This window comes from Brevibacterium sp. VCM10 (assembly GCF_000583215.1).
In the GTDB taxonomy this organism is placed as follows: domain Bacteria; phylum Actinomycetota; class Actinomycetes; order Actinomycetales; family Brevibacteriaceae; genus Brevibacterium; species Brevibacterium linens.
The window spans coordinates 1-57671 of record NZ_JAJB01000010.1 but is presented as its reverse complement, the minus strand read 5'-3'; the positions used below and the strand labels follow the sequence as shown (position 1 = coordinate 57671).

The window sequence follows — 57671 nt, the reverse complement described above, 5'->3', positions numbered from 1 at the left end:
GTCGACGTCGAGGTCGATCGTGACGTTGAGGCCGGCGGCGCGGGCCGCCTCGATGACGGAAGAAATCGAAGCCAACCCCAGCGCCGAGGCGGGACCCGGGTCGGTCTCGCCCGCGGACTCCTCGCGGAGGACTCTGACCGTGCGACGCAGTTGCCGCAGGGCCTCCGAGGTGGCACCGCGCACCCGTTCGAGTGCGGCCGCACGGTCGTCCGAGTCCACGGCCTCAGCCGCCACGGAGGTGTGCAGCGAAGCCACGGACAGGGTGTGGCCGATCGTGTCGTGGAGGTCGCGGGCGATGCGCACCCGTTCGGCGTGCATCCGCGCCTCGGCGGCCCGGGACTCCTCGGCCGAGGTGAGGGCAGCGATGCGCGCCGACTGCGCACGGGTCTCCCGGGCCAAACGGACCACGGAGCCGAGCGCGATTGCGGCGGCCGCCAGGGCGAGTTCGGTGACGAAGCCGAACCCTGTCAGGTGGGCACGCGGGTCGAGGTCATTGAACCGGTAGAACGTCGACACCGCGATAAGGACCGCGGCGCCGAGCACGGCCCACGAGGTGCGCCGCACCTCGGCAGTCGAGTAGAGAGCGCCGACAGCGGGGAGGACCATGCCGATCGGCGGCAAGTCCAGAGCGTAGTAGGCGAAGATCCCGAACACGGTTACAGCCAGCACGGCCAGCGGCAGACGGCGACGCAGGAGCAGCAGAGCTCCGAAGCCGATGGCCCAGGCGACGCCGGGCAGCGGGGAAGACTCGGAATCGGCGGCGATGACCAGCGAGATCACCAGGGTCACCGCAACCGCCAGAGAAGCATCGGTCAGCCACGGCTCGAGGCGCTCGCGCTCCTCGCCCGTCTCACCAGCATCTGCCGAACCCATGGTCCAAGACTACGGAGCAAACGCGTTCGCCGCAGTCGTTCGGCGTCGATCCGGCGATCGCCTGCAGGCGACTCGAACCTCGCCTCGGGGCAGGAGGAACTGACGCCTCAGTGTCGATGTGGCAGATCCGGCCGGCCGGAAGAGTTGAGGGTATGACAACACATTCGAAACGCCCCCTGTCCTGGCCGCTAATCGTCGGTCTGTCCTCTCTGGCACTCCTGTGGCCGCTGACCGGACTGTGGCCCATCCTCGGTGACGGTGCCGTCCGCGCGCTCATCCTGCTCGGCCTCACCGGAGCGGTGTGGATCGGGACAGTCGGCTTCGCCCGCGTTGCCCGGCCCGTGCTCACTCTGACGATCTGCGGTGCCGCATACGGGTTCCTCAACCTCGCCCTCGGAGGCCTGCTCGCCAGTACCGGAATGACCGGCGCAGGCCCCTCCATGCTCATGGCCTTCATCCCCAGCGTGGCGATGGGCGCCGGCGTCGGCGCGCTTGCCGGGCTGGCTGCGGCCGGCATCCAGGCGATGCTTGGGAAGCGGGAGCAGCGATGAGACGGCGCGGACGCGCCTCGGTCGCGGCCGGGACGGCGGTCACACTGGTCGTTGCGGTCGGGTTGGCTGGCTGCGGAGTGTCGACCACCTCGGTGACGGAGGCCGAGTTCACGAATGAACTGGCCGTCCCGCCGTTGGCGGAATCGACGGTCAAAGACGGAGTGCGCACCTTCGACCTCACCGCTCAGAAAGGGTCGACTGAGTTTCCCGGTCAGGACGGGCCGACGGAGACCTGGGGGTTCAACGGGGAGTTCCTCGGGCCCACCCTGCGGGCCGAACGCGGGGAGAAGGTCGCCGTCGACGTCGCGAACGACCTCGACGAACCGACGAGCGTGCACTGGCACGGGATGCATCTGCCGGCGGAGATGGACGGAGGTCCGCACCAGATGATCGAGCCTGGTCAGACGTGGAAACCGCACTGGACGATCGACCAGCAGGCCTCAACCCTGTGGTACCACCCGCATCCCCACGGGAAGACCGAAGACCACGTGTACAAAGGGCTGGCCGGGATGGTCATCCTCGACGACGACGCGACCCGGTCTGCCGAGCTGCCACACGAGTACGGCGTCGACGATCTCCCGCTCATCGTGCAGGACAAGTCCTTCGACGACGGCGAGCTCGAGCTCAGCGACGACGGGGCCGAACCCGGGATGCTCGGCGACACCGTCATGGTCAACGGCACGATCGGCGGGGTGCAGGAGGTGACGTCGGAGAAGGTGCGGCTGCGCCTGCTCAACGGATCGACGGCGAGGACGTACGCCTTCGAATTCCCCGATCGGTCGATGGATCTCATCGCCGGTGACGGCGGACTCCTCGACGAACCTGCAGAGATCGATCGGCTGAGGTTGGCGCCGGGGGAGCGCGCCGAGGTGGTCGTCGATTTCACCGCGGGTGAGACGGTGCGGATGCGCTCGGCCGAGGTCGATCTCGGCGGGGTGGCGGTGCCGGCGACGATGGGCGGACATGATTCCTTCGACGTTCTCGAGTTCCGTGCGGCCGAGAAGTTGAAGTCTGCTCCCGAACCAGCGTGGGAGCCGTCGTCGCATGCTGAGGAGGACGCTTTGGATGAGTCCGAGGCTGCCAAGACCCGAAAATTCGAACTCGAGGAGCGTGAGATCAACGGCAAGCGGATGGACATGAACCGCATCGACGAGGTGGCCTATGTCGGTGACACCGAGGTGTGGGAGGTGCGCAGCAAGCAGCCGATCCCTCACAGCTTCCATATCCATGACGTGCAGTTCGAGGTGCTCTCGGTCGACGGGGAGACGCCGCCGGTGGAGATGAGCGGAAGGAAGGACACGATCTACCTCGAACCGAATCGCGACTACCGACTGCTCATGCGATTCGAGGACTTCGCCGACCCGACGATGCCGTACATGTATCACTGCCACATGCTGCTGCACGAGGACGAGGGCATGATGGGCCAGTTCGTCGTCATCGAGCGAGGTCAGGAGGCAGAAGTCGGGGTGCCGGCCGGGCATGACGGGGCCGGTCACGAGCACTGAGGCGGTGACAGTGCTCGTGAGTCATCGACAGAGCGATCACACCGCGGTGTAGCCGCCGTCAATGAGGTAATAGGCGCCGGTGACGAACGAGGCATCGTCGGAGAGCAGGAACGATACGACCTTTGCAACTTCATCGGCGGTGCCCAGGCGGCCGAGAGGGTGCTTGGCCTTGAGTCCTTCAAGAGTTTCGGCGTCCAGGCTCGATTCGAGCAGGGGAGTCGTGATGTAGCCGGGGCCGACTGCGTTGATGCGCAGACCTTCAGTGCCGTATTCGGCGGCGGCATTCTTCGTGATGCCGACGACGCCGTGCTTGGCTGCGGTGTAAGCGCCGTTGTTGATCGCGGCGACGGTTCCGTGAACCGAAGCCATATTGACGATGGCGGAGTCCTTCGCACCGGACTCGCGCATGGCCGGGATCTGGAAACGCATGCCGTAGAACACGCCGTTGAGGTTGACGTCGATGACCTTGTCCCAGGAGTCGAGGTCGGTCTCGCCGACTGGCACCTGCTTGCCGCCGATGCCTGCGTTATTCACAGCGAAGTTGAGTCCACCGTAGGTGTCAACGGCGAACTTGACGACCTTCTCCGAATCCTCCTTCGAGGACGTGTCCTGCTGGATCGCCGAGGCGGTCCCTCCGGCTTCGGCGATCTCATCGGCGACGCGTTGCGCGGCGTCGACATTGATGTCGGTGATGACCACCTTCGCGCCCTTGGAAGCGAGGTCCTTGGAGATCGCCTCTCCGAGTCCGGAGCCTCCACCGGTGACGAGAGCGACCTTGTTCGTGAAATCTGCCATGATGACGACCTGCTTTCTCGAAATTCTTCAGGGCCTGGCTGATGCGGCCCTCATCAGGAACAACGTGCAGGAGTCAGAGAACATTCCGTTGTATGTCGAGCAGTTCGGCCGCATCGGATATTGATCGAACCGCGCAACAATGATTCACTGGTTGCATTCTGCAACTACAGGGGATAGGTGCCGGCTCGAGGGGGAGTAATGGGAAAAGTGGCATGGGGTTTCACGTGTTCGATCGACGGGTTCATCGCCGGGCCTGGCCATGACATGTCGTGGCTCTCGGCCTCCGAGCCGAACGCCGAAGGCACCACCGAGGACATGGCGTCGAAAGTCGCCGTCATCATCTCCGGCCGCAGCGGCTACGACGCGGCCAAGGCGCAGGCCGCCGAACGCGATGAGCTGACGTCCGAGCCATACGGAGGTGCGTGGTCGGGGACGGAGTTCATCCTCACTCATCGTCCCGAGGATTTGGCCGATGACGCCTCGGTGACCGCGATGAACTGCACCATCGCCGAGGCGGTCGAGAAAGCCCAGCAGATCGCCGGTGACCGCGACATCCAGATCATCAGCGCCGATATCGCCCGGCAGGCACTCGAGGTCGACCTCATCGACGAACTCCAGGTCTACGTCGCCCCGGTCTTCCTCGGTGACGGAACACGGATCTTCGATGCCCCCGGTGGGCGACGCCTCGATTGGGAGCTCGCCGCGATCGACGAGGCGAATCCGCGCAGCTTCGGCCGCACCTACCGGCCCAAGAGGGACTGAGAGCTCAGCCCTCCCGCCGACTGAGGTCCCAAAGGATCCGCAGGGCCTCCTCGTCGAATTCCTCCCCGGAATCGATGTCGGGAGCGCCCTCACGAACCTCGGAGTGGAGCTGCTCCATCCTCCGGTCGAGCTGATCGGAGGCGTCGGCCGCCTCGGTGAGTTCGTCGATGAGGCGATCGGGGACGTCGCCGTCGAACTTGTAGTGGATCTTGTGCTCGAGGCTGGCCCAGAAATCCATCGCGATCGTCCTGATCTGCACTTCGCAGATGACTGGAACCGGTCCGCCGCGGAGGAATACGGGCACTTCGAGGATCGCGTGCAGGCTGCGATAGCCGTTGGACTTCGGGCGGGCGATGTAGTCCTTGATCTCCGCGACCCGGATGTCGTCCTGAGCGGTGAGCAGCTCGAGCACATGATAGGTGTCGGCGATGAAGCTGCAGGTGATCCGGATGCCGGCGATGTCCGTGATCTTCTCGCGGATGACTTCCGTGTCGAGCGGCAGACCCCGACGATGCACCTTCTCCAGCAGGCTGCGCGGTGACTTCACCCGCGAAGAGATGTGCTCGATCGGGTTGTAGCTGTGGGCATAGACCGATTCCTCGCGGAGGATCGACAGCTTCGTGAGCACCTCATCGACGACGAAGCGATGGTGCATGAGCATCCTCGAGAAATCCATTCGCAGCTGACGGATGCCCTCGATCTGCTGCGGTGTCAGAGCAGTCTCTGCTGGCGTCATCTCTCTCCCGATCTCCATTGTGGCCTCAGTGTATCGGCGAAAGATCTGTTCTGCGTCAGTGCCGGGGAGTACCGTTTCAGCATGTGCAGAAACATCAGGACCCTCCATAATTTCGAGCCCGCAGCCACTTCCGACGAAGTCCACGCCGCCGCCCTGCAGTACGTGCGCAAGATCGCCGGCACGACGAAACCCTCGCAGGTCAATGCTGAGGCTTTCGCTACTGCTGTCGAGGAGATCGCGCACACCACTCAGCATCTCCTCGATGCGCTGGTGACGAACGCGCCGCCGAAGAACCGAGAGGAGGAAGCGGAGAAGCGACGAGCGAGATTCGCAGCCCGCGCATGACGATCGCCGGACTTGTGCTCGCCGGCCTAGCCGCCGCCCTGCACGTCTTCATCTTCTACCTGGAATCCATCGCCTGGACGAGTCCACGTGCCCGCGCCACCTTCGGCACCACCGAAGCCGAGGCCGAGACGACGAAGTCCCTGGCCTTCAACCAAGGCTTCTACAACCTCTTCTTGGCCCTCGCCGTAGTCATCGGACTCATCGTCTTCGGCACAGGCGCTGCCGAAGTCGGACTCACCCTCGTCTTCGTCGGGGCCGGATCGATGGTTGCCGCAGCCCTCGTGCTCGCGCTCTCGAGCCGCGAGCTGCTCGCCTCGGCGCTCAAACAGGGAACACTGCCGCTGCTGGGAATTCTCTGCCTGATCGTCGGCGTGCTGATCTGAGTCGTCGTGACCTGAGTCGTGGCGATCCTGCTCAGTCGGCGAAGCGACGATCGGCCGCAAGATCCTGCGTGATCCTCGCCGAGGCGGTCCGCAGGACCCGCATGATCGCAGGTACACCTTTCCGATGCTCCGAATCGATGACGACGCCGAGCCCGGCGATCGCGGCCCCGCCATCATCGAAGACGGGAACCGTGATGCCTGTCGTGCCCTCATCGATATGGCCGGACAGTTGGGCGAAATGGTGAGACCGGATCGAGGTGAGCATTGTGCGCAATGAGGCAGGATCCGTCGTCGTCTTCTCCGTGATCGCGGCCAGCGGTCCCCGCAGATATGCCTCCCGTTGATGCTTCGGCGCGTAGGCCAAAAGCACGAGCCCACAGGAGGACGCATGAGCGGGCAGCCGACCGGCGGTCTTCGACCGGTGGATGACCGCATTCGGCGCCGACATGCGCTCGATGATGAGCACCTCGCGTTCCCGCAGGATGCCCAACTGCGTGTTCTCACCGACGAACTCATGCACACCCATCATGTGCGGTCTGGCCACCGAAGCCAGATCGACGGCATCCGAGGCACGATTCGACAGCTCCCACATTCCGACTCCGATCCGGATGCGCCCTGTGGGGTCGCGCTGGAGCAGGTCGTGACGCATCATCTCACCGATCAGTCGGTACGCCGTCGACTTCGGCAGTTCGGCACGCTCTGCGATCTCCTCGGTGCTCAGGCTCTGATGGTCCGGGTCGAAGGATGCGAGCACACGCACGAGCCGGTCGATCATCGAATCGCCGGAAGGAGAGTTCGCCATGCCTCGGATTCTAGCGGTTCTCAATCGAAATTCTCAATGAATGGGACTATCCTCGCTTCGAGTGGTGCGCATCACTACTCTGGCGAGAGGTGCACTACAGTCCCGCCCCGACAAAGAAGTGAGGACAGACAATGACTGATTTCCTGGGAACCGACTGGCACGAGAAGATCTTCACCGGCACCTGGACCGCCGGCTCGGGAGAGACCTACGACGTCATCGAACCGGCCACCGGTGAGACTCTCGGCCGCCTCGGTGCCGCCAGCGCCGACGATGTCACCGCCGCCGCCACGCGAGCCGCCGCTGCACAGAAGGAATGGGCGAAGACCACTCCGGCCGAAAGGGCCGCAGTGCTGCGCCGCGCCGGTGCCCTGTGGGCCGAACACGCCGATGAGCTCGCCGGATGGATCATCCGTGAAGCCGGCTCCATCCCTGCGAAGGCCGCACTCGAAATCTCCTCCGCCGAAGCCATCTGCTACGAGGCATCCGCCCTGCCCAGCCACCCGAAGGGGCAGGTGCTCACCTCCAACGAACCCCGCTGGTCCTTCGCCCGCCGAGTGCCCGCCGGAGTCGTCTCCGTCATCGCCCCGTTCAACTTCCCCCTCATCCTCGCCATGCGCTCCGTCGCCCCGGCCCTGGCCCTGGGCAACGCGGTCCTGCTCAAGCCGGACCCCCGCACCGCCGTGTGCGCCGGAGTGGCGATCGCGAAGGTCTTCGCCGAGGCGGGCCTGCCCGAAGGACTGCTCCAGGTCCTGCCCGGCGGCCTCGACGCCGGTGAAGCCGTCGTCGCCGCACCCGAGGTCTCCGTCATCTCCTTCACCGGATCCACCGCGGCCGGACGCAAGGTCGGCGAAGCCGCCGGTCGCCTCCTCAAACGCTGCCACCTCGAACTCGGTGGAAACAATGCGCTCGTCGTTCTTCCCGGTGCCGAGGTCGGTCCGGCCACCTCGGCGGGGGCCTTCGGATCGTGGATGCATCAGGGCCAGATCTGCATGACCACCGGCCGCCACCTCGTCCACGACTCCATCTATGACGAGTACGTCGAACAGCTGGCCGAACGCGCTCGCAACCTGCCGGTCGGCAACCCCGCCACCGAGGAGGTCGCGATCGGACCGATCATCGACGAGAAACAGCGCACCCACGTCCGCGACATCCTCGACAAGGCCACCGCCGACGGTGCGACGCTCGTCGCCGGGGGACCGGGCGAAGGCGCCTTCGTCCCACCCACGGTGCTCACCGACCTCAGCCCCTCGAACCCGGCCTGGGCCCAGGAGATCTTCGGACCCGTCGCACCCGTCGCCCGCTTCTCCACCCTGGAGGAGGCGGCCGCAATGGTCAACGACAGTGATTACGGGCTCTCGCTCGGCATCCTCGGCGATGTGGGGATGGCCATGGACCTCGCCGACCTCGTCGACACAGGGAAGGTCCACATCAACGAACAGACCGTCTCCGACGAAGCCAACGTCCCCTTCGGCGGGACGAAGGACTCCGGCAACGGGTCCCGATTCGGAGGGGCCGAGGCGAATATCGAAGCCTTCACCGAAACCCAATGGGTGACGATGCGCTCGTCCATCGCGCCCTACCCGTTCTGACCGACACCACACCACCCCGGAGACATCGATGTCCGCAACCACCCCATCCGCATCCACGACCGGCTTCGCCTCGGCGGGTCGCTGGCCGGCAGTCCTGTGCTGGCTGGCCGTCGCCCTGGAGGGCTTCGACCTCGTCGTCCTCGGCGCGGTCATCCCCGACCTGCTGGCAACCGGGGCCCTCGGATTCACCCCCGAGGCGGCCACGATGGTGGCCACCCTCAGCCTCGTCGGCGTCGGCCTCGGCGCCGTGTCCGTCGGCCCCGTCGTCGACCGGATCGGACGCCGGTGGACGATCATCGGCTGCGTCATCGGCTTCAGCGTCTTCACCCTGCTCGTCGCATTCGCCCCGAACGTCGCACTGTTCACCACCTACCGGTTCATCGCCGGACTCTTCCTCGGAGCCGTGATGCCCAGTGCGCTCGCCTACATCAGCGAGTACAACAAGTCCGGCAAGACGGGCAAGGCCACGACCCTGACGATGACCGGCTACCACGCCGGTGCGGTGGCGATCTCCCTGCTCGCCGTCGCCTACTCCCACAACTGGCACCTGCTCTTCCTCGCCGGAGGTGTGGCGGGACTGCTTATGGTCCCGCTGTTGCTGTGGAAGCTGCCCGAATCCGAGGTGTTCCTCATCGCTCAGGAACTCAAGCGCAACCCCGCCGCTGCGCAGGCGGTGGACGCAGACGCTGCCGATCCGGCCGCCACTGTCGACGGCACTGTCGACGCACAGGCGAAGACCGGAATGGCCGGACTCTTCTCAGGCAAGCTCGCGCTGGTGACCATCGGCGTGTGGGCGGCGAGCTTCATGGGCCTGCTGCTCGTCTACGGACTCAACACCTGGCTGCCGAAGATCATGGCCGACGCCGGCTACGAGGTCTCTGATTCGCTGGTCATGCTCTTCGTCATGAACATCGGCGCCGTCGTCGGGCTCGTCCTGGCCGGCTGGTTGGCCGACAGGCACGGGACGAAGAAGATCGTGCTCATGTGGTTCGTCCTCGCCGCGATCTTCCTCGCCGCACTCTCGATCCCGATGACCAGCCAGGTCCTGCTCAATATCGCCGTGTTCATCACCGGAGTCTTCGTCTTCTCCGCCCAGGTGCTCGTCTACGCCTTCGTCTCGGCCATCTACCCGGCTCAGGCCCGCGGAACCGCGCTGGGTATGGCCTCGGGTATCGGACGGATCGGCGCCATCGTCGGCCCCTTCATCACCGGTGCCCTCGTCACCGCAGGCATTGCCTACCCGTGGGGCTTCTACCTCTTCGCCGTCGTCGCAGTCCTCGGCTTCGCGGCCATGGCGATCGTGCCGAGATCCGTACGCTGAGGCCGCCGGCTTCGGTGAAGTGGGGTCAGTGGGGTTCGCTACGCTAAGCCCATGACTCGGTGGATCGATGCCACGTTTGTTCGCGGCGGCACAAGCAAGGGACTGTTCTTCAGCGAATCCGCGCTGCCGTCGCTGAACTCGGACGGGGATACGGCGGTTTGGGACCGGCTGTTCACCTCGGCGATGGGCTCGCCCGATCCGTTCGGCCGCCAGCTCGACGGAATGGGCGGGGGAATCTCTTCTCTGTCCAAGATCGTCGTCGTGGCCGCCTCGGCGAGGGACGGGGTCGACCTCGACTACACGTTCGGTCAGGTCTCCGTCACCGAGGCGGCCGTCGACTACTCCGGCAACTGCGGGAATCTGTCGTCCGGGGTCGTGCCCTTCGCCCTGTCGGCCGGGCTGATCTCCGCAGCCGATGGATGGCATGTCTTCCGGCTGTTCAATACGAACACGCAGAAACTCGTCGACGTCGGCCTGCGCGTCGTCGACGGGCAGGCCGACGTTACCGGCGATCTGGTGCTGCCCGGAGTCAGCGGAACGGGCGGACCGGTCGAGCTCATCTACCCCGACCCGGCCGGCAGCCGCACCGCCGGACTCCTGCCGACGGGAAAGGCAGCCGAGTCCATCACTGCCGGTGGGGCGATGTTCGAGGTCAGCCTCGTCGACGCCACCCTGCCCGTCGTCATCGTTCCGGGTGCTGCGATCGGACTCAAGGGCACCGAATCGCCGGAGGAGATCGACGCGAACGAGCACGCGATGGGCATGATCGAGCAGCTGCGCCGCAACGCCGCCGTGCGGATGGGACTGTGTGAGTCACCGGAGGACGCACCGGATGTCGTGCCGAAGGTCGCCGTAGTCACCGCCCCAGAGCCCACCCGACTGCTCGACGGAACGACCCTGGCCGCCGAGGAGGCCGACCTGCCCGTGCGGATGATCTCCATAGGGCAGACGCACAAAGCCGTGCCCGGAACCGGAGCCATGTGCCTGGCCGCAGCCGCGCAGATCCCGGACACGATCATCAACCGCATCATCCGACGCTCCCGGCCCGGGGCAGTCGGGCCGGACGTGCGGCTGGCCACCCCGTCGGGCGTGGTGACCGCCGGTGCCGTGTTCGACGCGGACACAGTGACGGCCACCTCCCTCTTCCGCACGGCACGAGTGCTCATGCGAGGGCAGGTGGCCGTCACCGACTAGGTGTCACCAACCGTTGTGGCGACCGTTCTTCCCTGCGTTCTTGCCCCCGGGGTGGTCGCCGTCGCGGCTGCCCCAGTGGTTGCCGTTCTTCCCCGCGTTCTTTCCGCCGGAGTGGTCGCTCGAACCGTCGGCGTTCGCATCATCGCCTGCGCCGTCGGCGTTGTCTCCGGCATCCGCTTCATCCGATCCGTCGTCGTCCCCGCCCTCATCTGAGGAGTCGAAGAGACCGACGACAACCGGATCGTGGTCGGAGGCACGGAACTGGTCCGGCGCAAAGAGGTCGGCGATGTTGTAGTTGAAACGGCTGTACTCGAGGCCGATCGATTCGACCGAGTTGATGTTCCAGACATCGGCCTTGGTGACCGAGTCGAAGGCCGACGGGGCCGTGCCTGCCCCCTCGCCTGCGTCCGAGGCATCGAGAGCGAGGACATGGTCGAGGCTGCCGGTGCGCGAGCCATAGACATAGGTGGATTCGTCCGTCTTCTCTGCCGCGATGTCCTTGTATCCGGCCTCGTAGAAGACCTGCATCGGGTCTTCCTGAGTGTAGGAGTTGAAGTCGCCGAGGAGGTAGACGAGGTCGGTGTTCGTTGCCTCCTGCTGGTCGTCGGCGAACCCGACGAGTGCTTCGGCCTGTTTCACACGGTCGGCATTCGACGCGCCCTGACCGTCGCCGGAGTCTTCGTTGCCGGGGCCCGAGCCCGATCCCTTGGACTTGAAGTGGTTGGAGATCGTCACGAAGGTCTTGTCCTTTTCGATCTCACCGGAACCGTCCCTCGGGGCGAACGCCTGGGACAGGGGTTCGCGAGCGTTGGAGAACGCATCCTGATCGTCAAGGATCGTCGACTCGTTCTGCGGGGCCACCTCGGCGGGTTGGTAGATCAGGGCCGTGCGGATGACGTCCTCATCGGACGGGACCGCGGACGGGGATTCGACGAAGTCCCATTTCTGGGTCCCGGCCGCCTCGTTGAGGCGCTTGACCAGGGTCGCCAGCGCGTCATCGCGGTCCTTGCCGAAGGCGGCGGAATTCTCGATCTCCATGAGCGAGACGACCGAGGTGTCGAGCTTGTTGATCGCGGTGACGATCTTCGTCTCCTGCCGCTTGAGGCTCTCCGCGTTCGCGGCACCGCGGGCATCGCAGCCGCCGCGGACGGTGATGTGGTTGCCATCGCGGTCGTCGTAGTACTGGCACCCTGAGAGCTGGTCGCCGGTGGTGGTGAAGTAGTTGAGCACGTTGAAGCTGGCGAGGCTGACCTGCCCGCCGACCGCCTCGGGGGCGTCGGTGCGGGTGTCGGTGAACGTGGTCGGCTGCACCGCCTCGGCGTTGTCCCCAGTCAGGCGGGTCGACGGCTGGAACCGCCACTTCTCGTGATCGAAGCCGAGTACCACCGGTGAGGTGAAGGTTGCCTGCGCGCCGACGCGGACCGGGTCCGCCTGGCTGAGGTACGGCAGGGGGACGTCCTTGTCGGCCTTGAGGAAGTTCACGGTGGCACCGTCGTCGAGGACGACCTCACGGTCGAGGTTCTCGGCTTCCAGGGCCTTCGCCTCGGGGGTGCCGGGGCGGTGGACGTCGGTGGGCTGGGGCAGTGTGCCGTCACCGGTGGCGAGGACGACCTCACCGTACGTGTTCGTGTTGTAGTTGTCGGCGACGGTCAGCGATTCGCTCGGCTGGACGAGCATGCCTTCGAGGGACTCGCGCTTCTCGTCCCCTGCGGGGAAGGCGCCTTCGACGGGTTTGACCGCCTCGGCGGGTTCGTCGACTGTTTCGAGACCGGACGCGGATACGGAGATCTGAGTCTGCCCGTAGTGTTCGGACACGGTGCCGGTGACCTCGACGTGGTCGTCGATGCTGATATCGGTAACGGTGTCGGGGGAGTAGACGAAGATGCCGTCGGAGGCGGCCGGCGTCTCATCGTCGGCACCTGCTCCACCGGTGCCTGGGGTCTGGATGTAGTAGCCGTTCAGCCCGCCCTCGGGGTAGGCGGCGGTGACGACCCCGCGGGTGGTCACGGTCTTGCCCTGGATGGGGCTGGCGTCGCCGGTGCCCTGGATATCGGCGATCGGGGTGACGCCTTCGGGGTCCGGGTCACCGTCGTCGCCGTCGCCGCCGTCTCCGTCGGGCAGGGCGTTCGGGGTGGGAGGCGCCGATTTCCACGCATCGCCGGTGAGCTGGATCGACTGGCCGCCGGCGGCCGTCGCTCCGGTCGGTTCGGCCTCCTGGCCGATGACGGGTGCGGGGGTGAAGGTGTTCTTCGTGCCGGTGACGCCCTTGCCGTCGACGACGCCGCCGATCTGCTGGAAGTCGACCAACTCACCGTCATCGTCGATGACGAAGGCGCTCGAACCGTACTCGCCGTCGGCGGCCGAGCCGGCCTTGACGGAGTTCGTGATCGGCACGTCGATCGCGACGGCACCGGAATCGCCGACCGTCGTGTCCTCGGGCGCGGTGATCGTGTTGTCCTGCGCATAGACGCTGCCGCCGCGAGTCACCGAGCCGAAGGTCCACCCGGAGAGGTCGGTGCCGGGGTCGGCGGCGATCTCGATGAAGTCGGTCTCGAGGGTGTAGGCGATTTCGGAGATGCGGATGTCGCTGTCTGCGGCCGGGGCCGCGATGGCGGGAGCCGCCGGGAGGACGAGAGCGGCCGCGAGGCTGAGTCTCGCGGTGGAGGACGCCGTCTTCGAGATGTTCATAGGAGCCTTTCTTGATGACAAATCACAGCGCACGGATCGCGGCGCAATCTCTTGCACAGTATCCGGATGCATGTCGACATCGGTGTCGATCATGTGAATACGATGTGAACTGACTGTACTACGGCTTCCGACGACGTGGCTTCAGTGTGGGCTATCGCGGCCGAGGGCGCGACGGAGTGAAGTACCAGTGACTCGGAATGGAAGGCAGTTCCCCTCCGCAGGTGTCCTCAAGTGCAGCCGCTGCGCCGCTCCCACCGATCAGCTGCGGAAGGCGAACCTCGTCTCAACGAGCTGATGATCGGACGGGAAGCGGTTCTGCCGCTGGTTCGGGATGAGTTCACAGCGGCCGCCTACATCGACGAACCCGTCTTCGACCAGGCCTTCGGCACTGCAGCCGCGAATCACGCTGTCGACGATGTCGAGGCCACGGGAGAATATGAAATCGATGCGATCACGAGGTTCGGCGCCGTCGGTGCGGCCCGGTTCGGGCTTCTCCTCATGACCGGCACGGGTGAGCGGTTCGATCGGAGACCAGGTATCGGCCGGCGCAGCGACGGGGTCGGGGTGGATCGCGCGGAAGGTGTCGGTGAATCCGGCGGCCAGCAGCGCATCGGGAGAGCGCCAGGCGATATCGGGTCGGTCGGTGCGCGCCGCCCAATCCCCGGTGGACGGGGTGTTGAAATCACCGCAGATGACCACTGGCAGGTCCTCCTCGTCGACCTCAGCGCTGATGCGGGCAGTTTCGGAGAGGATCTCTTCGATCTGCTGCAGACGAGGAGCTTCCTCGGCATCGGCGACCTCTTGGCCCTCACCCTGCAGGGCTCGGTAGACCGCATAGGGGTACGGCGCGAGGTGGACGGACCACACGAGGAACCGCGACGAGTCCGGCAGCGGTCGCACGAGTGCGGCCTGAGCGTAGGGCAGCGTGCTGGTGTCCACCGGCGTCAGCTGCCCGGTGCTGAGCACGGCTGTATCCCATCCGCGCTGGGCATGATCCGCCAGGAGCTTCGGGGCCAGGTTCTCCGCAGCGCTGCCCCAGCACTCCTGCAGCGCCAGGACGTCTGCCGGGAACTGCGCTGCGATCGCGTACTGCTTCTCCTGGCCGAAGTCGACTTCTCGACCGCCGTACCAGACGTTCCATGTCTGCAGGGTGAAAGTGGTCTCAGCGGGCATGGGATCTTCTCCAATGATCGGCATCGGGTGGGTGGTCAGTTGTCGGAGTCGAGGAGGAGCGTGCGGGTTCGGGAGTCGAAGCGCAGCTGGGCGAAGTGCCGCAGCCGCACCTCGCCGGCCAGTTCGATGCTGGGATCGCTGTTGACTCCGATCACCGTGCATCCGGCCGTGTGAGCTGCCTGTGACCCCACCGGTGAGTCCTCGAAGGCGACCACCGCAGAGGCGGCCAACCCGAGTCGCTGTGCGGCCAGTAGGTAGGGGTCCGGCGCCGGTTTGCCCTGGTCGACATCGTCGATAGTGATGATCGCGTCGAAGAGGTCGAGCATGCCTGCTCGCTCGAGGAGGCCGCGCACGTCGCCGCTGCGACCGTTGCTGGCCACGGCGATCGGGATGCTGCCTGACAGTGATGCCACGAGTTCGGGGGCACCGGGCATGGGCGCTGTGACGTGTTCCAGAGCGGCGCTGTAAGCGCGGTCGACCTCCTCGGCTGTCGGCGGTCGGACATCGCTGGGGGAACCGAGGCTCTTATGCAGCTGCTGCAGTCGCGCCACGGCTTCGGCTGCTGTGAGTCCGCGAAGATCCTCGGCTGCGGTGTCGTCTGCGGCCATCGACTCCAGGTAGTCTCCCATGAGTTCGATCCAGGGCGCTTCGGAGTCGACGAGGATACCGTCGCAGTCGAAGACTGCACCGGAGAAGCCGGTGATAGAGCCGCTCATGCGCGGAGTCCTTCGGTGCCATTGCGGCCCTGGCGCAGTGCGGGCTCGGCGGTGACGGAGGCGTCGATGCGCAGTCCCGGTCGCATGGCGTCGGCGTCAGCGGAGGCCAGCGATGCCGACCACTGTGCGCTGTGGTCGCCGGGCAGACCGAGGTGGACCATCGTGCGCTCGCCGGTGTAGGTGCTGTGCTTGACTTCGAGGAAGCCGTCAGCGGCCGCGGTGATCGCGAGGTTCTCGGGCCGGACGAATACGGTGTCATCGGGTGTGGGTTCAACGGGCAGGCGGTCCCGGATCGTCCAATCGCGGCCGACGGCGAACTCATTGATCGATCCGACGAAGCGGGCGACGAATGCGGTGGCGGGGGAGGAGTACACCTCGCGAGGGGCGGAGTACTGCTCGATCCTGCCGCCGTTCATCACGGCCACACGGTCGGCGATCGCCAGCGCCTCTCCCTGATCATGTGTGATGAAGACCGTGGTGGTGCCCAGCGCCTGCTGCACCCGCCGGATCTCCTCACGCAGTGAGGAACGGACCGAGGCGTCGAGTGCCGACAGCGGCTCGTCGAGCAGAAGGACCTTCGGCTGGGTGGCCAATGCGCGGGCCAGAGCCACGCGCTGCTGCTGGCCTCCCGAGAGCTGATGCGGGAAGCGGCCGCCCATGCCGGTCAGCCCGCAGATCTCGAGGAGTTCCTCGGTGCGTCGGCGCCGTGCTCCGGCATCGACCTTGCGGATCTGCAGACCGTATTCGATGTTGTCGCTGACACTGAGGTTGGGGAACAGGCTGTAGCTCTGGAACACCATGCCCATGTCCCGGCTGTTCGGCGGCAGTTTCAGTACGGATTCGCCGCCGACGAGCACGTCACCTCCGTTGACCGGTTCGAAACCGGCGAGGATGCGCAGAGTGGTCGTCTTGCCGCAGCCCGAAGGGCCGAGGAAGCTGACCATGCTGCCGGCTTCGATGTCGATGTTGAAGTCCTTGAGCACCTCGGTGCTGCCATAGGACTTGTCCACGTGCTCGAAGCGCACGGACTCGGGCTCGTTCGACTGCTCGGGGCTCGCGGGCGATGGTCGAGTGCGGTCAGAGATAGTCATGAGGTCACAGCGTCCTTTCTTGAGGCGGCGGCCGGAGAGGGGGCCGGGTCGTCGGCCTCGGTCTCATCGTCTTCGCTCACAGCGTTCGGTCGGTGACCGAAGCGCGATGCGCTCACGGTTGCAGCGGCCAAGAGCAGCCACGTGGTGAGGTTGAGCAGCACGGACAGCGTGATCGAACCGCGGAAGTTCGTGCTCGAGAGCGTATTGAGGAAGACCGGCAGTGTGTTGATCGACAGGGTCGCGGCCACCGTGTACTCCGCAATGGACAGAGCGAAGGTGAAGAAGAGGGAGAACATCACCGGTCCGCGGATGTTGGGGATGACGACCCGGCGGAGCGTGGTTCCCAGTCCGGCGCCGAGGATCGACGAGGACTCGAAGAGGGTGCGCAGCGGGAGGGTGGACAGTCCGGCATCGATCGACCGGAAGGTGAAGGGAAGACACAGGATGACGTAGGTGCCGACGAGCACGAGCGGCAGGTCCTGGGACTGCAGCATGGTGTTCAGCTGCATGCCGAGGCTGCCGCGTCCTTGGGATGCGAGGCTGCGGAGAACCGCGGAGAGCCCGGCGACGATCGCGATCGCCGGGACAACCAGCGGAAGGGTGCACAGGATGCTGAGCACCGATCGCAGCCGGGGCGCCCAGAGGTGGACGGCGACGACCGCGGGAACCAACGTGACGACGAGGATGACGGCGGCGAGCACCGACACGATGAGGCTGCGCATGAGCGGGGCCACGATCTTTCCTGAGTCAGCCAGACCAGTGAGCCCGGATGTGGTGAAGCTGCCGTCTGCACGGAAGAACGAGTAGGTCAGCGAGCTCAACAGCGGTGTGAGGATGAAGATCGCCAGGGCCGCCAGTGGCAGCCAGGCCAAGAGTCTCCTCATCCGCGGAGAGCTGTTCAGGTGTCGAGCCACTTGGCGCTCCTCTTCGTCAGTGCGTTGAAGGCAACGAGGACCATGACGGCGATCGCTCCCGTGGTCACACCCAGCGCCATGGCCACCCCTTCTCCGCCGGTGGCAGCAGAGCCTGCGAGCTGGCCGGCGATCTCGAGTGGGATGAGGGGGAAGCCGCCCGTGCCGATGAGCACCGCCGCCGAGGCGTGAGTGCCGAAGGCGGAGCCGAACATCAGCAGCCAGGCGCCCAGCAGGGCAGGGGTGATCACCGGCAGTCCGACTCGGCGCCAGAAGGTCAGTTCGGTGCCGCCCAAGGAGGTGTTGGCCTCACGCCACTGCTGTCTGAGCGCGACGAAGCTGGGCAGCGTGAGAAGGATCATCGTGGGGATGAGGAAGTACTGGTACATGAGGATCAGGCCCTTGACACTGTAGAGCGTGAACGTCGAATCGACCGCAGTGATCAGCGCGGTGAAGTAGCCGGTGTTGCCGACCGCGACGATGAAGGAGAACGCCAGAGGGACGCCTCCGTCGTTGGCCAGCACGCTGGAGATGACTGCGGTGATGGAGTCGACGATCTTCGACTTCACGGTCGAGATCGCCCAGGCGCAGATGCCGCCGAAGACCGCGGCTACCGTGGCGGCGGTGAACGACAGCAGCAGGCTGTTGCCCAGGGCCATCGAGCGCGAACCCGAACCCAGTGCGGTGTAGTTGTCGAGGCCGAAGGTCTTCGTCCCCGGTTCGCTGCCCGGGACGAGGAACGATGTCGCCACCATTCCGCCGATCGGAATCACGAAGAACAGCACGATGATGATCGTGATCGGTGTCAGAGCCGTCAGGGCTGGTGAGGGGTTTCGCCTGCGCCGTGGGCCGGCCGGAGAGGAATCTTCTCCGGCCAGCCCACCGGTGTGCGGCAGCGACTGTGGGCCTGAGGTCATCCGATCGCTTTCGCCCAGTTGTCGGCGAGGACCTTCTGCTGCGAATCCCGCTGTTCCTGAGTCGGCTGCGGCGCCGTCTGGTCCACCGCATCATCGAGCAACTTCGACAGCGCATCGTCGTCGACCGTGTCGGATTCGACCATGGCGTCGAGTCGTCCGGGCATCACATACCCCTCGAGCAGCAGGTTCTGTCCCTCGTCACTGAAGACGAACTCCTGCCACAGGCGAGCAACTGCCGGGTGCGGTGCATCCTCGTTGATCGATGCTGCGTAGTAGGAGGCGACAGTGCCGTCCGACGGGATGGAGATCGACATGTCCACCCCGCCGTCAGCGAGGTCGTCCGCCCACTGCAGGAGCAGGTAGTCCCAGTTGACGGCGATCGGCGTCTCACCGGTCTCGAACGTACCGGCCTCGGCCTCGGTCGGCACGAGGTTGCCCTTGTCCGAGAGTTCCGCGAAGTAGTCGATGCCCGGCTGGATGTCATCGAGCGAGCCGTCGTTGGCCAGGGACGCGGCGACGACGGCCATGAAGCCGGCCTCGCCCGTAGTCGGGTTTCCGCGCATAGCGACCTTGCCCTTGTACTCCGGGTCGAGCAGCTCCTCGAAGCTCGTGGGGCACTTCTTCACCGCTTCGGCGTCGCAGCCGATGGCCATGGTCCCGCCGAGGTGGTTGAACCAGGTGCCGTCCGGTGACTTCATGTTCTCGGGGATGTCATCGGCGGTTTCAGGGTAGTACTCGGCGAGCAGGCCCTCTTCGGCGGCATCGACGGCAAAGGATTCGCCCGTGTCGAGATAGTCGAGAGAGGTCTCCTGCCCCTGCCTGTTCTTCACCGCGTTGATGAGGTCCTGGCTCGCGCCGGTCGAGGTGTCGTTGTCGATCTCGATGTCGTACTTCTCCGCGAACGTGTCGAGCAGCCCGCCGTAATTGGCCCAATCGGGGTAGAGGCCCATGACGTTGAGCGATCCCTCCGCCTGGGCCGCTTCGACGAGAGCGTCCATGCCCCCGCCGTCTTCGACCGACGTCGCCGCTCGCCAATTGGCGGATACCTCAGATTCCCCGCTGCCACCGCAGCCGGACAGGGCCGCCAGAGCGCCCACTGCGAGGGCAGCTGTGAGCTTTCGTGTGTGTTTGAGCATCTTCGTACTCGCCTTTCGGACTTGTGCGCAAGCGCATGTTGTTCTCATTCGAGGTGCTTCGATCCCCATCCACGATAGGGAACTGTTCGCAGATAGACAACCCAGGTCACTAGTGAGGATTATCGATCATATATATCTTCACCAGTGAGGTGTGAACAGAAAGTGACCTGATCGGGTCGTGCGGGTGAAGACGTGCCGCTCACTTATGACGGCGAATCAGGATGGAGGGAGAATATGTTTCTGATGCCGTCGTCGGAATGGAGCGTGGGGTAGCGTAGATGCACAGCACCGTATGCGGTGTTGTGCATGTTGGCGGGACTGTAAGGAGACTAGGGCGTGACTGAGTCGCAGCGGCAGCCGTCCGGATCAGCCGGGGCGCGGTACGAGCAGATCGCTGAGCAGGTGCGGGAATCGATTCGCACCGGGGCGCGTCAGGTGGGGCAGAGCCTCGAATCCGAAGCGGCTCTGGCCGCCGAATACCGAGTCGCTCCCGGCACGGTGCGCGAAGCCCTGCGTCTGCTGGTCAGCGAGGGCACGCTGGGAGGCCGCCGGGGCGCGCGCAAGACGGTGCTGCGACGTCCCCGTCCGGCTGCTGTGGCTGAGGAATTCCGCAGCTTCGCGCAGTGGGCGAGTGCACACGGACGGACTCCCGGCGGTCATGTCATCGAGCAGAACTGGCGCATCGCGGGGGAGGAGACTGCCGCGGCGCTCAAAGTCGACCCCCGCGCACGTGTGCTGCGGGTTCTGCGTGTGCGTCTGCTCGACGGGGAGAAGGTCATGGTCGAGAGGACGAGCTACCCGGAGCAGCTCGGCGAGATGGTCGAGAAGATTCCCGGTGATGCGGCATCGGTCAGCCGCAGCCTCGCCCAGCAGTACGGAATCGTGTTCGCCGGTGCCGATCATGTCTTCTCAGCCACCGTCTGCGGCCAACAGGACGCTGCCCTCCTGGGTGTCGCCCGCGGGCGACCGTTGCTGCGTCACCTGCGCCGCAGTCGTGACAGCGCGGGCAGGCCGCTGGAGATCTCCGAAGATCGCTATCTGGCCAACATCCTGTCCGTGGCGATGTCGAACGGCCGCAATGTCAATCCGATCAGCTGGCTGACCGCCGACGAGCAGAACTGGTTCTGAGGTCCTCGCGGGCTGCGTGAAACCACAGACGAAGGCGGCCCGGCTCCCCTTGCGAGGAGCCGGGCCGCCTTCAGTGAGAGGCTCGCGTTCAGCCCTTGAGTTCGCCGGCGAGCTCGTGGAAGTCGCGGCTCGGGTTGCCGAAGCGGTGCAAGGTCATCGACACCGCCTGCTCCTGCACGTAGTAGCGCAGCTCCACACGTCCCGATGTGGTCACCGGCTCATCGATGATCGCGACCTCCGGGCGAGGCGCGGCTGCGGCCAGCAGCTCGTCCTCGAACCGACCGAGCACGCGGATGCGAGCCCCCACGGTGTCGTCGTAGCGACCCTGGCCGACCATCTCGGCGAACTCGGCGGCGGTCTCGGTGCGGGCGGGAACCCCGGCATTCGTCACGGCGATCTTCACTTCTGCGGGCACATCCTCGGCCACGGACAGCTGCACCGGCGAGTCCACCGTGCGGGCTGCGTGCAGGGAGCGTTCGAGGTCGAACAGGCTCGCCTCGGCAGTGACGCGCACGGTGATCGGACGGGGACGGTAGCGGAAGATGTTCGCCTCCGCGCGCAGTCCCGTGTGGTCCTTCGCCGCACCGAATTCGGCTTCGAACCAGCGCCTGTCATCGGCCTTGGCCGCCTCAAGGTCCTGGTTGCCGGCATCGGCGAAGTGGCCGAAGAGCATGAGGTAGTTCGGGCCGCCGGCCTTCGATCCCAGGCCGACCGACGACTGCTTCCAGCCGCCGAACGACTGCCGACGCACGATCGCACCAGTGATTCCGCGGTTGACGTAGGCATTGCCGACCTCGACGCGGTCGAGCCAGGTGGTGACCTCCTCGGGATCGAGGGAATGGATGCCGCCGGTGAGGCCGAAGTCCACGGCATTCTGGAACTCGATGGCCTCATCGAGGTCCTTCGCATGCATGAGACCGAGCACCGGACCGAAGACCTCGGTGAGGTGGAAGAACGAACCGGGCTTGACCCCGTCCTTGATTCCCGGGCTCCACAGGCGCCCCGAATCGTCGAGCTGCTTGGGCTCGAGCAGCCAGGATTCGCCGGGTTCGAGCGACGTCAGCGCCCGACGCAGCTTGTCCGAGGGATCCTCGGTCAGTGGGCCCATGGTCGATGCGAGGTTCGACGGCCAATCGACGACCATCGACGAGGCGGCATCGATGAGCTGGCGACGGTAGCGCTCGGAATCGTAGGTCGATCCCACCATGATGCCCAACGAGGCGGCCGAGCACTTCTGCCCGGCATGTCCGAAGGCCGAGTACACGAGGTCGGCCATGGCGAGGTCCCGGTCCGCCGCCGGGGTGATGACCAGGGCGTTCTTGCCCGAGGTCTCCGCATTGACGTGGAGTTCGGGTCGGAAGGACTTGAACATCGCCGCGGTCTCCGAGGCACCGGTGAGGATGACCCGGTCGACATCGGGATGCGAGACGAGGTGCTGGCCGAGTTCCCGCTCGACCGGAGCGCACAGCTGCAGCACGTCCTTGGGCACGCCGGCCTGCCACAGGCAGTCGATGATGAGCGCCGAGCAATGCGGGGTCGGCTTCGACGGCTTATGGATGACCGCGGATCCGGCCGCCAGCGCCGCCACGGTGCCGCCGGTGGGAATGGCCACGGGGAAGTTCCACGGGGGAGTGATGACGACCATCTCATCGGGAGTGAAGGTCGCGCCCTCAAGGTTCTCGAGCTCGAGCGAATTCAGCGCGTAGTAGCGGATGAAGTCGATGGCCTCGGAGACCTCGGGATCGGACTGCGACGGCATCTTGCCGACCTCGGCGGCCTCGACGGCGATGAACTCACCGCGACGGGCAGCGAAGATGTCCGCGGCCCGGTGGAGGACCTCGGCGCGACCGGCGGCGCCGAGGGCCCGCCAGTCGGCAGCCGCGGCACGACCGCGGGCGATCATTTCATCGAGGTCATCCGTGGATTCGACCTTGGGCGCGTTCGGGCGGTCGTCGAGGTAGCCGGGGGCGGTCGCCTCGGCGATGATGCTGCGCACCCACTCCTGGTTGGCCGGAAGGGACGGGTCGGTGTCGGGTTCATTGAAGAACTGGGTCGGCACCACGGTCTCACCGAGTGTTTCGGTCGACCGGTTCTGGTGACGGTTCGGGGCCGGAGCGGTCTCGCCCTCGTCCTCGAGGATCGATTCGAGCTGGTTGACGGATGCGGTGAACCGGTCGGCTTCGCGCTTGAACACGTCGTTGCCGTTGGCGAGGTCGAAGATGCCGGACATGAAGTTCTCGGACGCAGAGTTCTCTTCAAGCCTGCGCACGAGGTAGGAGATCGCGACGTCGAACTCCTTCGGATGAACGGCCGGAACGTAGAGGAGGAGGTCTCCGACGTCCTCGGTAACGGCGGCGGCCTGCTCGCTGGCCATGCCCTGGAGCATCTCGAATTCGACGCGGTCGGTCACAGAGCGTTCGACGGAGAGGTGGTGGGCGAAGGCGATGTCGAAGAGGTTGTGGCCGGCCACGCCGATGCGCAGGCCCTTCATCCGCTCCCGGGTGAACAGCCAGTGCAGGACCCGCTTGTAGTTCGCATCCGTGGACTGCTTCGAATCGCACGTCGTGGCAGGCCAACCCGCGATTTCGGCGTGCACGGTCTCCATCGCGAGGTTCGCGCCCTTGACGAGGCGGACCTTGATCCCGACCCCGCCGTTCTCGACGCGACGGGAAGCGAATTCGCTCAGCCGCTGCACGGCGCCGAGCGCATCGGGCTGGTAGGCCTGGATGACGATTCCGGCCTCGAGATCCTTGAACTCCGGTTCGGAGAGCAGGCGCGTGAACACCGCGATCGTCAGTTCGAGGTCCTGGTACTCCTCCATATCGAGGTTGACGAACTTCGCACCGGTCGGGGCTTTCGCGGCCTGCTGGTAGAGCGGACGGAGGCGGTCGACGACATAGTCGACGGTCTCGTCGAAGGCCCACATCGAGATCTGCGAGGCCACGGAGGAGACCTTCACCGACACGTAGTCGACATCGTCGCGGGCGAGCAGCCGGTGGGTCTGTTCCAGGTGGTTGTCGGCTTCGCCGTCACCGAGCACGGCCTCGCCGAGGAGGTTGATGTTGAGCCGGTGACCGTCGGCGGTGAGCGCGGCCACGGTCTTGCCGAACTGCTTGTCCCGGGCGTCGACGACCATATGCCCGACCATCTGACGCAGGCGAGTGCGGGCGGCGGGCACGACGACCTGCGGGGCGATCTTGGCCAGTGCGGCACCGGCCTTGATCTGCGCGCGGTCGAGGTACGACATCGTCTCCGGCGCCAGCTTGCCGACCTCGGCCAGCGCGTCGGCGGCGGCGTGGACATCATCGGTGCGCACGACCCGATCGACGAACCCGACAGTGAAGTCGAGGCCGTTGTCATCGGAGAGGACAGCGGAGAGGCGTTCGGCTGCGGGGTTCTTCGCCGTGGTCATCGACGTCGACACTCGCAGCCACCGGCGGACGGTGTCGATCGACTGGGCGGTGAGCGAGTCGAGGTCGGTTTCGGTGTGCAGCAACTGTGCTCCTTCGGTGCTCGGATTCGGTGCTCTCACGTATCGGCGCTGACCGTGGAGCCGGGGTGTGAGATCAGTATGCGCCGCCGAAATCCGGGGGTGAAGAGATGGAGTCGACCCTTAAGAATGTTTGAGTCAGAAGTCCTAAGATAGAGGGATGTATTCCGCTGAGTTCCGTCGAGACGCGGTGTCGCTGCTGACGACATCGACCCTCGCCGAGGCGGCCGCGCGCACGGGTGCATCACCGTCGACCCTGCGTCGTTGGGCGAACCGATCCGACCTTGAGGATCGCCCCCGCAGCGGTCGCCCGCCGATCCAGGAGACCGCCGACCGGGTCGTCGAGGCTCTCGTCGCGACCGCGGGGGCCCGGATCTCCGGGCGAGACTATTCGACCCGTGCTCTGTCCGAGGCGACGGGGCTGAGTCAGAGCATCGTCTCTCGGTCGGTGAGGGCGCTGACGATCCCCGTCACCGAGGTGGCCAGCGGTTCCGAACTCGTCCTCGCTGCCAGCGGGTTTCCCCTCGTCATCGTCGGTGTTCGCAGAATCGATGCAGGTGGGGCAGGTAGCCGTGACGAGTCCGCGACGATCGTGCCGCCTCGGCGGGTCCAGCGACGCATCGCCGGAATCACCGCGGCCCTGCGGATTGCGGGAGTCGGGCGGTGGGCACAGCGATTCGACAGCGAACATCGGCAGGTCCCCACTGCCGAACTGCTCGGCCTGCTCGACGGTGACGGTGACTTCCTCGTCTTCGACCCCCTCGGTGAGGTCCCGGCCGCGGCGCCTGACGATGCGGGAACACGGGTGACGGTGTGCGCGGATTTCGACGAATTCGTCAGCGCACTCAAGGGCCGCCTCGGCGAGTGTCAGGACATTCCCGGTTCGCTTCTCGATCTGCTGGCCGACCGCGTCCGGCACGGGCTCGAAGGAGTGCTGTGGCGGGAATCGGTCCCCTACGAGCCTCAGAGAAGTTCCATTACTTCTGACTCAATGGAGATCTCGTCATGGCTGCCGAAGGAGACGCGATCGATCACCGAACACCTGGCGATCGCACTGCGTGAGGAGATCATCGACTCCGGATACGAACCCGGCGATCGGATCAATCCGCGCCTGCTGTCGCGTCGCATGCAGGTGCCCAGGGCCTCGGTCGACGCGGCGCTGCGACGGATGGTCGATGACAAACTCCTCGACGGCTCTCGCGGCGGTGCACGGATCCCCTTGATCACGACCGTCGACGTGCTCGACCTCTATGCCGCGCGCATGGCCATCGGGGAGGTCGTGCTCCGATCCTTGGCCCTGCGTCCGCAGCGCTACCTCGTGCCCGTGCAGCTGGCCCTGCGGCAGGTCGAGGCCTCGGCGCCGACACGGAGCGGAATCGACGTCGAGGACGCCGACCTCCATTTCCAGCAGGAGCTGGCCCGAGCATCGGGGCTGCGGGAATCGGCGCGTGCCTTCGAGGCCCTGACTCTGCGGCTGCGTCTGTTCATCTCCATCCTGCAGCTCGACTATTCTCCGGCCAGCGACCGCATCGTCAGCGACGACCGTGCGATGTTCAGTGCGCTGAGCCGGGCGGACGCGAAGACGGCGATCGAGGTCTGGCGCGGCAAGGTCGATAACGCCGTGAGGCATATGGCCGGTCTGCTCGGCAGGCGGCGCTTCGACCAGGAGCTGTGGACTCAGCTGACCCGCAGCCTCGGATGAGCACGGAAGCCGGGAGCCGCCTCGGCGGGGGTCGTGGTCTATATTTGTGCCGTGGAGACTTTGGTTGTGGGCGTGGCCGGCGGAACCGGCAGCGGGAAGACGACGCTGACTCAGGCGCTGTTGGACAAGTGCGAGGGACCGCCGTCGGTGCTCTTCCACGACAACTACTACAAACGGCGCGACGAACTCACCTATGCGGAGCGCGAGAAGGTCAACTACGACGATCTCGACGCCTTCGACAACGACCTCTTCGTCGACCACCTCACTGCGCTGCGGAACTCGCAGGCGGTCGACAGCCCGGTCTACGACTTCTCGATCCACAACCGCAGCGATGAGACGACGCGAGTCGAGCCCGCACCCGTCATCATCGTCGAAGGCATCCTCATCTTCGCCGAACCGCGGATCTGCCAGCTGCTCGACATCAAGCTCTTCGTCGACACCGATGCCGATGTGCGCCTGCTGCGCCGGATCAAACGCGATGTCGTCGACCGCGGGCGAACCCTGCAGTCGGTGGAGGACCAATATCTGGGCACGGTCAAGCCGATGCACGAACTCTACGTCGAGCCGTCGAAGCGCAATGCCGACCTCATCATCCCCGACGGTGGCCACAACATCGTCGCCATGGACATGATCCTCAACCGCATCCAGCGCGGAGTCGGCTGAGCCCGAAACGGAGTCGGCTGAGCCGGGAACAGTTCCTGACCTGCGCGAACGGTCTTCTTCGGGGACGGCGGCGAAGTCGTGTCAGTGCCGCTGGGTACTGTCTTCATATGGACGTCGACCCCGCACGGGAACCAGCGTCGGTTCCGGTTCCGCTGACCGAGATCACTCGGTTCGGTGACTTCCTGCGCGCACTCGACCCGGGCGAGACCGAGGCCGAGACGCTGGAGCGGATCACAGCGCTCGAAGAACTCAAGTCTGCTGTCGCCGCCGCACAGGCGAAAGAGGCAGTGGCTTTCGAGACACTGCGCATCGAGCGGGACCGGCTCAACCGGGTGCCCGCGCTCGACTGCGGAAAACGCGCCGGTGACGAGGTCGGGCTGGCGAAGAAGGTCTCGCCCGGATCGGGCCGGAAGTTCCTCAGCACTGCCCGCTCGATCGTCACGGGCATGCCCAATACCTTCACCGCTCTGGCCGGCGGGGAGATCTCCGAGGACAAGGCGCGCATCATGGTCGATGAGACCGCGGTCCTCGTCGCTGCCGATCGGCGCACGGTCGATACGCGGATGAAGCGGAGTCTGGGGCCGTCCGGGCTGCGGAGCCTGCGCGCCGAAGTGCGTGCGCTCAGTGCGGAGATGGACGCCGAGGCGGCCGCGAAGCGGGCAGCGAAAGCGAAGTCCCATCGTCGTGTGAACTTGACCGTGATCGATGACGGGATGGCCAGGATCTCCGCGATCCTGCCGCTGACGCAGGCCGTCGCCGCCTATGAGAGCCTCCGGGCCGGCGCTGAGACGATCATTGCTGCCGGTGATGCCGGCGGACGGAACCGCCAGCAGGTCATCGCCGATACGTCCGTCGAACGGCTGAGCGGGCAGGCGAGCGCAACGGCGGTGCCCGCGGAGATCCATCTGCTCGTCGACACCGAATCTCTGCTCGCCGACGGACTCGTTCCGGCCTGGCTTCCAGGGTACGGTCCGCTGCCGGCGAAGACGGCCCGAGAGTTCATCGCCGCGAACGAAGCGCAGATGTTCATCAGCCGGATCTTCACTCGCCCCGAGGATGGGCAGCTGGTGGGAACGGATGCGAAGAGCCGGGAGTTCACCGGCCGACTGCGGCAGATGATCACCTTCCGTGACGATGTCTGCCGGACCCCGTGGTGCGACGCCCCGATCCGGCACGCCGACCACGCGCAGCCTGTCGCCGCAGGCGGAGAAACCACCTGGGAGAACGGCTCCGGGCTGTGTGCGTCCTGCAACTACGCGAAGGAACATCCCGGATGGACGCACGAGGCCACGGCGGACGGGCTGCGCGTCACCACGCCGAGTGGGCGTTCCTATGAGGTGGCCACGCCAGCGGTGGTCCGTCGCATACGGTTCCCGCGTCCCGCATCAGTGTCGGAACCGGGCGGTTCGCCGCCGGGATCGGACTGGCAGCAGCTCTTCTCCCGAATCCTCGAACCGGATAGAGAGGAAGCCAGGAGAGCAGCGAGGGAAGACAGCAGGGCAACGGCCGCCGACGAAGAAGTCGGCACAGACGAACCGCAGCCGGCGGCTCAGCCGGAAGAGCTGCCACCACGGTACTGCACTCGTGCCGAGAAGATCGCCGACTGGCGCAGACGCAATGCGCACCGGCGCCCGTCCGCGAAGGACTGCGGTGGCAGCATGGTCGAGCATCAGTTGGTGCAGGTGGTTTTCGGGCCCGACTGAGCTGCGTGTCGGATCTGGAACATGGCGGCAACACCTGTCACAGAGAGACTGCAGAGAATCGTAGTTATGGACAGGGCGGGAAAGAACGAAAGCACACTTCTGACGACTGCGCGGGGGCGCAGTCTCAACCTTGTGGCGCGTGTGCTCCCATCAGGGGCGGTGGCCTGCTGGGTGATCACGATCTTCGTGCCGGTCCTCGACAGCGGAGGACCCGGCTCGATGCGGATCCGTGTGACGTCTCTCGGGTTCTCGCCGATCGACATGAATGACCTCGATGAGGTCTACCTCGTGCTCTGGGTCGTCATTCTCACCGGCGCGTTCACCGCCTGGCTGCTGTCCGCATCGAAGTGGTGGTCGATCGCGGCCATCGTTCTGGGCACAGTGCTGGGACTGCGACTCCTGCAGATGGTCGCCGATCCGCCGATCATGATGTGGGACGGGCAGACGGCCGACGGCATGCCCACCGGCGGCATGGAAGTCGCCTATCCTGCGGCAGGCTTCGGCCTGTGGGTGCTGGGAAGCCTTCTGTTCGTCGCCGCCGGCATCTGTGGCCTGGTCGCGGCCGCCCAACAGGACCATTACCGTCGTGAACGGATCAAACGTTGCATGTCGAAGCGGCATGGTCCCGCCGCGTGAAACTCGGCCCCGGGACGCTGCAAGTCGCCGACGGCAGATTGCTGCTGCGATTCGCCCAAGGGCTGTCACTGTCTGCGCTCTGCCTGTGGATCGTCATGCTGTGGGTTCCTGTCTGCGCCAGTCCCGAGGATCCCGCCGAATCACCGCGTCCACCGCGCATTATCGTCACTGCCCTCGGTGGAGCGCCATTCGACCTCGAAGAAGCACATGTGCCGTACGTCCTGGTCGCACTCGGGGTCCTCGCATGTGCAGCTGCTGCTTTCCTCCTCACCGTCCGGCCTCAGCCCGATATGCACCCGTGGCCGGAAGTCGTCGCACGTATGTGGTCCGTCGGCACGCTCCTTCTGAGTCTCTGTGCCTTCATCGTCTTAGCCGAACTGTTGGCGAATCTGCCGACGATCATGTGGGACGCCGTCGACGATCAGGGGCGGCCGATCTTCGGGACGGTCGTCGCCCAACCGTCGATGGGCGCAGGGCTGTGGCTCATCGGCTGCCTCAGTCTGCTGGCCGCGGGAGTCTGCGGCCTCCTCGGCGACGTCAGGCGGAGGAAAGCAGCACCCGCTCACTACGCAAACGCCAGAATCACCCCTTGGCCCCGGGGGAACCGAACGCACCGCCTCGCGCAGCGGCTGCCGTGGGTCGCGGTCGCCTGCTGGGTGCTGATGATCTGGGTACCGCTCTTCGACAGCGGCGACCATGGTGATGATCGACTCACGGTGACATCACTCGGACGGGTACCCCTCGATCTCGCCGACCTCACCCCGGAAGTCATCCTGCCTTGGGCGGTCGTTCTCGCCTGCGCAGCAACTGCGAAGCGGTTCGACACAATTGCCCACTGGCCTCTTCTGTCGGCGGCAGTCGGAGTCGGCCTGTTCATCCAGCAGGCGACGATGGTCACCGATCTTCCGAGCGAGTGCGTGATCAGCACCGACGCCGACGGTGAAACGATCAGTGCCTTCATCGTCGGGTATCCCTCAGAAGGCCACTATCTCTGGACGCTCGGATGTTGTGCACTCATCGCCGCAGGCATCTGCGGACTCCTCAGCGACTGGCGTCGGATCGACCGGCAGATGCAGCGGCAGACAAAGCGTCCGCCGGAAAAGATTCTCCGCGGACGCCAACGCAAGCTGCAGAAGTGGGCTCGGCTGCTGCCGTTCATCGCGGTCGCCATGTGGATCGCCACGATCTTCATCCCCGTCGTCGACAGCCTGAGCGACGTCGGTCCGCGCATCCGGTGGACCTCGCTGGGAGACTTGACGTTCGATGACGGCGGTGAAATGCTGCCGTCTTTCATTCTCCTTTGGGCGATTGTGGTCGGCTTCGCCGCGCTCGGCCTGGGCTTCGCCGTTGACCAATGGTGGAACGTGACTGCCGTGCTCATTGCGGCGCTCATCGTCTTCATCGTCATCGCCATCCTTCTCAATCCTCCGACGATTATGTGGGACGGACAGCTGCCCGACGGCACACCGATCGGGGGCATGGAAGTCGGATGGCCGTCGTTCGGCTTCGGACTGTGGCTCATCGGCGCGGCCTCACTCGCCGCGGCCGGCGCCTGCGGGTTCGCGGCGAAAGCACAGCGCCCCCGACACACAGTCGAGGGCGCTTGAGTCTCAGCGAACCGAAATTCGACCGAGGGCGGAAAAGGGCTGAGCCTCCCGGGCATCACTTCACCGGTTCGAAGACTCCTGCGAAGAAGTCGCCGATCTCGGCATGTGCGTCCAACGGGAAGATGCCGGAGACGTACTGGTCGGGGCGGACCACGACGACGGCGCCGTCGCGGCTGATCTCACGGGCCTCGAAGATGTCCTCGTCGGGCAGGGTCGCGTAGATCTTCTCCACGTATTCGAGATCGTAGGCACCCACGTGCGGACGGAAGACCGTCGGCACATCGGGAAACGCGAACTCCTTGTGTTCCTGCTGGTAGATGACGCTGAGCTCGACGAGGGCATCGGGATCCTCACCCTCCCAGCGGAAGGCGACCAGGGGAGAGGCCGGATCAGATTCGAGCCACTCCGCCAGCGCCGCCACCTTCGACTCACCTGCGGAGCCGCCAGCAGAGCCGCCAGCGGAGCTGTCGACGACCGGAGCGGCCCGATCGGCGAAGACATAGACTCTCCAGCGACCATCGGCACGCGCTTCGTGACCGAGGTGGATGAAGTTCGCATCGCAGCTGCGCTTGACCCGAGCCGACTTGAACCGCTTGCCGATCGGGAATCCGACCGCGAGCTCCTGATGCGTCGTCGGCGTCGTGATCATCGACGCCGTGTACTCGGTCATGAACCCGGCTGGGAACTCCGCGGTCTTGACGTAGAAGTCCTCGAGGTAGGTCTTGTCCGGCAGCTCCTCCTGCGGAGTTGCCATGAGCGTCGACCATTCCTTGTCGAACTCGATGAGATTCTTCGCCGCCACCTGCCGTTCGGCCGAGTAGGTGCGCAGCAGCTCCGTCGACGACCGGCCCGAGATGACCTGCCCGAGCTTCCACGCGATGTTGAAGCCGTCCTGCATGGACACGTTCATTCCCTGTCCGGCCTTCGCCGAGTGCGTATGGCAGGCATCGCCGGTGATGAACACGCGTGGGCACTGCGAATCGGGTGCGGTCTCATCGGTGTCGTCGAAGGCGTCCGTGAGCCTGTGCCCGACCTCGTAGACCGAATGCCAGGCCACGTTCTTCACGTCGATGCTGTAGGGCGCGATGATCGCATTCGCCCGGCGGATGATCTCGTCGATGCTCGTCGACCGCACCTTGCGCGCATCATCTTCGGGCACCTCGCCGAGATCCACGTACATCCGGAACAGATGCCCGCCCTCGCGGGGGATGTGGAGGATGTTGCCGTGCTTCGACGAGATCGCGCACTTGGTGCGGATATCGGGGAAATCGGAATCTGCGAGCACATCCATCACACCCCAGGCATGATTGGCCTGATCGCCGGACATCGTCCGACCGATCGACGACCGGACCTTCGACCGGGCACCGTCGCAGCCGACGACGTAGCCGGCGCGGATGGTGCGTTCCTCCCCGGTGCGCTCGCCTGCGGTGTAACGGACGGTGACCGATACCGGATGATCCTTCGCCGAGGCGGTCGCGGCGTCCTGGTCGACCGTGAGGTCGACGAATTCGATCCCGTAGTCGGGCGTGATCTTGCCGGGGGACTGGGCGGCGAACTGGGCGAAGTAGTCGAGCACGCGTGCCTGGTTGACGATGAGGTGCGGGAATTCGCTGATCCCGTGCTCGTCGTCCTTAGGCCGACCGGTGCGGATGATGTGTTCGGGGTTCTCCGGATCCGGATTCCAGAACGCCATCTCCGTGATGTGGTAGCCCTCGCGCATGATCTCCTCGGCAAAGCCGAACGCCTGGAAGGTCTCGACGGAACGCGCCTGGATGCCGTCGGCCTGACCGATGACCAGCCGCGAATCGCGCTTCTCGATCATTCGTGCGTTCACGTGCGGGTACTGCGACAGCTGGGCCGCGGCGATCATCCCCGCGGGACCGCTGCCGACGATGAGGACATCGACCTCATCGGGCAGCTCCTCGCTGCGCTCGATTCCGTACCCAGCGGCCTCTTCGATCCGCGGGTCCGCGGACACGTAGCCGTTCTGATGGAAATGCATGTCAACCTCCGGTTCGTGACACGTCGTCGTGATATTCGAATGCTATCAGTTCATATACGATCTGGTGTCGGCGGGGTGGCGCCGGTCACTGTCATCGCAGGTCACCTGCGGCGCCCCGATCCCGATGATCGGGCTCACCGCCTGCTCGTCCTCGTGGTCGGGGCCCAGCGGAATTCCGGTGCGATCACGCAGCAGCAGGGTCGCGGCGAGGGCGAGCACGGCGACGACGCCCAGGTACACCGCCACCGAAGCGGTCGTTCCCGTCGATGACACGAGGCCCTTCGCGATCGTCGGGGCGAAGGCGCCGCCGAGGATCGACCCGATCGCATAGGAGACCGAGACCCCGGAGAAGCGGACGCTGGAGGGGAACAGCTCGGCGTACATCGCCGGCTGCTGACCGTAGGTGAAGCCCAAGCCGATGGTGAGGACGACGAGTCCGAGCACGAGCATGCCCACCGAACCGGTGTTGACCAGCGGGAACAGAGAGAAGATGCCCGCGAGCAGGAGGATCCAGCCGAGGATGTAGGTGTTCCGGCGTCCGATCCTGTCCGAGACGGCGCCCGCGATGATCGTGAACACCAGCCAGGACACCGCCGAGGCGGCCACGGCCCAGAGCACGGGACCGCGCTCGAGGCCGATCGGTCCGGCCGGGTCCGTGGCGTAGTTCTGGATGTATCCGCCGGTGGTCATGTATCCGGCGGCGTTGTTGCCCATGAAGACGAGCGAGGCGAGGACGACGAGCAGCCAATGGCTCTTGATGAGCGTGCCCAGCGGGTTCGTCACCTGCTCCTTGCGTTCGGCGATCTCATGGAAGACGGGGGATTCCTCGACTCCGCGGCGGATCCAATAGCCGATGAAGACGAGCACGATGGAGAGGAAGAACGGCACCCGCCAGCCCCATTCGAGGAAGGCATCGCCCGGGGCGATCGACGTCATCAGGGCGAGTACGCCCGAGGACAGCAGGAGCCCGATGGACACGCCGATCTGCGGGAAGGAACCGCGCAGTCCGCGTGACTTCGCATCCGCGTGCTCGACGGCGAGCAGGACGGCTCCGCCCCATTCTCCGCCGGCCGAGATGCCCTGGATGATGCGCAGGGCGATGAGCAGGATCGGAGCGAGCACGCCCGCGGATTCGAAGGTCGGCAGGAAGCCGATGAGCGCAGTTGCGGCGCCCATGGCGATGAGCGTGATGATGAGGACCACCCGGCGGCCGAGCTTGTCGCCGAAATGTCCGGCGAGGAATGCGCCCAAGGGGCGGAAGAGGAAGCTGATCCCGACCGTCGCGAAGGCGACCATGGTCGACAGCGTCGATCCGAGCGGGCCGAAGAAGAGCTGGTTGAAGATCAGCCCCGAGGCCGCCGCGTAGAGGAAGTAGTCGTACCACTCGATGCTCGTGCCGACGATCGTCGCGAACGCCACCCGGGTCTGAGTGTGCTTCTGTGCTGCCATGACTCCTGTGTCCTGTCGTGCGTCTGCAGTGCATCCCGGCCACATTCTCTGTGGCCCGGATTACTTGTCCTCCGGAACCGTATCATATACGATTTGAAGTGAAGCTAATCGAAATGAGGTGTGAGATCGATGTCGACTCCAGCAGGTGTTCCCGCCCGTCCGGGCAAGATCATTGCCGTTCATGTGGCCTACGAGTCCCGTGCGGCGCAACGAGGAAAGCGCCCCGCCCAGCCGTCCTACTTCCTCAAAGCGGCCAGCTCCGTCGCCGCCTCCGGCCAGTCCATCGAACGCCCGGCAGGCACCTCGCTGCTCGCCTTCGAAGGTGAGATCGCCGTCGTCATCGGCACGTCTGCCCGCAATGTCACCGAGGCCGACGCCTGGTCATATGTGGCCGGCGTGACCGCGTCGAACGACTTCGGCCTCTACGACATGAAGACCCCGGACAAGGGATCGAACGTGCGCTCGAAGAGCCGCGACGGATACACCCCGCTGGGTCCCGAGCTCATTCCCGCCGCCGAGGCGGCCCCCGACTCCCTGCGCCTGCGCACGTGGGTCAACGGCGAGGTCGTCCAGGACGACGGTACGCGAGCCGACCAGCTCATCTTCACCCTCCCGCGCATCGTCGCGGACCTCAGCCAGCACCTCACCCTCGAGCCCGGTGACGTCATCCTCACCGGCACCCCGGCCGGATCCTCGGTCGTCGCCCCCGGTGACACGGTCGAGGTCGAGGTCACGGCCGCCTCGGCGAACGGGGAGGAGCTGAGCTCGGGACGATTGACCACCACGGTCGTCGACGGACCCGGCGACTTCGACGAGAAGCTCGGCAGCCTGCCCGCGGTGAACGAAGCACTCACCGTCGATGCCTGGGGCTCACGTGTTGCCGCCGGACTCGCCCCGGAGGGCGACGCCGATGACACGGCCGCGAACGCACTCGACGCCGACCTCGTCGCCAAACTCACCGAGGCTCCGACCGCGGGTCTGTCGGCTCAGCTGCGGTCGCGTGGACTCAACAATGTCGTCATCGAAGGCGTGGCCCCGCTGAAACCGGGAGCGAAGATCGTCGGCAGCGCGAAGACATTGCGCTTCGTCCCCAACCGCGAAGACCTGTTCAAGTCCCACGGCGGCGGTTTCAACGCCCAGAAGCAGGCCTTCGACTCGATCCGCCCCGGCGAGGTCGTCGTCATCGAGGCCCGCGGCGAATCCGGCTCGGGCACCCTCGGCGACATCCTCGCCCTGCGCGCGAAATCTCTCGGTGCCGCCGGCGTCGTCACCGACGGGGGAGTCCGCGACTCCGCCGAAGTGGCCGAGATCCTGCCCGTGTTCTCCACCGCGAAGCACCCCGCCGTGCTCGGTCGCAAGCACGTGCCGTGGGAATCGGACGTGGCCGTGGCCTGCGGAAACGCCACCGTCCTGCCCGGCGATGTCATCGTCGCCGACGATGACGGAGCCATCGTCATCCCCCGTGGCCTCGTCGAAGAAGTCGTCGACGCGGCGCTGGCCAAGGAGGTCGAGGACGGTTGGGTGGCCGAACAGGTCGCTGCCGGCAACCCGATCGAAGAGCTCTTCCCGCCCAAGGGCGAATGGAAGGCGAAATTCGACGAATGGAAGGCCTCACGGTGAAGACCGAACAGGCAACGACCGCGGCCCCGTCCCTGAGCAAGGCCGAGACCGCCTACCGCTGGATCCGCGAGCGCGTCGCCGACCAGACCTACCAGCCCGGGCACAAACTTGTGCTCGCGCAGATCGCCCTCGAACTCGACACCTCCGTGGTGCCGGTGCGCGAGGCCATCCGCCGGCTGGAGGCCGACGGGCTCGTGACCTTCGAGCGCAACGTCGGGGCCCGCGTGGCCATGGTCGACCAGGGCTCCTACACCCAGTCGATGGAAGCGGTCGCGATTCTCGAGGCCGCGGCCGTCGCCCAAGCTCAGGGCCACCTCGGCGCCGATGATCTCGATGCCGCGGAGCAGATCAACGATCGGATGCGGGCGCTGCTCGACGAATTCGAACCTGCCGAGTTCACCCGACTCAACCACGAATTCCACGAGACGCTCTACCGGCGCTGCCCGAACGAGCGGCTGTGCACCCTCGTCGAACTCGAATGGGACCGACTCAACCACCTGCGGGATTCGACGTTCTCCTTCGTCCCCGAACGGGCGTTGGAATCGGTGGAGGAACACTCCCGCATCGTCGCCCTCATCCGAGCCCGCGCCTCGGCGCAGGAGGTCGAACGGGCCGTGCGCGAGCACCGCTCGGCCACTCTGCACAGCTTCCAGAACTCCCAGACGACCACAGCCCCGACCACGGATCTGCAGACAGATTCACGAAAGGACAACTCATGACACAGTCCACCACCCTGCCGGCCGCAATGCCGGAGAAGATCCGCCACTACATCGGCGGCGAGTTCGTCGACTCCATCGACGGAGACGAATTCGACGTCCTCAACCCGGTGACGAACGAGCCCTACATCACGGCCGCCTCGGGCAAGAAAGCCGATATCGAAGCCGCCGTCGCCGCGGCGAAGACGGCCTTCGACGAGGGCCCGTGGCCGACGATGCTGCCGCGTGAGCGCGCCCGCATCCTAGGCAAAATCGCCGATATCGTCGAATCCCGCAAGGACGAACTCGCCGCCATGGAGTCCTTCGACTCCGGACTGCCGATCACCCAGGCCAAGGGGCAGGCGGCGCGCGCAGCGGAGAACTTCCGCTTCTTCGCCGACCTCATCGTCGCTCAGGTCGATGACGCCTTCAAGGTCCCCGGCCGCCAGGCGAACTACGTCAACCGCAAGCCGATCGGCGTGGCCGGGCTCATCACTCCGTGGAACACGCCGTTCATGCTCGAGTCCTGGAAGCTGGGACCGGCGATCGCGACCGGCAACACCGTCGTGCTCAAACCCGCCGAGTTCACTCCGCTCTCGGCCTCCCTGTGGCCGGGCATCTTCGAAGAGGCAGGACTGCCCACCGGTGTGTTCAACATGGTCAACGGCTTCGGTGAGGAAGGTTTCGCCGGCGATTCGCTCGTCAAGCACCCCGACGTTCCGCTCATCTCCTTCACCGGCGAATCGAGCACCGGCCAGACGATCTTCGCCAATGCCGCTCCCTGGCTCAAGGGCCTGTCGATGGAGCTCGGCGGCAAGTCCCCGGCCGTCGTCTTCGCCGACGCGGACATCGAGGCTGCCGTCAATGCCACGATCTTCGGCGTCTTCTCCCTCAACGGGGAGCGCTGCACCGCCGGTTCGCGCATCCTCGTCGAGGAATCGATCTACGACGAGTTCGTCGAGCGATACGCGGCCCAGGCCAAGCGCGTGAAGGTCGGTCTGCCCTCGGATCCCGCCACCGAGGTGGCTGCGCTCGTCCACCCCGAGCACCATGAGAAGGTCATGTCCTACGTCGAGATCGGCAAGTCCGAGGCCCGCCTCGTCGCCGGCGGCGGACGCCCCGAGGGCTTCGAGACAGGAAACTTCGTCCAGCCGACCGTGTTCGCCGACGTGAAGTCCGACGCGCGGATCTTCCAGGAGGAGATCTTCGGGCCCGTCGTCGCCATCACCCCGTTCTCCTCCGACGAGGAGGCCCTGGAGTTGGCGAACAACACGAAGTACGGTCTGGCCGCCTATATCTGGACCTCGGATCTCAAGCGCGCCCACAACTTCTCCCAGGCCGTCGAATCGGGAATGGTGTGGTTGAACTCGAACAACGTCCGCGACCTGCGCACCCCCTTCGGCGGCGTCAAGGCCTCGGGGCTCGGCCACGAGGGCGGCTACCGGTCGATTGACTTCTACACAGAACAGCAGTCCGTGCACATCAACCTCGGCGAGGTCCACAACCCCGTCTTCGGAAAGCAGTGAAGCAGCCATGACCAAACGCACTGATATGACTCGGACCTCTGCCGGCTATTTCGTCAGCCAGGAGACGAGCATCGCCGCCGACAACCCCATCGCCACGCCGCAGGCGAGCCCGCCCGACATCCTCCGCTGCGCCTATATGGAACTCGTCGTCACCGATCTGGCCGCGTCGCGGGAGTTCTACGTCGACGTGCTCGGACTCTATGTCACCGAGGAGGACGAGAACACGCTCTACCTGCGCTCGACGGAGGAGTTCATCCACCACAACCTGGTCCTGCGCAAGGGCGAGGTCGCTGCCGTGGCCGCGTTCTCCTACCGGGTGCGCAGCCCGGAAGAGCTCGACAAGGCCGTGGCCTTCTACACCGAACTCGGCTGCGATGTCCGCCGCAGCCCCGACGGCTTCGTCAAGGGTGTGGGCGACTCCGTGCGGGTGGTCGACCCGCTCGGCTTCCCGTACGAGTTCTTCTACCAGTCCGATCATGTCGAACGCATGTCGTGGCGCTACGACCTGCACATCCCCGGCGAACTCGTCCGCCTCGACCACTTCAATCAGGTCACCCCGGATGTGCCGCGGGCGGTGAAGTACATGCAGGACCTCGGCTTCCGCGTCACGGAGGACATCCAGGACGAAGAGGGCACGGTCTACGCCGCGTGGATGCGCCGCAAGTCCACCGTCCATGACACGGCGATGACCGGCGGAGATGGACCGCGCATGCACCATGTCTGCTTCGCCACGCATGAGAAGCACAACATCCTCTCCATCTGCGACAAGCTCGGTGCCCTCCGCCGGTCCGACTCGATCGAACGCGGACCCGGACGCCACGGCGTCTCGAATGCGTTCTACCTCTACCTGCGCGACCCCGACGGACACCGCGTCGAGGTCTACACGCAGGACTACTACACCGGCGACCCGGACAATCCGGTCATCACGTGGGACGTCCACGACAATCAGCGCCGCGACTGGTGGGGCAATCCCGTTGTGCCGTCCTGGTACACGGATGCCTCACTCGTCCTCGATCTCGACGGCAACCCGCAGCCCGTGCACGCCCGCACGGACGATTCGGAGATGGCCGTGACGATCGGTGCCGACGGGTTCTCCTACACCCGCGCGGATGAGAACGAGGGCAAGCTGGGCAACCAGCTCTGAAAGGAATCCACATGCTCGATGAGGCAATGATCGCGGCCATCGCCGACGATCTCGCTCACGCGGAGCGGACAGGATCGAAGATCGGTCTGCTCACCGCGAAGTATCCGGATATGACGGTCGACGACTCCTATGCGGTGCAGAACGAATGGCGCCGTCGCGGGGAGGCTGCCGGCCGTCGGCTCTATGGTCATAAGATCGGACTGACCTCGAAGCCGATGCAGCAGGCCACCGGCATCACCGAACCCGATTACGGAGCGATCTTCGCCGACCAGGTCTATGACACCGGTTCCGTGATCGACCATTCGCAGTATTCAGGTGTGCGCATCGAGGTCGAACTCGCCTTCGTGCTGCGTGATGAGCTCCGCGGACCCGATGTCAGTCTCTTCGACGTCCTCCGCGCCACCGAGTACGTCGTCCCCGCGCTCGAGGTCCTGTCCTCGCGCATCGAGATGGAGGGTCGCACGATCGTCGACACCATCTCGGACAATGCGGCGCTGGGGGCGATGGTCCTCGGCGGTCGGCCGGTCGCCGTCGATGCCGTCGACCTGCGTCGGGTGAACGCTCTGCTCTATCGCAATGAGACGATCGAGGACTCCGGAGTCGCCGCCGCCGTGCTCGACCATCCGGCGCGCGGAATCGTGTGGCTGGCGAACAAGCTCGCCGAACACGGAGACGTGCTGCGAGCAGGAGAGACTGTGCTCGCCGGATCGTTCACCCGCCCCATGTGGGTCCATCCCGGCGACACCGTCCACGCCGACTACGGAGAGCTGGGAGTCATCACATGCCGTTTCGAGTAGAACTTCCGCAGACCTTCACCGACCGTGTGGAAGGCCTCGGCGACGGCGAGTACCTGGCGGGAATGTGGGTGTGCTCGGGTTCGCCCGTGGCCGCCGAGATCGCCGCGGCCTCGGGAATGCAGTGGGTGCTCATCGACGCCGAGCATTCCCCGATCGGACTCGAGACCACGACGAGTCTGCTGCGCGCGATGAACGGCTACCCGGCAACCCCCGTCGTCCGGGTGCCGGTCAACGACACGGTGCTCATCAAGCAGTACCTCGACCTCGGAGCGCAGAACCTGCTCGTGCCGATGGTCGATACGAAATCCGACGCCGAGGCGGCCGTGGCGGCCGTCCATTATCCGCCGAGAGGTGTGCGCGGGGTCGGTTCGGCCCTGGCCAGGGCCTCCCGGTGGAACGCCGTGGACGGATACCTGGGGTGCGCGGAGGAATTCGTGTCCCTGACGGTGCAGATCGAATCGGCGACTGCAGTGGACAATGCCGCCGAGATCGCCGCGGTCGACGGAATCGACCAGATCTTCGTCGGTCCCTCGGACCTGGCCGCGTCGATGGGGCTGCTCGGCCAGCAGACCCACCCGGACGTCACCGACGCGGTGGCCAGGACCTTCGAGGCAGTGAAGGCTGCCGGCAAACCTGTCGGTGTCAACGCCTTCGATCCCGAGCAGGCTCGGAAGTACCTGGAAGCCGGAGCGTCCTTCGTTCTCGTCGGTGCCGATGTCGGCCTGATGATGAACGGCGCCCGCGCCTGGGCCGACACCTGGGTGCAGGACTGAGCTGAGACCACCCCCGGCCGCTGATTCGCGGTCGGGGGTGACGTGCATTCACAGTCTCTCAGTCCTTCTCGCGGCGGCTGCCGCAGATCAACAGGATCGTTGAGCCGAGTCCGACGAAGACGATGCCCAGGCCGATGAGCATGCCGGTGCCAGTCGTGCCCGTGCGGGGCAGCTCACCGGATGGTGCCGGGGCCGCGGGCGCCGCGGGAGTTTCCGCGACCGGTTCGACCGGTGGAGACTCGGGCTTTTCCGGGGCCTGAGGAGTCTCGGGTTGTTCGGGAGGAGACGGCGGAGTGCTCGGCTGCTCCGGCTGTTCCGGGGGAGCCGGAGGGGTGCTTGGCTCCTCCGGCGGTGCGCTCGGCTCTTCCGGTGCCGGGGGAGTCGACGGCTTCTCCTCGGGCGGACGGTGCACTGTCTCGGCGGGAACACCCCAATCGCTTGTCCACGCCTTATTGACGTCGCTGCCCTCGATCGCGGTCACATAGGTGACCCACCCGAACGGCATATCGATCGGCTCCGTGTCGATCTCGACGTGGCCCTTCTCATCGGCGATGACGGTGAAGTCCTGTACGGACAGCTCCGTGCCGTCGGTCTTCTTCGACTGCTCGGGTTCGGTCTCCACATGGTAGGCGGTGATGGTGAGGACGGCTTCGGAACCCGGCCGCAGACCCGTCACGGCCACAACGTCGTGAGTCGATGTGCCCTCGAGCACCGCCTCGGTGTCGGCTGTCGGGGTCCACGGGACGAACCCTGTCTCACGGGGTTGGCCGTGGACACCCTTCCACTCCTTCGTCGCCTTGTCCCCGGCGATCGTCTCGGTGAAGTACAGCCAGCCGTGGAAGTCGTTCGGTACGGTGACCTCGCCGGAGGTATGGGTGCCGTTGCCGACATTCTTCGAGGTCACGGACCCGATTTCGCGAGCGTCATCGTTCTTCGTGCCCTGCGTCGGTGCCGTCGCGGTCTGCCACAGAGTGTGAACGACCGTGACGGTGTGGTCGCCGATGAGACCGGAGACGGTGAAGTCGTCGGTGACCGTCTCACCCGGCGTCGGTGTCTGGTCGGAGATCTCGGTGGTCACCTTCGGTTGGGAGATCAGTTCCAGCGACGCTTTGTCCGTGACGGAGTCGGGAGTGTCCGGGGTGACGACTCGCTGTACCCGCGTGCCGGAGGTCGGTTCGAAGACTCGCACGGTCTGCGGAGCGACCTTCGCCGAGGCGGTCACTGACAGAGTGCCGGGCGCGCTCGCCTGCAGCGTTGTGGTCACTGGCTCTTTGCCCGTGGTCAGGGTCGTCGGTGCCTTCGTCGTGCCGGCAGTCTTCAGCGCGATGGGAACGTCGGGGACCTGGGCTCCCGATGCACTGGTCAGCGAGACCGTCAGCGTCGCCTCGTCGGTGGGCGTGCCGAGGATCTTCGGTTTGTCGGGGCTGTCCTTGTCGGCGCTGCGGTCGCTGTCCTTGGAGTCGGAGGCCCAGGAATCAGGAGAAGGAGCGGACTCCGGGGCGGTGTGAGGTTCGAGCACAGGCATGCGCAGCACCGGTTCGAGGCTGATGTCGAGAGTGTATGGCCCGGCGAACTTCTTCGCCTCGGCGAGGATCGTCGAGTACTTCTTCGCAGCACCGGTGAACTTCTTGCCCAGGTCGGCGGGCTTCGCCGGCGGCACCTTGTGATCATGGGGGAGCGCCTCGTCGAGGCGGGCCATCGCGCTCAGCGCCGCCTGCACATCCTTCGACTGGGAGTCGGCGTATTCGTGCAGTGCCCACGCGGTGCGAGCCGAGGTGAGCGTGTCGGCCTTCGCGCCCGTGAAGTACTTCGACAGCGGGGACCTCTTGCCCGCATCGATGCAGTAGGCGGAGGTGTCGGGGAAGGTCCGGTAGGAGCCGTACCAGGTCTTGCCCTGTTTCGCCTGGTGCCAGATACCCGGTCCGTAGGCGTTGGGAGCGGTGAGCACGGGAACCTCGCCGAGGCTGACCGGTGGTCCCGCGGCCATGGCCGGTCCCAGCCCGATGAGGGACGCGACTGTGAGGACGGTGAGGAGCAATGCGGTGCGCAGCGACGCAAGTCTGAGAGTAGTCATAGACCGATTCGACACGGAGAGTCCCGTGTCGGACTAGGGCCGCCCGAGAGGCTGTGGATACCGCTTCGAGAATCCACAGGATGTGACGTGCGAGTGGGCGACCTGCCGGAGTCGAGGGGGAGGGGAGTGGTGCAGGCACGAATGGCGACGTCGGGCGCCTGAAGTGGGCGACGTCGGCAATCGGACGATGGTCGGATGCGCCGAGGCGGAGTCGAAGAGTGCGCAACCATCCACACCCGAAAATGGTTGAGTGGGGCTTCGAGAGCCGTCAGCAGAACGTGGCAGTCGGCTGAAGTGTTGCTGGACGGATACATGACGAGGGCGTTCACAGCGGGCTGGGACTTTAGACTGAGGTGAGCGGAAATTCCCCCAATGCAGAAGGACGATCTATGTCGGCACAGAACGGTCCCGCTTCGCAGAGACCGCAGCCGCCCCAGGTGCAGGGCCCACCGAACCCGAGCGTGCCACCGGTGCAGGGGCAGACGCCGGCGCAGGGACAGCAGGGGCAGGTGCCGCCGCAGAATCATGATCGGTTCCGCCCGCGCCCACAGGGGTCGCAGCAGCCGACTCCGCAGCCGGCGCCCGGCGGACCCCAGCCGCCGCAGGGCCAGCCACAGATGCAGGGCCAACCACAGATGCAGCCGATGCCCGGCCACCCGATGCCGCCGCAGGGGCAGCCGATGCCCGGTCAGCCTGTGATGTATGCGCCCCCGCCGGCGCAGGCTCGCGTCTATGCTCAGCCGCGGTTTGCGCCGACGGTGACTCAGGAGATGCGGATCCGCGCAGGAATGCAGGCACCTCAACAGGTCGTCACCGATACTCCCTGGACCGGTGCCGTGCGAAAGGCACAACCGGAGGCCGAACCCGATTCGACCGGAAACATCGTCCGCCTCGTCGCCGCGATCCTCGTTCTCGTCGCTCTCGTCGGTGGGCTCGGCCTTCTCGCTCTGCTCGGCGGGCTGAGCTTCGGTGTCCGCCTCTTCGGTCTCATCGGACTCGCGGCGATCCCGCTTCTGGCGATCATCGGGTATGTGCTCTGGCTCGACCGGTGGAAACCGCAGCCGAAGCTGCTCTTGGGCATCTGCCTGCTCTGGGGTGCCGTCGCCTCGGTCATCCTCACCCTCGGCTTCTCACTCGTCGGTGACATCGCGCTCTATATGGTCGGCATCAATGGGGTGCCCGACGTCATCGGTGCAGTCATTCAGGCGCCGATCCTCGAGGAATCGACCAAGACCGTTCTCTTGCTCGTCATCGTCCTCGCCGCCCGGCGCCACTTCGAAGGCCCCCTCGACGGGCTCGTCTACGGTTCGCTCATCGGTGCCGGATTCGCCTTCACCGAGAACATTCTCTACCTCGGCCAGTCGTGGAACGACGGCGAACTTCCGGGACTGGCAGTGACATTCGCCATGCGCTGCCTCGGCTCACCGCTGCTGCACACTGCGTTTTCGACCTGTGCCGGTGTGTCGATCGGCCTCGCCGCCCGCAAATGGCCGTGGTGGTCGCTCATCCTCATGTGGCTGCCCGGACTCGCGCTCGGCATGGTCCTGCACGGCTTCTGGAATGCCTCGATGACTCTCCTCGGTGCGTTCGGGCAAGCGACCCGTGACGTGATGGGCGGAATGCTCCCGCAGATCATCGGCCTCGTCGTGCTCAGCGCCATCCTCTCCGCCGCCTGGGTGACGCTGGGACTCATTCTGCGCCGCAGCGAGCGCATGCACACCCAGAACATGCTCGGCGACTATGCGAACTCCGGTTGGCTCACCCATGCCGAAGTCGACATGCTCGGCACCTGGAAGGGTCGGAAGAACGGCCGCGACTGGGCGAAGTCGTTCCCCGGCGGCAAGGAGGAGATGAAGACCATGATCCGCACCTCCGGCAAACTGTCGACGACGCGGATGCGTGTGCTCGCGGGAATCGGCGGCGAACAGGAACGCAAGATCGAACGAGCCGAACTCAAACAGTTCTCCGACGCCCGCGAACGACTGCTCGCGGCCTCCAGACAGACTGTGCGGTAAGTTCCAGCGGTGACGATCTTCGACATCCTCCTCATCGTCCTCGGAATCGGGGCGCTCTTCGCCGGGTTCCGCCAGGGCATCATCACCGCGCTCGGCACCGCGGCCGGCTTCATCGTCGGCTGGATTCTCGGGCGCCTGCTCTCCCCGTTCGTCGAATCGCTGAGCACCGGCACCGACGTCATGGACAACCCCGGGGTGCTCATGCTGCTGGCCTCGATGCCATTGGTCCTGAGCGTCCTCTTCGCCTTCGCCGGCAGCGGCATCGGCGCGTGGATCAAGCACAACATGGACTCCGACCTCGGGCAGGGCATCGATGCCATCGGCGGCACCATCACCGCCGGGGTCGTCTATGTCCTCGTCGTCTGGCTCGCCGCCGGCTTCATCCGCACCACCCCGCTCGTCGAACCCAACCGCTGGGTCGCCGACTCCACCGTCATCGCCGCGATCGACCGCACCATTCCCTACTCCTCCCAGAACGCGCTGGGCGGGCTGGCGAAGGGACTGAGCGCATCCGGGTTCCCCCAGGTGTTCTCCGGTCAGCCCGAACAGATCCGCGGAGTCGGAGAACCCGACGAAAGCATGGTCGACGTCGGACGCGGCGTCGACGATTCGGTCGTCAAGATCACGACGACGGCCACCAGCTGCGCCACGGGTTCGGAAGGCTCCGGCTTCGTCTATGAGGACGGACTCGTCGCCACCAACGCCCACGTCGTGGCCGGGTCCACGGAACTGGCCGTGCAGGTCGGCGGCAAGGGCAGGCCGTACCGGGCCGAGGTCGTCGAATTCGATGCCGAAGCCGATGTGGCTGTGCTCCGAGTCGCGGGACTCGAGGCCCCCGCCCTCGACTTCGGAAGCGGGCTCGGACCCGGCGACGACTCCGTCGTCGTGGGATTCCCCGCCAACGGTCCTTATACGATCTCACCGGCCCGCGTGCGGGAGAAGATCAACGCCCGCGGACTCGACATCTACGACTCGCAGTCGGTCGTCCGGGAAGTCTATGCCCTGCGCGGAATCGTGAGGGAAGGCAACTCGGGAGGCCCGCTCATCGATGCCGACGGAAACGTCGTCGGCATGGTCTTCGCCCGTTCGGCCACCGATGACGAAACCGGCTACGCCCTCACCCGAGCCGAGATCGCCGACGAACTCGACGCCGGTGCCGCCGAGCGCACACCGCAGCCGACAGGGCAGTGCACGAACTGAAACGCGTGCACGAACTGAAACGCGTGCACGAACTGACCCCGCCTACTTGAGGTCGAGCCCGGCGAGGACGGCGCGATGGTCACTCGATCCGCGTTCGAGCACCTCGTCGGAGGTGGCGTCGAAACCGCGATAGAGGACATGGTCGAGCCGCGTGACGGGGAACCGGGCGGGCCAGGTGAAGCCGAAGCCGCCTCGGGCCTTCTCCCGGGTATCCTGCAGCGGCGGCACCAGGGTCTCCATATTGTTGTCGGTCGTCGCCGTGTTGAAATCGCCGGCGATGACGACATGCTCGGCGCTGTCGGTCTCCACGGCCGTGGCCAAGCGGCGCAGAGCGGCATTGCGCATCGATTCGTGGCCGGGGCGCACCGACGGCATATGCACGGCATAGAAGCGGATGTCACCGTGATCGGTCGAGATCGTGGTCGCGAAAGCCCGCGGCCACTGCAGGCCGAGGTCGACCTCCTCGGGCTCCGACATCGGCCATTTCGACCACACGCCGATGGTGTCGACGACCTGAGAATGCTCGAACGAGGAGTCGAGCTCTTTGTGGATGATCTTGCCCGACAGCGACTCGAGCTCCTGGATCGTGACGATGTCCGGATCACGGTCGACGATGTTCTGCGCGGCCGCTGTGGGCTGCGGCATCCTCGCCCCCACGTTGTGGGTGGCCACCGACAGGTCCGGATCACCGGAATCATCGTTCGGCAGCAGGGCGGGACCGAACATCCCCGTCCACACCAGAGCGGGCACGAGGAATCCGATGGCCGAGAGCCACGAGAAGCGGATGAGGAACATGAGCAGCACGAGTGCGAGGACGATCCCCGTCCACGGCAGCACCGATTCGAGGATGAGCGCGATGCCCATCCGCGTCGGCAGCAGATTGTGGAGGAGCAGGAATGCCGCATAGAGGATCCCGAAGATCAATGCGGTGATGCCCTTCGCGGGGCTGTGCCTTCTGCGCGGTGCGGAATATGCCTGGTTCATCGATCAACGATCTTAACCGGGAAGTCTGGCCCCGCGCTGGAAGCGACTTGCGATGCGGCTCACAGCCGCATGAGATCAGCGACGCGCCGTCGCGCTCCACACCGTCACATCGGGGTGAGTGTCGTAGCGATAGCCCGACCCCCGCATCGTGCGCACCACGGAGGCGTATTCGCCGAGGCGGCGCCGCAGTCGGCGGATATGGACGTCCACGGTGCGTTCGTCGGGAACCTCGCCGCCGGACCACACCGCGGTGATGAGGTCCTCCCGGGGCAGGGTCTCATCGGCGTGGGAGACGAGGGTGGCGAGCAGGTCGAATTCCTTCGTCGTGACATCGACGAGGTCACCGTCGATGCGGACCTCGCGGCGGGGAATGTCGATGCGCAGACGTTCCCCGGTCGCCTGGGTGTAGGCATCGCCGGCACGTCCGCCGAAACCGCGGGGTGCGGGAGCCGCCGGAGCGGCCTCCTCGCGCAGAGCCGGCGGGTGGATGCGGTTGGGAATGCGCGAACGCACGGGGCCGTGGGTCGCCGCTGGCGCACCGGTCGCGGCGGGGGAACCGGTGGCCACGGCCCGGACGGCGTCGATGTCGCTGCCGCGGCCCTCCGGGGCCAAGGCGATGACGGCCTGGGTCTCGGCCTGACTGGCCAGTTCCTTGGCGTAGGCCTGCAGCTCGGCGGCGATCGCGGACAGGTTCGTGCCGTCGGCCGCGGCCTTGGACTCATCGAGTCCGATGTAGACGATGATTCCGCGAGCGGCCTTCGGCGAGGGGACGACCCCGGCCGGTCCGAAGGTGTGCGGTGCGTTCTGCGGGTCGACTGCGCTCAACCTGGCTCCTGCACGTCGAGTGGCCACTGCACTGCGCGGGTGGACGTAGGCGGGTTCTGGATTCGGCATAGCTGTCCTTTGCTTTCGACCATGAGGTCGATATGACTGGAGGAGTCCGCTGCTTGAGTGAACTCGTTCGAGGCCGGACAGCGGGAGTGAGATCACCGACCACGAACGCAGGGCATACACATATGTGCACCCGGCATTCGCATCTGATGAATCGCCGAAGTCATGGCTTCATTATTTGTCACAAAACTTCGGCCGCGCAAAGGAAGACCCGAAAATGAGACGACTGTGACGAAATATGACGGTTCGGTCGCCGAGGCTGACGACCGTAATCGTCATCCGCGGGGCCTCAGTCGACGATTCCGTACATCCGGTCCCCGGCATCGCCGAGTCCGGGCACGATGTAGCCCTTCTCGTTGAGCTTCTCGTCGAGTGCGGCCGTGTACACCTTCACCTCGGCGGAATCGCTGTAGTCGCGTTCGATGCGCGCCACACCCTCGGGGGCGGAGACGAGGCACACTGCGGTGACGTCGCGAGCCCCGCGAGCGAGCAGGAAGTCGATGGCCATGGCCAGGGTGCCGCCGGTGGCGAGCATCGGATCGACGACGAAGATCTGCCGACCTGTGAGGTCATCGGGCAGACGGTCGGCATAGGCGCTGGGTTCGAAGGTCGTCTCGTCGCGGACCATTCCGAGGAAGCCCACCTCGGCGGTGGGCAGGATGCGCAGCATTCCGTCGAGCATGCCGAGGCCGGCGCGCAGGATCGGGACCACGACGGGGCGGGGTTCGGCGATGCGGGTGCCGGTGGTCGTCGTCACCGGAGTCGAGATCTCCTTGTCCTCGACCGCCACCGACCGGGTCGCCTCGTAGGCCAGCAGCATGACGAGCTCTTCGGTGAGCTGGCGGAAGCGAGCGGAATCCGTGTTCGCATCGCGCAGAGCGGTGAGTTTGTGTGCGATGAGCGGGTGATCGGCTACGTGAAGATGCATACCCCAAATGGTACGGGAGAACTTCGCCGCTTCGGCAGTGGTCAATGCGGTCCGAAGCGTTCACAATGGAGGCATGTCGTACTTCACTGAGATCCTGGCCGATTCCGGCGATGGCTTCCGCGCCCTCGATGTCGACGTCCGCGACGCGAACGACCTCGACGACCTCGTCGATATGATGCGTTCGGCCGCCGGCGACGACGGAGAGGCCGTGGCCGTCATCGAACACGAAGACGAATGGTTCGGGCTCGTGCGCCTGTGCGGGAACAACGAGGTCAAGGTCTTCCTGTCCGATCTCGCCGCCGTCGAGGCGAGCCCGTTCGCGGAGATCTTCGCCGACTTCCTCGACTCCCGCCCCGACGCCTACGATGCCGAACCCGAAGACGACTTCGGCGCCGAGGAGGATGAGGACGCGGCCGCCGAGGACGACGACGAAGACGAGGTCGAGATGCTCGAATTCGACGCCGACTCCGAATGGGGCGGAGACGCCGATATCTACTCCGACCGCGGAGTCCCCGCCGCCACGCTCATCGACCAGGTCGAGAGCTATCGATCCGATCCCGCCCGGGTCGTCGCCCACGTCGGTGAGACCGTCGGCTTCGCCGATCAGCTCGAGGCCGCACGCTGACCGCTGCGACCACGGCCCGGTTCGGCGAATGGATGGGGCATGCCCTCGCCGAGGCGGTCCTCGCCCCGGCTCATGACGACGTTCCCGTCGGTGCCGTCGTCATCGGCGGGGACGGTGAGATCATCGGGCGCGGTCACAATCGGCGGGAGGTCGACGCCGATCCGCTCGGCCATGCGGAGCTCATGGCGATCTCCGCTGCCGCCTCGGCGAGGGGGAGGTGGCGCTTGGACGGCTGCACGCTCGTCGTCACCCTGGAGCCGTGCGCAATGTGCGCCGGGGCCCTCGTCGGCTCCCGGATCGACCGAGTCGTCTTCGGCGCCTTCGACGACAAGGCCGGTGCCGTCGGGTCTGTCTGGGACCTGCTGCGGGACCGCGCCGCACTCCATCATCCGGAGGTGACCTCGGGGATCCGAGCGGAGGAGGCTCGGGCCCTGCTGCGGGAGTTCTTCGCGGCCAGACGCTGACGTGTCCCAGCTCACGGCGAACCGATTTGGACGCAGAAAGTCCACCGCTGTACAGTTGTCGGCGGTGGCGTGTCCGAGCGGCCGAAGGTGCAACACTCGAAATGTTGTGTAGGGCAACCCCCTACCGTGGGTTCAAATCCCACCGCCACCGCTACGGGAAACCCCTGATCAGTCGATTCTGATCAGGGGTTTCGTCTGTCCCGTCGAAAGATGGCATCGGTGCGGGCAGGGGTGTGATGATTGACACATCAGGGTCGAGCGGCGAGACTTGCTCGATGAAACAGAAAGAGTTTTCCGGAATATGGAATTACTTTTCGGTATCCGGGTCCGGTATCCGGGGCTGAAGACTCGACTGTTTCATTGCGCATGTTCAAGGCGCAGGGTCGACGACGATGGTGTCGCCGACTGACCAAATCGAACAACCTGAGGTGGTCCATGAAAATGGCTGACAACGACCAAGCGGTGCAGACCGCATCTTCGAGACCGGGGCTTCTCGACAGATTCTTCGAAATCACAGGGCGCGGGTCGACGATCAGACAGGAGATCCGCGGAGGCATCGTCGCCTTCGTCGCGATGGCCTATATCGTCGTCCTCAACCCGCTCATCCTCGGCGGCTCCCAGGACATCGCCGGCGACAGCCTCGACTTCGCTCAGCTGACCGCGGTCACCGGGCTCGTCGCCGGCGTCATCACGATCCTCTTCGGGGTCGTCGCCAGGCTGCCCTTCGGTCTCGCCGCGGGCCTGGGGATGAACAGCTTCCTCGCCGTGTCCGTCGTCCAGGAGGTCACCTGGGCGGATGCGATGGGCCTTGTGGTCATCAACGGCATCATCATCGTCGTCCTCGGCGCCACGGGCATCCGCACCGCGATCTTCAACGCCGTCCCGCACGCGCTGAAGATCGCCATCACGGTGGGCATCGGACTCTTCATCGCCTTCATCGGCTTCGTCAACGCCGGGTTCGTCACCCGCACCCCGGCCGGACCTCCCGTCCAGCTGGGCCAGGACGGATCGATCGGCTCCCTGCCGACCCTGGTCTTCGTCTTCGCCCTCGTCCTCATCGGCATCCTCGTGGCACGGCGGATTCCCGGCGGCATCCTCATCGGCATCATCGTGGCCACGATCGCCGCGATCATCATCCAGGCCTTCGCGAAGCTCGGCACCGTCGGCGACCCGGTCGACCCGGACCCGCTGGGCTGGAACCTCGCCGCTCCGGAATTCCCGCAGCAGGTCATCGCCCTTCCCGACTTCGGTCTCATCGGCTCCTTCGACCTCATCGGCGGATTCCAGCACATCGGCGTCCTCGCGGCCACGATGCTCGTGTTCACCCTCGTGTTCACGAACTTCTTCGACGCCATGGGGTCGATGACCGGACTGGCCCGCAGCGCCGGACTGCAGACCGATGACGGAATGTTCCCGCGCATCCGCGGAGCCTTCATCGTCGAAGGTCTCGGCGCGGTCTTCGGCGGAGCCGCCTCGGGATCGTCGAACACGGTCTTCGTCGACTCCGCAGCGGGAATCGCCGAGGGGGCACGCACGGGGCTCGCCGCCTGCATCACCGGTGTGCTGTTCCTGCTGTCGATGTTCTTCTCACCGCTCATCGCCGTCATCCCGATGGAAGCCGGAGCCGCCGCGCTCGTCGTCGTCGGCGCCATGATGGTCACGCAGATCCGCGAGATCGACATGACCGACTTCCGCACCTCGCTGCCGGTCTTCCTCACCATGGTGACGATGCCGCTGACCTATTCGATCGCCAACGGAATCGGCGTCGGATTCATCTCCTGGGCGCTCATCCACGCCATGAGCAACCGTGCCCGCCAGGTCCACTGGCTGCTGTGGGTCGTCTCGGCCGGTTTCGTCCTGTACTTCGTTCGCGGCCCGATTTCGGCTATCTTGGGAACATGAGACAAATGGTTGGACACTCAGCTTGGGGAAAGGGTCAGATCGCCCACGGGGCTTGACCTGCGGGGACGCATGAGTCCCCGATTCCACGTTCTTCTGCGCTGTTCGCATGGATAACCAGAAGCTCGAAGAACGAAGCACATTGTTCCAACCATGCACTGTGCGCCTCAGTGAAGAGGCGCGGGAGGTGTGAAGTGCGATGTCCGCAGCGACAACGGACCAGTCAACTGCCGAAGTGACAATCAACGGGACCGTCCGCGAATTCGACGGCCCACCCCATACGAATGCGCTGGACTTCCTGCGCGGTCAGGGTCTGACCGGAGCGAAGGAAGGCTGCGCCGAAGGCGAATGCGGGGCCTGCGCGATCATGGTCGCCCGCCCCGACGAATCCGGCGGAACCCGCTGGACGTCAGTGAACTCCTGCCTGCTGCCGGCGGCAGCCCTCGACGGGGGAGAGGTCGTGACCTCCGAAGGTCTGGCCGACGGAGACACCGTCCACCCCGTCCAGGAAGAGATGGCCGTGCGCGGCGGATCCCAGTGCGGATACTGCACCCCCGGTTTCATCTCCTCGATGGCCGCCGAATACTACCGCCCCGATCGCTGCGAGAACGGCTTCGACCTCCACTCCCTGTCGGGCAACCTGTGCCGCTGCACCGGCTACCGTCCCATCCGCGACGCCGCGAACGCTCTCGGACAGCCCACCGCCGACGATGCGCTGGCCGCCCGCCGTGACCGCCCGGCACCGGCCCCCGTGGCCACCGATTATCAGCGGGCCGACACCGCCACGGGCCGGATCGGACGCTACCGTCGTCCCGCCACCCTCGCCGAGGCGACCTCCATCCTGAGTCAGGATCCCGAGGTCACCGTCGTGGCCGGGGCCACCGACTGGGGCGTCGAGGTCAACATCAAGGGAGCGCGCGCCAAGAACATCCTCGCCGTCGACCGGCTCGAGGAGATGCGCGGAATCCGCCGCACCGAATCGTTCGTCGAACTCGGTGCCTCCCGCACCCTGTCCGAACTCGAACGCGAACTCTCCGGCAGCATTCCGCTGCTGGGCAAACTGTTCCCGCAGTTCGCCTCCCGCCTCATCCGCAACGGGGCGACGATCGGCGGCAACCTCGGCACCGGTTCGCCCATCGGCGACACCCCGCCGGCCCTGCTGGCCCTCGAAGCCGAACTCGTGCTCACCTCGGTGCGCGGGTCCCGGACCGTGGCGCTGGCCGACTACTTCACCGGATACCGGCAGACGGTGCGGGCCTCCGATGAGCTCATCACCGCCATCCGCATCCCGCTGCCGCTGTCTCCGCTGACGTCGTTCCAGAAGATCGCCAAACGCCGCTTCGATGACATCTCCTCGGTGGCGATCGGCTACGCCGTCGACATCCGCGACGGAATGATCGCCAAGGCCCGGATCGGCCTCGGCGGAGTCGCGGCCACCCCGCTGCGCGCCACCGCCACCGAAGCCCTCCTCGAAGGCCGACCGTGGAGCCTGGAGACCGTGCATGCGGCGGCCGAGACCCTCGCCGCCGAAGGCACCCCGATGGACGACCACCGAGCAAGTGCGAAATACCGGACCGCGATGCTGCGGTCCTCCCTCGAACGCTTCTACGCCGAGCAGCTCGGCCACCCGGCCGTGACCAGCAAGGAGGTCCAGTGATGAGCCAGCTCTCCCAGCGCCCCGCCGACCCGGTCGTCGGCGAACGCCACCACCACGAAAGCGCCTTCGGCCACGTCACCGGAACCGCGCTCTACACCGATGACCTCATCGGCCGCCTCACCGGCGTCCTCCACGCCTTCCCCGTGCAGTCGACGACCGCGCACGGCCGCCTCGGCGCCATCGACGTCGCACCCGCCTATGCGGTGCCCGGCGTCGTCAAGGTCATCACCGCCGCCGACATCCCCGGTGTCAACGACCAGGGCGTCAAACACGATGAGCCGATGCTGCCGGTCGACGAGATCATGTTCTTCGGCCAGCCCCTGGCCTGGGTCCTCGCCGAGGATCTCGAGGCCGCGAAGGAAGGCGCTGCAGCAGTCACCGCCGAGGTCGAGGAGATGCCGTCGCTGGTGACCGTGCGAGATGCGATCGCCGCCGACAGCTACCACGGCACAACCCTGTCGATCGACAAGGGCGAAGTCGACTCCGCGTTCGCCGACGCCGCTCATGTCTTCGAAGGCGAATTCGAGTTCGCCGGTCAGGAGCACTTCTACCTCGAAACGCAGGCCTGCCTGGCTCATGTGGACGAGAACGAACAGGTCTTCATCCAGTCCTCGACCCAGCACCCCACCGAGACTCAGGACATCGTCTCCCACGTCCTCGGAGTCCCCGCCCACGAGGTGACCGTGCAGTGCCTGCGCATGGGCGGCGGCTTCGGCGGCAAGGAGATGCAGCCCCACGGCTACGCCGCCCTGGCCGCGCTCGGTGCGAAGCTGACCGGCAGGCCCGTGCGACTGCGGCTCGACCGCACCCGCGATATCACCATGACCGGCAAACGACACGGCTTCCACTCGTCGTGGAAGATCGGATTCACCGAGGAGGGGAAGATCCTCGCCCTCGATGCGACACTGACCGCCGACGGCGGGTGGAGCCTCGACCTGTCCGAACCCGTGCTCACCCGCGCGATGTGCCATATCGACAACGCCTACTGGGTGCCCAACATCCGAGTCACCGGCCGCATCGCCAAATGCAACAAGACCTCGCAGACGGCCTTCCGCGGTTTCGGCGGCCCGCAGGGCATGCTCGTCATGGAGGACATCATCGGACGTGTCGCCCCGCAGCTGGGACTCAGCGCCCGGGAGCTGCGGCGCCGGAACTTCTACGCCGACGGCCAGGACACTCCCTACTATCAGCCGGTGCGCCACCCCGAGCGGATCGAAGCGTGCTGGGATCAGCTCATCTCCCAATCCGATCTGGAGGCCCGCGAAGCCGAGATCGAGGCGTTCAACTCGAGCCACGAGCACATCAAGCGGGGGCTGGCGATCACTCCGGTGAAGTTCGGGATCTCGTTCAACCTCACCGCCTTCAACCAGGGCGGGGCGCTCGTGCTCGTGTACAAGGACGGCTCCGTCCTCGTCACCCACGGCGGCACCGAAATGGGCCAGGGCCTGCACCAGAAGATGCTGCAGGTCGCGGCCACCACCCTCGGCGTGCCCCTGTCGACGGTGCGCCTGGCGCCGACCCGCACGGACAAGGTGCCCAACACCTCGGCGACGGCGGCGAGCTCCGGATCCGACCTCAACGGCGGAGCGGTGAAGAACGCCTGCGACCAGATCCTCGACCGGCTGCGACAGGTCGCCGCGGGCATCCTCGGTGCTCCTGCGCACGAAGTCGAGATCTCACGGGGGATCGTCTCCGCGCTGTCCTCACCGAAGACGGTGACCTGGGAAGAGCTGATCAACACCGCGTACTTCCAGCGCATCCAACTCTCGGCCTCCGGCTTCTACCGCACAGAGGGCCTGCACTGGAACCTCTCGCAGATGCGCGGGGAGCCGTTCAAGTACTTCGCCTACGGGGCGGCGGTGTCCGAGGTCGAAGTCAACCGCTTCGACGGCTCCTACACCCTGCGTCGCGTCGACATCGTCCACGACGTCGGGGACTCCCTGTCACCGCTGCTCGACCTCGGACAGATCGAGGGCGGCTTCATCCAGGGCGCCGGCTGGCTGACGCTGGAAGATCTGCGCTGGGACGAATCGGACAAGCCGAGTCGGGGACGTCTGGCCACTCAGGCGGCGAGCACGTACAAGATCCCGAGCTTCTCCGAAGTCCCCGAGGTCTTCAACGTCACCTTCCTCGACAAGGCACACGAAGAGGGAGCCGTGTACGGGTCGAAGGCCGTGGGCGAACCCCCACTCATGCTCGCCTTCTCCGTCCGCGAAGCCCTGCGCGAGGCCGTCGGGGCCTTCGCACGACCCGGTCACAGCGTCGACCTCGCCTCTCCGGCCACGCCCGAAGCTGTGTTCTGGGCGATCGAAGAAGCCCGCGGTCAGGGCTCGGGGGCGGCAGCCTCGGCGAGGGAAGGACAACGAGTTCCGTCATGACCTGGATGGACACCGCAGCCGAGCTTCGCGCAGCTCGGGTGCCGGCAGTCCTCATCACTCTCGCCGCGGTGCGTGGGCACGCCCCACGTGAAGCGGGAGCGAAGATGATCGCCACCGCCGATGACCTGTTCGGGACCATCGGCGGGGGCAATCTCGAGATGACGGCCCTCACCCGTGCCCGGGAACTGCTCGCCGAGGGTCAGACGGCCCCGGAGATGCTCACCCTGCGGCTCAACGACAAGGCTCCGGCCAAATACGGTCGCCAATGCTGCGGCGGAGAGGTCACCATGCTCTTCGAACCCCTGCCGGTGCCCGCCTCGGTGGCGATCTTCGGCATCGGCAACATCGGCCTCGAACTCACCCGGATCCTCGCCCGCCACGATCTCGACCTCACCGTGTCCGATTCCCGTCCGGAACAGCTCGAGGCTCTCGACGAGTTGGAGGCGCCGGTGGCGCGGATCCGCCGCGAATTCGCGGTCGTCGGCGAAGAGGTGCTTGAGAGCCTGCCGGCCGGAGCGCACGTGGTCATCATGACCCATGACCATGCCGAAGACCTGCACCTGTGCTCCGCGGCACTGACCCGCGGCGACCTCGGCTCGGTCGGACTCATCGGCTCGAATGCGAAATGGCAGCGCTTCCGCAAGAACCTCGCCGCCGAGGGCTTCGACCTCGAGGCCGTCGACACCATCCGCTGCCCCATCGGACTGCCCGAGCTGCCGGGCAAAGCGCCCGCGACGATCGCCGTGAGCGTCGCCGCGGACCTGCTCGGCCGCATCGGCTGAGCTTCACGCTGACTTCCATCACTGACTTTCACCACTGACTCAAGGAGAACCACTGTGGTCATCTACCGTGCGCGCGTCTTCGATACGCCGGACAACCCATTCACCGGGGGCAGGCTGCGTTCGGCGTCCGATGTCGCCCTCGTCGTCGACGACGGGCTCATCACCTCCCGCACCGATGTCGACACGGCCCGGGCAGCACATCCGGACGCCGAGGTCGTCGACCTCCGCGACGGTGTGCTCATCCCCGGACTCATCGATACGCACGTCCATCTGCCGCAGGTCCGTGCCATCGGCCACCTCGGGCGGCCTCTGCTCGACTGGCTCGACCAGTGCGCCCTGCCCGAAGAGGCGAAACTCGCAGGCCCCGCTTATGCGAAGGCGGTGGCCGGCGAATTCCTCACGGGCCTGATCTCGGCGGGGACCACCTCGGCGATGGTCTTCGGTTCGCACTTCGCGAGCGCCATGGACATCTTCTTCTCCGCCGCTTCAGAGTCGGGGCTGCGGATCACCTCCGGCCTGGTCACCAGTGACCGGAACTTACCCGAGGCGCTGCTCACCGACGTAGAACGCTCGACCGAGGAGAGCCAGGCGCTCATCGACCGGTGGCACAGGAAGGGACGCCTGCGCTACGCGGTGACGCCGCGGTTCTCGTTCTCCGCAGGTCCCGAGCTGCTGGCCGCCGGCGGCCGCCTCGTGGAGGAGAATCCGGGCATCTGGGTGACTTCGCACCTGAACGAGAACGTCGATGAGATCTCCGGAGTCGCGCAGATCCACCCGGAGGCTCGTGACTATCTCGACACCTACGACCGGGCGGGGCTCGTGGGGCGGCGCACCGTGCTCGCGCACAACGTCCACCCGCAGGATCGGGAACTGGCACGCATGGCCGAGGCCGGGGCCGTGGCCGCGCACTGTCCGACCTCGAACTCGGCTCTGGCCAGCGGTTTCTTCCCGCTGCGGAGGCATATCGAGGCAGGCATCCGGGTGGCTTTGGGCTCCGACGTCGGGGCGGGGACCGGATTCAACCTGCTCAAGGAAGGGGTGCAGTCGTACTTCATGCAGCAGCTCGATCCGTCCGGGGGAGTGGCACTGAACTCCGCACATCTGCTCCACCTGGCGACTGCGGCCGGCGCCGAGGCGCTCGAGCTCGACGATGTCGGCGTGCTCAGCGAGGGCAAGCGCTTCGACGCCGTGCTCATCCGCCCGGCCGAGGGGCAGCCCCTGGACGTCGGCATCCGCCACGCCGCCGACGACGGCGACGCCCTGGCGACGATCTTCGCCATGGGAACCCCGGCCGACATCGCGGGCGTCTGGGTCGACGGCACCCGTCTCTGACCCCAATTGCTACCTGACG

The 57671-nt window shown here is 66.0% G+C and carries 46 protein-coding genes, 1 tRNA gene and 1 pseudogene (1 of these 48 running past the window's edge); 30 read left to right on the top strand and 18 right to left on the bottom strand.

The annotated features are described in order from the left end of the window. Positions 1-873: the 5' portion of a sensor histidine kinase gene (locus tag AD89_RS0102555; protein ID WP_025777041.1), read on the bottom strand. It extends 306 nt beyond the left edge of the window; 873 of the gene's 1179 nt are visible here — the first part of the coding sequence; its start codon is at positions 871-873; the stop codon falls past the left edge of the window. 152 nt (positions 874-1025) lie between these two features. Between AD89_RS0102555 and AD89_RS17970 the strand changes: the two genes are divergently transcribed. After that, the gene (locus tag AD89_RS17970) at positions 1026-1424 is read left to right on the top strand and encodes a hypothetical protein (RefSeq protein ID WP_025777040.1); all 399 of its coding nucleotides are present in this window, start codon (positions 1026-1028) and stop codon (positions 1422-1424) included. Further along, positions 1421-2929 (top strand): multicopper oxidase family protein, encoded by a 1509-nt coding sequence (locus tag AD89_RS0102545; protein WP_025777039.1) that lies wholly within the window; start codon positions 1421-1423, stop codon positions 2927-2929. Before AD89_RS17970 ends, AD89_RS0102545 begins: the two co-directional genes overlap by 4 nt. A gap of 36 nt (positions 2930-2965) precedes the next feature. On the opposite strand, the gene AD89_RS0102540 is transcribed toward AD89_RS0102545, so the two are convergent. After that, positions 2966-3724: an SDR family NAD(P)-dependent oxidoreductase gene (locus AD89_RS0102540; protein WP_025777038.1), complete on the bottom strand. Its 759-nt coding sequence runs from the start codon at positions 3722-3724 to the stop codon at positions 2966-2968. A 198-nt stretch (positions 3725-3922) separates the two neighbouring features. Between AD89_RS0102540 and AD89_RS0102530 the strand changes: the two genes are divergently transcribed. Then, positions 3923-4486, top strand: coding sequence for a dihydrofolate reductase family protein (locus tag AD89_RS0102530; RefSeq protein WP_025777037.1), 564 nt, complete (start codon positions 3923-3925; stop codon positions 4484-4486). Between the two features lie 4 nt (positions 4487-4490). Here the strand turns inward: AD89_RS0102530 and AD89_RS0102525 are convergent, their stop codons facing one another. Continuing rightward, complete coding sequence (locus AD89_RS0102525) at positions 4491-5222, bottom strand: GTP pyrophosphokinase (protein ID WP_035319707.1); 732 nt, start codon at positions 5220-5222, stop codon at positions 4491-4493. 81 nt (positions 5223-5303) lie between these two features. Between AD89_RS0102525 and AD89_RS0102520 the strand changes: the two genes are divergently transcribed. Then, positions 5304-5567 carry a DUF2277 domain-containing protein gene (locus AD89_RS0102520; RefSeq protein WP_025777035.1) on the top strand — a complete coding sequence of 88 codons (264 nt, stop codon included), beginning with the start codon at positions 5304-5306 and terminating at the stop codon, positions 5565-5567. Next, a complete protein-coding gene (locus AD89_RS0102515; RefSeq protein WP_025777034.1) occupies positions 5564-5950 on the top strand; it encodes a DUF1304 domain-containing protein in 387 nt (128 codons plus the stop codon). The genes AD89_RS0102520 and AD89_RS0102515 overlap by 4 nt, the downstream gene beginning before the upstream one ends. 31 nt (positions 5951-5981) lie before the next feature. Here AD89_RS0102515 and AD89_RS0102510 read toward each other — a convergent pair whose 3' ends face one another. Beyond that, the gene (locus AD89_RS0102510; RefSeq protein ID WP_025777033.1) at positions 5982-6752 is read right to left on the bottom strand and encodes an IclR family transcriptional regulator; all 771 of its coding nucleotides are present in this window, start codon (positions 6750-6752) and stop codon (positions 5982-5984) included. A gap of 131 nt (positions 6753-6883) precedes the next feature. Here AD89_RS0102510 and AD89_RS0102505 point away from each other — a divergent pair, with 131 nt between their 5' ends. The 3 genes and pseudogenes from AD89_RS0102505 (at position 6884) to AD89_RS0102495 (ending at position 10856) form a co-directional block, all read left to right on the top strand. Continuing rightward, on the top strand, positions 6884-8341 hold the full coding sequence (locus AD89_RS0102505) for a benzaldehyde dehydrogenase (protein ID WP_025777032.1): 1458 nt from the start codon (positions 6884-6886) through the stop codon (positions 8339-8341). Further along, a pseudogene (locus tag AD89_RS0102500) lies at positions 8337-9662 on the top strand (MFS transporter); the annotation flags it as partial. The gene AD89_RS0102505 and the pseudogene AD89_RS0102500, both read left to right, overlap by 5 nt. A 51-nt stretch (positions 9663-9713) precedes the next feature. Next, complete coding sequence (locus AD89_RS0102495) at positions 9714-10856, top strand: PrpF domain-containing protein (protein ID WP_025777030.1); 1143 nt, start codon at positions 9714-9716, stop codon at positions 10854-10856. A gap of 3 nt (positions 10857-10859) precedes the next feature. Here AD89_RS0102495 and AD89_RS0102490 read toward each other — a convergent pair whose 3' ends face one another. The 7 genes from AD89_RS0102490 to AD89_RS0102460 all read right to left on the bottom strand — a co-directional run bounded on the left by AD89_RS0102490 (position 10860) and on the right by AD89_RS0102460 (position 19488). Next, positions 10860-13544, bottom strand: a complete 2685-nt coding sequence (locus AD89_RS0102490; protein ID WP_025777029.1) for an ExeM/NucH family extracellular endonuclease — start codon at positions 13542-13544, stop codon at positions 10860-10862. Between the two features lie 258 nt (positions 13545-13802). Further along, positions 13803-14717 carry an endonuclease/exonuclease/phosphatase family protein gene (locus AD89_RS0102485; RefSeq protein ID WP_035319703.1) on the bottom strand — a complete coding sequence of 305 codons (915 nt, stop codon included), beginning with the start codon at positions 14715-14717 and terminating at the stop codon, positions 13803-13805. 35 nt (positions 14718-14752) lie between these two features. After that, entirely contained in the window at positions 14753-15433 is a 681-nt protein-coding gene (locus tag AD89_RS19170) for an HAD family hydrolase (protein ID WP_025777027.1), read from the bottom strand. Next, positions 15430-16524, bottom strand: coding sequence for an ABC transporter ATP-binding protein (locus tag AD89_RS0102475; protein WP_025777026.1), 1095 nt, complete (start codon positions 16522-16524; stop codon positions 15430-15432). Before AD89_RS0102475 ends, AD89_RS19170 begins: the two co-directional genes overlap by 4 nt. Then, positions 16521-17396 (bottom strand): ABC transporter permease, encoded by an 876-nt coding sequence (locus AD89_RS0102470; RefSeq protein WP_051504997.1) that lies wholly within the window; start codon positions 17394-17396, stop codon positions 16521-16523. The genes AD89_RS0102475 and AD89_RS0102470 overlap by 4 nt, the downstream gene beginning before the upstream one ends. A gap of 26 nt (positions 17397-17422) precedes the next feature. Continuing rightward, the gene (locus tag AD89_RS0102465) at positions 17423-18352 is read right to left on the bottom strand and encodes an ABC transporter permease (protein ID WP_025777024.1); all 930 of its coding nucleotides are present in this window, start codon (positions 18350-18352) and stop codon (positions 17423-17425) included. After that, complete coding sequence (locus AD89_RS0102460; RefSeq protein WP_025777023.1) at positions 18349-19488, bottom strand: ABC transporter substrate-binding protein; 1140 nt, start codon at positions 19486-19488, stop codon at positions 18349-18351. Before AD89_RS0102460 ends, AD89_RS0102465 begins: the two co-directional genes overlap by 4 nt. Before the next feature lie 336 nt (positions 19489-19824). Between AD89_RS0102460 and AD89_RS0102455 the strand changes: the two genes are divergently transcribed. Beyond that, positions 19825-20616: a GntR family transcriptional regulator gene (locus AD89_RS0102455; protein WP_025777022.1), complete on the top strand. Its 792-nt coding sequence runs from the start codon at positions 19825-19827 to the stop codon at positions 20614-20616. Positions 20617-20704: 88 nt separating this feature from the next. Here AD89_RS0102455 and AD89_RS0102450 read toward each other — a convergent pair whose 3' ends face one another. Next, complete coding sequence (locus AD89_RS0102450) at positions 20705-24112, bottom strand: bifunctional proline dehydrogenase/L-glutamate gamma-semialdehyde dehydrogenase (RefSeq protein WP_155807355.1); 3408 nt, start codon at positions 24110-24112, stop codon at positions 20705-20707. 154 nt (positions 24113-24266) lie between these two features. Between AD89_RS0102450 and AD89_RS0102445 the strand changes: the two genes are divergently transcribed. The 5 genes from AD89_RS0102445 (at position 24267) to AD89_RS0102425 (ending at position 30417) form a co-directional block, all read left to right on the top strand. Continuing rightward, on the top strand, positions 24267-25808 hold the full coding sequence (locus tag AD89_RS0102445; protein ID WP_025777020.1) for an FCD domain-containing protein: 1542 nt from the start codon (positions 24267-24269) through the stop codon (positions 25806-25808). Between the two features lie 51 nt (positions 25809-25859). Further along, on the top strand, positions 25860-26471 hold the full coding sequence (udk, locus tag AD89_RS0102440) for a uridine kinase (protein ID WP_025777019.1): 612 nt from the start codon (positions 25860-25862) through the stop codon (positions 26469-26471). A gap of 107 nt (positions 26472-26578) precedes the next feature. Continuing rightward, positions 26579-28174 (top strand): HNH endonuclease, encoded by a 1596-nt coding sequence (locus tag AD89_RS17960; RefSeq protein WP_025777018.1) that lies wholly within the window; start codon positions 26579-26581, stop codon positions 28172-28174. Positions 28175-28240: 66 nt separating this feature from the next. After that, on the top strand, positions 28241-28810 hold the full coding sequence (locus tag AD89_RS0102430) for a hypothetical protein (RefSeq protein WP_197021702.1): 570 nt from the start codon (positions 28241-28243) through the stop codon (positions 28808-28810). Next, positions 28807-30417, top strand: coding sequence for a hypothetical protein (locus AD89_RS0102425; RefSeq protein ID WP_155807353.1), 1611 nt, complete (start codon positions 28807-28809; stop codon positions 30415-30417). Before AD89_RS0102430 ends, AD89_RS0102425 begins: the two co-directional genes overlap by 4 nt. Positions 30418-30472: 55 nt before the next feature. On the opposite strand, the gene AD89_RS0102420 is transcribed toward AD89_RS0102425, so the two are convergent. Further along, complete coding sequence (locus tag AD89_RS0102420) at positions 30473-32419, bottom strand: FAD-binding monooxygenase (protein WP_025777015.1); 1947 nt, start codon at positions 32417-32419, stop codon at positions 30473-30475. A 45-nt stretch (positions 32420-32464) separates the two neighbouring features. Further along, positions 32465-33868 (bottom strand): MFS transporter, encoded by a 1404-nt coding sequence (locus tag AD89_RS0102415; protein ID WP_025777014.1) that lies wholly within the window; start codon positions 33866-33868, stop codon positions 32465-32467. A 129-nt stretch (positions 33869-33997) separates the two neighbouring features. Here AD89_RS0102415 and AD89_RS0102410 point away from each other — a divergent pair, with 129 nt between their 5' ends. The 6 genes from AD89_RS0102410 to AD89_RS0102385 are packed head-to-tail and all read left to right on the top strand — an operon-like array spanning position 33998 to position 40423. Then, the gene (locus AD89_RS0102410) at positions 33998-35488 is read left to right on the top strand and encodes a fumarylacetoacetate hydrolase family protein (protein ID WP_025777013.1); all 1491 of its coding nucleotides are present in this window, start codon (positions 33998-34000) and stop codon (positions 35486-35488) included. Next, a complete protein-coding gene (locus AD89_RS0102405) occupies positions 35470-36207 on the top strand; it encodes a GntR family transcriptional regulator (protein WP_025777012.1) in 738 nt (245 codons plus the stop codon). The genes AD89_RS0102410 and AD89_RS0102405 overlap by 19 nt, the downstream gene beginning before the upstream one ends. After that, entirely contained in the window at positions 36204-37709 is a 1506-nt protein-coding gene (locus AD89_RS0102400) for an aldehyde dehydrogenase (RefSeq protein WP_025777011.1), read from the top strand. The genes AD89_RS0102405 and AD89_RS0102400 overlap by 4 nt, the downstream gene beginning before the upstream one ends. A 7-nt stretch (positions 37710-37716) precedes the next feature. Then, positions 37717-38853: a 3,4-dihydroxyphenylacetate 2,3-dioxygenase gene (gene hpaD, locus AD89_RS0102395; protein WP_025777010.1), complete on the top strand. Its 1137-nt coding sequence runs from the start codon at positions 37717-37719 to the stop codon at positions 38851-38853. A gap of 11 nt (positions 38854-38864) precedes the next feature. After that, positions 38865-39650 (top strand): fumarylacetoacetate hydrolase family protein, encoded by a 786-nt coding sequence (locus AD89_RS0102390; protein ID WP_025777009.1) that lies wholly within the window; start codon positions 38865-38867, stop codon positions 39648-39650. Continuing rightward, the gene (locus AD89_RS0102385) at positions 39635-40423 is read left to right on the top strand and encodes an HpcH/HpaI aldolase family protein (RefSeq protein ID WP_025777008.1); all 789 of its coding nucleotides are present in this window, start codon (positions 39635-39637) and stop codon (positions 40421-40423) included. Before AD89_RS0102390 ends, AD89_RS0102385 begins: the two co-directional genes overlap by 16 nt. Before the next feature lie 58 nt (positions 40424-40481). On the opposite strand, the gene AD89_RS0102380 is transcribed toward AD89_RS0102385, so the two are convergent. Next, positions 40482-42497, bottom strand: a complete 2016-nt coding sequence (locus AD89_RS0102380; RefSeq protein ID WP_025777007.1) for a hypothetical protein — start codon at positions 42495-42497, stop codon at positions 40482-40484. A gap of 389 nt (positions 42498-42886) precedes the next feature. Here AD89_RS0102380 and AD89_RS0102375 point away from each other — a divergent pair, with 389 nt between their 5' ends. Then, complete coding sequence (locus AD89_RS0102375; protein WP_231488367.1) at positions 42887-44512, top strand: PrsW family intramembrane metalloprotease; 1626 nt, start codon at positions 42887-42889, stop codon at positions 44510-44512. Between the two features lie 9 nt (positions 44513-44521). Next, positions 44522-45712, top strand: coding sequence for a MarP family serine protease (locus tag AD89_RS0102370; protein WP_025777005.1), 1191 nt, complete (start codon positions 44522-44524; stop codon positions 45710-45712). Between the two features lie 42 nt (positions 45713-45754). On the opposite strand, the gene AD89_RS0102365 is transcribed toward AD89_RS0102370, so the two are convergent. The 3 genes from AD89_RS0102365 to upp form a co-directional block, all read right to left on the bottom strand. Then, on the bottom strand, positions 45755-46696 hold the full coding sequence (locus tag AD89_RS0102365; protein WP_025777004.1) for an endonuclease/exonuclease/phosphatase family protein: 942 nt from the start codon (positions 46694-46696) through the stop codon (positions 45755-45757). Between the two features lie 75 nt (positions 46697-46771). Beyond that, complete coding sequence (locus AD89_RS0102360) at positions 46772-47590, bottom strand: winged helix-turn-helix transcriptional regulator (protein WP_025777003.1); 819 nt, start codon at positions 47588-47590, stop codon at positions 46772-46774. 286 nt (positions 47591-47876) lie between these two features. After that, complete coding sequence (gene upp / locus AD89_RS0102355; protein ID WP_025777002.1) at positions 47877-48515, bottom strand: uracil phosphoribosyltransferase; 639 nt, start codon at positions 48513-48515, stop codon at positions 47877-47879. A gap of 73 nt (positions 48516-48588) precedes the next feature. Here upp and AD89_RS0102350 point away from each other — a divergent pair, with 73 nt between their 5' ends. From AD89_RS0102350 to guaD, 8 genes are all read left to right on the top strand, one after another. After that, on the top strand, positions 48589-49140 hold the full coding sequence (locus AD89_RS0102350) for a tRNA adenosine deaminase-associated protein (protein WP_025777001.1): 552 nt from the start codon (positions 48589-48591) through the stop codon (positions 49138-49140). Between the two features lie 32 nt (positions 49141-49172). After that, positions 49173-49604 carry a nucleoside deaminase gene (locus AD89_RS0102345; RefSeq protein WP_025777000.1) on the top strand — a complete coding sequence of 144 codons (432 nt, stop codon included), beginning with the start codon at positions 49173-49175 and terminating at the stop codon, positions 49602-49604. A 63-nt stretch (positions 49605-49667) separates the two neighbouring features. After that, positions 49668-49755, top strand: a tRNA-Ser gene (locus AD89_RS0102340). 290 nt (positions 49756-50045) lie between these two features. After that, positions 50046-51506 (top strand): NCS2 family permease, encoded by a 1461-nt coding sequence (locus AD89_RS0102335; RefSeq protein ID WP_025776999.1) that lies wholly within the window; start codon positions 50046-50048, stop codon positions 51504-51506. Positions 51507-51702: 196 nt separating this feature from the next. Further along, positions 51703-53160: a xanthine dehydrogenase small subunit gene (locus AD89_RS0102330; RefSeq protein WP_025776998.1), complete on the top strand. Its 1458-nt coding sequence runs from the start codon at positions 51703-51705 to the stop codon at positions 53158-53160. Beyond that, a complete protein-coding gene (gene xdhB / locus AD89_RS0102325; RefSeq protein ID WP_025776997.1) occupies positions 53160-55538 on the top strand; it encodes a xanthine dehydrogenase molybdopterin binding subunit in 2379 nt (792 codons plus the stop codon). The genes AD89_RS0102330 and xdhB overlap by 1 nt, the downstream gene beginning before the upstream one ends. Next, positions 55535-56320, top strand: coding sequence for a xanthine dehydrogenase accessory protein XdhC (gene xdhC / locus AD89_RS0102320; protein WP_025776996.1), 786 nt, complete (start codon positions 55535-55537; stop codon positions 56318-56320). The genes xdhB and xdhC overlap by 4 nt, the downstream gene beginning before the upstream one ends. A 54-nt stretch (positions 56321-56374) precedes the next feature. Continuing rightward, complete coding sequence (guaD, locus tag AD89_RS0102315; protein ID WP_025776995.1) at positions 56375-57652, top strand: guanine deaminase; 1278 nt, start codon at positions 56375-56377, stop codon at positions 57650-57652. The last annotated feature ends 19 nt before the right edge of the window (positions 57653-57671 follow it).

What these genes read in the sequence shown, in the direction of transcription:
- AD89_RS0102360 (WP_025777003.1), bottom strand. Translation starts at nt 47,590, where the DNA reads ATGCCGAATCCAGAACCCGCCTACGTCCACCCGCGCAGTGCAGTGGCC.
- AD89_RS0102485 (WP_035319703.1), bottom strand. Translation starts at nt 14,717, where the DNA reads ATGCCCGCTGAGACCACTTTCACCCTGCAGACATGGAACGTCTGGTAC.
- AD89_RS0102390 (WP_025777009.1), top strand. Translation starts at nt 38,865, where the DNA reads ATGCTCGATGAGGCAATGATCGCGGCCATCGCCGACGATCTCGCTCAC.
- AD89_RS17960 (WP_025777018.1), top strand. Translation starts at nt 26,579, where the DNA reads ATGGACGTCGACCCCGCACGGGAACCAGCGTCGGTTCCGGTTCCGCTG.
- hpaD (WP_025777010.1), top strand. Translation starts at nt 37,717, where the DNA reads ATGACCAAACGCACTGATATGACTCGGACCTCTGCCGGCTATTTCGTC.
- AD89_RS0102345 (WP_025777000.1), top strand. Translation starts at nt 49,173, where the DNA reads ATGGGGCATGCCCTCGCCGAGGCGGTCCTCGCCCCGGCTCATGACGAC.
- AD89_RS0102350 (WP_025777001.1), top strand. Translation starts at nt 48,589, where the DNA reads ATGTCGTACTTCACTGAGATCCTGGCCGATTCCGGCGATGGCTTCCGC.
- AD89_RS0102445 (WP_025777020.1), top strand. Translation starts at nt 24,267, where the DNA reads ATGTATTCCGCTGAGTTCCGTCGAGACGCGGTGTCGCTGCTGACGACA.
- AD89_RS0102330 (WP_025776998.1), top strand. Translation starts at nt 51,703, where the DNA reads ATGTCCGCAGCGACAACGGACCAGTCAACTGCCGAAGTGACAATCAAC.
- xdhB (WP_025776997.1), top strand. Translation starts at nt 53,160, where the DNA reads ATGAGCCAGCTCTCCCAGCGCCCCGCCGACCCGGTCGTCGGCGAACGC.
- AD89_RS0102375 (WP_231488367.1), top strand. Translation starts at nt 42,887, where the DNA reads ATGTCGGCACAGAACGGTCCCGCTTCGCAGAGACCGCAGCCGCCCCAG.
- AD89_RS0102510 (WP_025777033.1), bottom strand. Translation starts at nt 6,752, where the DNA reads ATGGCGAACTCTCCTTCCGGCGATTCGATGATCGACCGGCTCGTGCGT.
- AD89_RS0102365 (WP_025777004.1), bottom strand. Translation starts at nt 46,696, where the DNA reads ATGAACCAGGCATATTCCGCACCGCGCAGAAGGCACAGCCCCGCGAAG.
- AD89_RS0102525 (WP_035319707.1), bottom strand. Translation starts at nt 5,222, where the DNA reads ATGACGCCAGCAGAGACTGCTCTGACACCGCAGCAGATCGAGGGCATC.
- AD89_RS0102430 (WP_197021702.1), top strand. Translation starts at nt 28,241, where the DNA reads ATGGACAGGGCGGGAAAGAACGAAAGCACACTTCTGACGACTGCGCGG.
- AD89_RS0102405 (WP_025777012.1), top strand. Translation starts at nt 35,470, where the DNA reads ATGGAAGGCCTCACGGTGAAGACCGAACAGGCAACGACCGCGGCCCCG.
- upp (WP_025777002.1), bottom strand. Translation starts at nt 48,515, where the DNA reads ATGCATCTTCACGTAGCCGATCACCCGCTCATCGCACACAAACTCACC.
- AD89_RS0102415 (WP_025777014.1), bottom strand. Translation starts at nt 33,868, where the DNA reads ATGGCAGCACAGAAGCACACTCAGACCCGGGTGGCGTTCGCGACGATC.
- AD89_RS0102530 (WP_025777037.1), top strand. Translation starts at nt 3,923, where the DNA reads ATGGGAAAAGTGGCATGGGGTTTCACGTGTTCGATCGACGGGTTCATC.
- AD89_RS0102475 (WP_025777026.1), bottom strand. Translation starts at nt 16,524, where the DNA reads ATGACTATCTCTGACCGCACTCGACCATCGCCCGCGAGCCCCGAGCAG.
- AD89_RS0102400 (WP_025777011.1), top strand. Translation starts at nt 36,204, where the DNA reads ATGACACAGTCCACCACCCTGCCGGCCGCAATGCCGGAGAAGATCCGC.
- AD89_RS0102515 (WP_025777034.1), top strand. Translation starts at nt 5,564, where the DNA reads ATGACGATCGCCGGACTTGTGCTCGCCGGCCTAGCCGCCGCCCTGCAC.
- xdhC (WP_025776996.1), top strand. Translation starts at nt 55,535, where the DNA reads ATGACCTGGATGGACACCGCAGCCGAGCTTCGCGCAGCTCGGGTGCCG.
- AD89_RS19170 (WP_025777027.1), bottom strand. Translation starts at nt 15,433, where the DNA reads ATGAGCGGCTCTATCACCGGCTTCTCCGGTGCAGTCTTCGACTGCGAC.
- AD89_RS0102335 (WP_025776999.1), top strand. Translation starts at nt 50,046, where the DNA reads ATGGCTGACAACGACCAAGCGGTGCAGACCGCATCTTCGAGACCGGGG.
- AD89_RS17970 (WP_025777040.1), top strand. Translation starts at nt 1,026, where the DNA reads ATGACAACACATTCGAAACGCCCCCTGTCCTGGCCGCTAATCGTCGGT.
- AD89_RS0102545 (WP_025777039.1), top strand. Translation starts at nt 1,421, where the DNA reads ATGAGACGGCGCGGACGCGCCTCGGTCGCGGCCGGGACGGCGGTCACA.
- AD89_RS0102540 (WP_025777038.1), bottom strand. Translation starts at nt 3,724, where the DNA reads ATGGCAGATTTCACGAACAAGGTCGCTCTCGTCACCGGTGGAGGCTCC.
- AD89_RS0102520 (WP_025777035.1), top strand. Translation starts at nt 5,304, where the DNA reads ATGTGCAGAAACATCAGGACCCTCCATAATTTCGAGCCCGCAGCCACT.
- AD89_RS0102490 (WP_025777029.1), bottom strand. Translation starts at nt 13,544, where the DNA reads ATGAACATCTCGAAGACGGCGTCCTCCACCGCGAGACTCAGCCTCGCG.
- AD89_RS0102460 (WP_025777023.1), bottom strand. Translation starts at nt 19,488, where the DNA reads ATGCTCAAACACACACGAAAGCTCACAGCTGCCCTCGCAGTGGGCGCT.
- AD89_RS0102465 (WP_025777024.1), bottom strand. Translation starts at nt 18,352, where the DNA reads ATGACCTCAGGCCCACAGTCGCTGCCGCACACCGGTGGGCTGGCCGGA.
- AD89_RS0102420 (WP_025777015.1), bottom strand. Translation starts at nt 32,419, where the DNA reads ATGCATTTCCATCAGAACGGCTACGTGTCCGCGGACCCGCGGATCGAA.
- AD89_RS0102495 (WP_025777030.1), top strand. Translation starts at nt 9,714, where the DNA reads ATGACTCGGTGGATCGATGCCACGTTTGTTCGCGGCGGCACAAGCAAG.
- AD89_RS0102505 (WP_025777032.1), top strand. Translation starts at nt 6,884, where the DNA reads ATGACTGATTTCCTGGGAACCGACTGGCACGAGAAGATCTTCACCGGC.
- AD89_RS0102410 (WP_025777013.1), top strand. Translation starts at nt 33,998, where the DNA reads ATGTCGACTCCAGCAGGTGTTCCCGCCCGTCCGGGCAAGATCATTGCC.
- AD89_RS0102385 (WP_025777008.1), top strand. Translation starts at nt 39,635, where the DNA reads ATGCCGTTTCGAGTAGAACTTCCGCAGACCTTCACCGACCGTGTGGAA.
- AD89_RS0102380 (WP_025777007.1), bottom strand. Translation starts at nt 42,497, where the DNA reads ATGACTACTCTCAGACTTGCGTCGCTGCGCACCGCATTGCTCCTCACC.